Consider the following 57,671-nt stretch of genomic DNA (forward strand, 5'->3'; position numbering starts at 1 on the left):
CCAGCGGAGGGATTCGAACCCACGACCGGCTGATTACAAATCAGCTGCTCTGCCAACTGAGCTACGCTGGCGATTCGACCGCCCTGCCGCCAGGTTGTTCTTCCTAGCACTGCCTTTTTCCCCGCGCCGATGCCAAGCATCCATCGCTGGGAGACGGCAGAGTTTAGCAATCGATCGTTCTGGGGCAAGCCGGATTTGACCTCTCCGGTGCTCAAACACCCAGATCGACCTGATTCGCCGGACCGCGACAGGTTCCTCTGGATCCGGTCTCGCTGACATCTGGACAGTCCGCTGAAAACTTCGGTTCGCTGCGTGAAGCACTCTTTCGGCCATCTGATCGCCGATCATGAGGCAATTCGGCGGTTTCAGCGGCCGAATTCAACGACCTCGCGATCGGCGGCCAAACTGACGCAGGTTTGACGCCCCCGCAGCGCCTCGGTGACCTCGCGAAGCATCAATTCCGGCTCGGCGTCGATCGGATTGACGTGCGTCAGCATCAGATGCTTGGGCGCCGACGCCTGGGCGATTTTGGCCAGCCGGCTGCTCCAGGTGTGCCCGGTCTTGTTGGCCCACTCCGAGCTGGCGTCGGAAAAATAGCACTCGTGCATCAGCAGATCCGCCCCGGCGTTCCACTTGATCGCCTCCCCGCTGTCGTCCCCGGTCGTGTCGGTCAAATACAACAGCCGCGTCCCATCGAGCCAATCCAGTCGATACCCGACGGACATGCCCGGGTGCTGTTGAGGTCGCCAGCGGATCGTGCAGTCGCCGATCGTGAATTCGGGCAACGCGTCGATTTCCCGATATTCCGCCTGAATCGGTACCGGAAACAACAGATCTGAAAACAGGTGCTGCTCGATTGCCGCCAGCTTTTCTTTCTCGCCCCAGATTCGCAGCCGATCGACGGGCCGTTGATACAACACGTCCAGCAAAAACGTCAGCCCGGCGACATGATCTAGGTGGGCGTGGCTGAGCAGGATGTCCAGCGTCGGCGTCTCAATCAATTCGGCCAACCGAAACAGCCCCGTGCCGGCATCCAAGACAATTCCGCTCTCGGGCAAAAAGTAGCAGCTCGTGTGCCGATCCTCGTTGGGGTGATACCCGGCAGTTCCGAGGCAATGCAGTTGCATGATCGACTGTGCTGGCGGTTCGGGAGAGCGAAAAAAGCTGGCGTCGGCGTCAATTGTAGTGCAAGCGACGCCCGCGTTGCTATCTCTGCCCCCGTTTCCTCTCCGCCCGCGTCAGCTCGTACAGCAGGATCGCGGCGGCCACCGAGACGTTTAAACTGTCGACCAGCGGTCCGCACCCCGGGGCGGTGGGCATGGGAATCGTCACCCGTTCGCTCGCCGCACGCTGCACTTCCTCCGGCAACCCCTGGGCTTCATTGCCCATCACCAGGACCGTCGGCTGTGCGTCGATGGAAACCTCGCCGATCGCAATCGAATCGGCCGCCAACGTCGACGCCAGGCTGACCACCCCTTGGTCGGCCAGAGACCGTAAATCGCGGGCCGGATCGCTCATCACCAGCCAACGCATGCCCAGCACCGCTCCCATGCTGACCCGCATCGCCCGCCGAGAAAACGGGTCGACCGAGCGGTGATCGATCAAGATCTGTCGGATCCCCAATGCCGCCGCCGAACGCACCATGCTGCCCAGATTCTCCATGTCGGTCGTGTGGACGAGCGCCAGGGAGACCGGATCGGGGCGGAAATCATCGATCCCGCCGAGCGGTTTTCGCGACGCACTGGCCAGGAAGCCGCGGTGGAAATCGAACCCGGCCAGCTGACGCATCTGGTCGCGGGAAACGGCATAGACCGGTGTTCCAACAGCCACCTCACCCAACGCGCCCAAATCGCGGCCCTGTTCGACCACCACCGATCGCACGCCAAAATCGCTGGCGATCAATCGGCCCGTGATCAGTTGCCCCTCGACGACGAAGTGTGTCGCGTTCAACACGCGCCCGGTCGGCCGACGCTTCAAGTCGCGAAAGTCCGACAGGCGGGGATCGTCGGCCGAATCGATCGGGATCGGCTGGATCAGAGGGTGGCTTCGTGTCATACGACGAGTGCTTCGTCAACGATTGGATTGCGGTTGCCGCGGAAAAGGGGTCAGGTACCAAAAATGCGAAGCACCCGTTGGGCCATTTGGTTTTTGGTACCTGACCCCTTTTCCGCTTTCGTGTCCATCGGCTACGGCGTGAACACAAGCCGCTGCATCTTCGCCGGAATGCCTTCGCTGGTCACCCACACCCGCCCCTTGCCGTCGCCCGCGATCGCTTCGACTTGCTTCAGCTTTGGTAATTCGAAAATGTCGGGGATCTGCCGCAGACGAGTTTCCAGCGGAATGCGTTTGGAAGCGGGGAAGCGATAGGCTTGAAGGTAATTTGAGATCCAGAGGTCTCCCGTCAGCGGACAAAAATCCATGCCGGTCGCAAGCGGGATCGCGAGTGTCTGGATCGGCTTGGCTTCCAGTTCGATCACCGAGGGGCCCACTGCCGTCCGATCGCCTTGCGGACGCTCGGGCAACGGAATCTCGTACATCGTCGCGAGCAACGGCGACTTGCCCAGCATCAAAATCCGTCGCCGGCGGACATCGACCGCGACGGATTCACAGTTCCGTGGTCCGCCCGGGTAGCGAATCACCAGGTGCTGGAACGAATTGACGAATGTCCTTTTGCGAGGATCCGGCTCGTCGAACAAGTACAGCGAAACCGATTTGCGCTGGGCATCGTTGTCGCCCACGTCGGCAACGAGTAACCGAGCCCCGCCGTCGTCGAACGAAGCCATGTCTTCCCAGTCATGCGCCGCAACCCCACGCAGCACCAGCCGTCCACAATACTTGCCGCTGGTGGTGAACGCGTACAGCCTCGCTTTGTCGCCGGAATCGTTGTGCGACCAAACGCATTGTGGAGCGACGTGGGAAAACGCCAGGCCGCTGCTCTCGGTCAGTAACGGGGCGTCGAGTTCCAGAAACGCGTGCCCCGCCACAACGGCTTCGTTCTTCGGTTCCCAGGCGTGGATGTTCGCCGGCGTCAAACAAACAAACCCCGGTAGCCAGACTACCAGGAACGCGAAGGAACATGCGGTGGAAAATCGACGTAGCGTCGTGCGACGTTGCATGGATCAGCTTGTGGTTGTTTCCGTCTCCGATCCGACACGAGGCGATTGCCTCACCGGATGCCATTCATTTCCGGAAGCCATTAATTTACTGTGACTTGAGCTGCGACATCACCTGTTGCACGATTTTCTCGATCACTTGATTGGAAACCCGTGGCGTCGGCGCGTCGACAAATTCTTTCAACAAATCATCGATCTGCCGCTGGGCTTCGGCAATGGCTTCCTTTTGCCGCTCAGAAATCGGGACGCGTCCCGGACCGAGATCCCAACCGCGAGACCGGGCGCCGGCGCGGAACCCTTCGGGGAACTCGCTGATCGAGATCATGGCGTCGAACAGCGGCAGCAACTGGTATTGCAACTTCATCGCCTGGTCGATGTCGCCGGCAACCACGCTGCGGTGAATCGCACGAGTCAGTTCGGGGACGACACCACTGGTCGCGTTGGTCCCGCCATTGGCGCCCACCACCAGCATCGGCACCAAGGCCGCATCCCAGCCCGTCAGGAAACAAAAGTCTTCGCGGATCGGACGGATCTGCGAGATCATCCGCATCATGTTCGGCAAGTCACCCGAGCTGTCTTTGATGCCGACCACGCGAGGGCATTCCGATGCCAAACGCACCACGGTGTCGACGGAAATCGGCGACGCAAACAGGGGAATGTTGTACAGCGTCACGTCCACCGAGACGGCATCGGCGATCTCGCGGAAATACGCGTAAACGCCTTGATCGGAAAGCCGGTAGTAAAACGGGGCGACGATCGCGACCGCTCGCACGCCCATCGCACCATAGGCTTCACACGCCGCAATCGTCTCCTTGGCATTCGCCTCGGCGGCACCGGCCAAGACCGGCACGCGGCCGGCGGTCTGGTCCACCACCACCTCGACGATCCGCCGCCGCTCTTCGGCGGTGAACCGAATGAATTCGCCCGTGCTGCCGTTGGGGTACAGCCCATCGACGCCTTTTTCGATCAACCAGTCCACGTATCGACGCAACGTGTCTTCGTCGACACGACCGTCACGATCGACAGGCGTGATGTTGGGGGTCAAGATTCCGGTGATTGGGGTGGGCATCAATACGCAGCGAATTCGAGGATGAAAATGTCTTCCGAAAGAATAGTTCAGAGCTAGAGCGTGGGGTAAGCATCTTGCTTGCCATTACGGCGGAAAACCAGGCGACCGCAAGCTGGAAGCTTTGGCCGCTGGAAACACAGACTGATCGCTAGCTGGAAGCGTACGCCACGTTCGCAAGCTGGAAGCTTACGCCACGGGGTGGGTTAGGCGAGGAGTTCTCGGACGACTCGGGCGGGTTCGACGCCGGTCAGTCGCTGATCGAGCCCCTGGAATTTCACGCTCAATCGAGTGTGATCGAACCCCAGTTGATTCAGAATCGTGGCATGCAAGTCGCGGACATGCACGCGATCACGCGTCACGTTGAAGCCGAATTCATCGCTCTCGCCCAGCGTCGTGCCCGCCTTCATCCCGCCGCCGGCCATCCACATCGTGAACGCGTTGGGGTGGTGGTCGCGACCGTCGTTGCCACCGCCCTGAACCATCGGCGTGCGTCCAAATTCGCCGCCCCAAATCACCAACGTCTCCTCCAACATCCCGCGTCGCTTCAAATCTTGAATCAACGCCGCACAGGCCTGGTCGGTGTTCTTGCAATTGGTTTTCAATCCGCCGACCAGATTGCCGTGCTGATCCCATGCTTCATGAAACAGCTGAACAAATCGAACGCCACGCTCGACCAGTCGCCGCGCCAATAAACAGTTTTTGGCAAAGGACGGTTGATCGGGATCGGCACCGTACAGGTCCAGCGTCTGCTGCGATTCCGATTGGATGTCCATCAATTCCGGCGCGGACGATTGCATGCGGTACGCCATCTCGAAGGAATTGATGCGCGTCGCGATCTCGGGATCACCGGTCAATGCCAGACGCTGATGATTGAGTGCCGTGATCGCGTCCAACGCGTCTCGCTGCGCGCGTGCGTCGACCCCCGGCGGATTGGACAAATACAGCACCGGATCACCGACACTGCGGAGCTGCACGCCGGAATACATGGTCGGCAAAAAACCGCTGCCCCAGTTGCTGTTGCCACCGCTGGGCCCCTTGCTGCCGCTGCTGAACACGACGAATCCCGGCAGGTCCTTGGACTCACTGCCCAACCCGTAGAGCGTCCAGGCACCCAGGCTGGGCTTGCCAAACAATTGCGACCCGGTGTTCATCATGATCTGCGCGGGCGCGTGGTTAAATGCGTCGGTCGTCATCGATTTCACGATCGTCAATTCATCGGCGACCTTCGCCGTGTGCGGCAAGATCTCGCTGATCTCCGCACCACACTCTCCGTGGCGGGCGAATTTGAATTTCGGTCCCAGCAGTTTTGAATTCGGGTCGATGAATGCCGCCCGATAACCTTTCAGTAGTTCCGCCGGCGGCAACGTGCCGTCGAACTTGGCAAGCTGTGGCTTGTAGTCGAACAATTCCAGATGGCTGGGCGCCCCGGCCATGAACAGAAAAATCACGTTCTTGACTTTGCCGGGAAAGTGAGGCTGGCGCACGGCAAGCGGATCGGCCGTCGACGCGGCACCGGATTCTTCAGCCATCAGCTGTGCGGCCGCAATCGCACCCAACCCGACGCCACAATCTTTCAAGAACCAGCGCCGCGATCGATTCAGGTTATTCATCATCTATATCTATTCTCGTGTGATCGTTTCATCCAAGTTCAGCATCACGCGACAAACCAGCGACCAAGCCGCCAATTCCGTCGCATCCAAATCGTCCAGGGCCAGCAGCGGAGCGGAAGACAGGATGGATTCCGCGGAGAGTTCCTTCGAATCAATCCGTTCGCGTTGACGTGCCAGGTAATCAGACAACACGCGTTGTTCTGCGCCGCTCGGTGCACGTCCGACACACCGCTGGAAAGCGAACCGGATGCGTCGGCCGTCGTCGACCGATTCGTTTTCATCAGCACTATCTTCCGTAACATCACATTCACGCATCGTCTTGGCTGCCAGCGCGATCGAGCACTCCAGAAACATCGGTTCGTTCAGTGACGTGAGCGCTTGCATCGGCGTATTGGACGTGCTGCGACGGACACAGGACAGGTTGCCGGGGAGGGCGTCAAAGTTTTCCAGCATCGGATAGGGCACGCTGCGAAATCGAAACGTGTACAACGCCCGTCGGTAACGCTGGTGGTCTTGAGCGACATCCCAGACCTTGGGGCCGTAGCTGACCGGTGGGGTGAACAAGAACTCCGGCGCCGGCGGGTAAACGCTCGGTCCGCCCACGCTGCGGTTGAGCAATCCGCTGGCCGACAAGGTGATGTCACGCACCGTTTCGGCGGGCACCCGAAAGCGTGCTCCCCGCGCCAACAGTCGGTTGTAAGGATCGCGCCGGGCCAATTCAGGCGACAAGTTTGAGGATTGCCGATAGGTTGCCGAACTGACGATCAAACGGTGCAAGTGTTTTAGACTCCAGTGGTTCTCGATCAGTTCGGCCGCCAAGAAATCCATCAGCTCCGGATGCGACGGCGGCGCACTTTGTGTCCCCAGATCGTCACTGGTTTCCACCAAGCCGACTCCGAAATACGCTTGCCAAATTCGATTGACGATCGATCGGGCCGTGGTCGGGGATTCGTCCGAGGCCAACCACCGCGCAAACTGCAATCGCTTGGGCTCGGTGATGCTCGGTTCGGCGTTCGTTTTCAACGGATGCAAAAACGCCGGGACGTGCGGCTGGACTACTTCGACGGGGCTCAGGAAATCACCCCGCGCCAACAACGAGGTCGTCCGCGGCGGGTCGCGTCGGGCCAAGGTCAATTGCGTGGTGCCACGGGGATGCGATTTCCAAGCCTGCTCGATCGCGTCGTTGTGCGGTTGTGCGTCGGCCACGGTGGTCCGCCAATGAGAAAACACGGCCGCTTCCTCCGCCGGCGTCCATTGGTCCGGTGCCTGTTGAATCAATGTGGCGACGGCCTGGGGCAGCGGATCAAATTCCGGGATCGCGTCTGCGGTCAGCGAGACGCGAAAACGTCCGATGTTGAAAGTCTGGTTGTCGTCACTGTTCCATCCACCGTGTCGCTGGGCCAGATGGACGGTGACGATGGCGTGTTGCCCGTCGGGGATTTCGATCGGCTGGTCGAATTCAAACCACGCGGTTTGCGAGATGTTGCTCAGCGGCGTGTCGACTTCGTTGGTCCAGGCGGTCGTCTCGTCGCCGTCGATGGCAAAGTCGATGCCTCCGGTGATGCGTTTCTGGTCCTTCTTGTTGTCGTACCGCGGTTTCAACTCGGCGACCGCCGGCGAGCGATCGGCGACGGCGCGGCTGAATTTGATTCGCGTCGATTGCTCGGGGGCGCCCGACAATGCGACGTCGGCCGTCAATTCGCTCAGCGCCCACGTCCCGTCGACACTTCGTCCCGGTCCGACACGCGGAAGATTCGGGTGTGTCAGCAATTCCAATTGCAGTCCCGTCAGCCGCTTGCCATGAAAGGTGCCAGTGCCTTGCGGTTTGAAGTTTGTCGGCGCATAGCTTTGGCACAAATACGACCCATCGCCTTGGGGTTGGAACTTCGATCCGCTCAGCGCCGTGTCCAAGAACGACAATTCAGTCGCCGTCCAGTTCGGTTCGTCCCGTGACGCCACTTCTTTCGCCCAGCGGTGCATCTGCTCGCGCCAGTCGGGCATCGCTTGCTTGATCAAACGCTCCTGTTCTTCGATCTGCCGCAGCACTTGCTGGCGGCGTTCGAGTTCACTGTCGGTGTAAACCGGCACGATCGCGTCATGCGTGTTGTTGAGGAACGCGAACATTCCGTAGTACTCGTGCTGCTCGATCGGGTCATACTTGTGCGTGTGGCACTGTGCGCATTGAATCGTCAGCCCCAGGATGGATTTGCCGATCGCGTCCATTCGGTCAAACATCGCTTCCATCCTGAACTGCTCGGGATCGGCGCCGCCTTCCTCGTTGACCATCGAATTCCTGAGGAATCCGGTGGCGACGTGATCGGCTTGTGTGGCATCGGGCAGCAGGTCGCCGGCGATTTGGCGAATGATGAAATCGTCGTAGGGGCGATCGGCATTGAACGAATCGACGACCCAGTCACGGTAAAACCAGGCTTCGCGGGGTTTGTCTTTTTCGTACCCGTCGGAGTCGGCATAGCGGGCCGCGTCCAACCACAGACGCCCCCAGTGTTCGCCATAGTGATTCGACTGAAGCAACCGGCTGACCAGATTCTGGTACGCCGTCTCTCCGTTCTCTTGAAGACGTTTGTCCCATGTCGCGACAAAGTCCGGTTCCGGGGGCAGCCCGGTCAAGTCCAACGACAGTCGTCGGATGAGCGTGCGGTTGTCGGCGGCCGGCGAAGGCGACAACCCTTCGGATTCGAGCTTACGAGCGACAAACGCGTCGATCGGATTCTTTATCCAGGTCGCCCGTTCGACGGGGGGGATTTCCGGGCGAGCCGGTGGCACGAATGCCCAATGGGTTTCGAACGCAGCACCCTGGTCGATCCAGCGTTTCAAGACGTCGATCTGCGACGCGTCGAGTGTCTTGCCCGAATCCGGCGGAGGCATTTTCAACTCGGGGTCGGTTTCGACCAATCTGGCATACAGCTCGCTGGCCGAGGCGTCGCCCGGCTGGATCACCGCGACCGCGGAATCAGGATCGTCCAAACGCAAGTCTGCTTCACGCGATTCTTCATCCGGCCCGTGGCAGGCGAAACAGGCATCGGACAAGATCGGACGGACCTGGCTGGCGAAGTCGATGTCACGACTATCGGTCGCGTTTTCTTGAGCAACGGACAGGCCGCAGCAGCACATCCAGGCCAGCAAGGTGGCGAATCTTTGATTCATGGGCGATCGTTGCGAGGTGGGGAGTGGGAGGGAACGTCATTGTACCATCGACGTGTCGACAACGTCTGCAAGACCGCCCGTTCCGCCGTCCAGTGGCAAAGACGAAAATCTTCCTACCCCAACTTCGACATCCCGCACGGACGAGTGATCTCCCTCCAAGCCATCGCGTCGGATTGAGCAAACGGATGGACTGGTAGATAATCGCAGCTCACGCGAACGCCTCTCCTCGGACCCGCCCCATGCGAATCGTCCTGTGTTATCCCGTCGGCAAGAAACATATCGACCAGATTCAAGCCGCGGCGCCGGATTTTGAAGTGGTCAACGCCGGCCAAGAACGGATCGATGAGCTGCTGCCGACGGCGGACATCTTTATCGGTCACGCCAAAGTCCCGGTGAATTGGGATCGTGTGCTGCAGGCCGGCAAGCTGCGTTGGATTCAGTCTTCGGCGGCGGGGTTGGATCATTGTCTGGTCCCCGGCGTGATCGAATCCGACGAGATCGTCGTCAGCAGCGCGTCGGGTTTGTTTGCCCCCCAAGTCGCCGAGCAAACGTTTTCGCTGCTGTTTGGCGTGATCCGCCGCGCTCCGCTGTTTTTCCGCGCCGAAGCGAAACGCGAATTCGTGCGGTTGCCCACCGATGATCTGCGTGGCAAAACCGTCGGGATCGTCGGCCTGGGCGGAAACGGTCGCTTTCTCGCGCGCGTGCTGGCCCCCTGGGACGTTCGCATCATCGCCACCGATTTCTACCCCGTCGATTGTCCGGCAGAGGTTTCGGAGCTTTGGCCGGCCGACCAACTCGATCGGCTGCTCGGCGAAAGCGATGTTGTGATTCTGACGTTGCCGCTCAACGGGGACACCAAGGGTGTGTTCGATGCCGAACGTTTCGCGACGATGAAGCGTGGTTCGTACTTGATCAACGTCGCCCGCGGATCGGTGGTGCAAGAGCAAGCGTTGTGCGAGGCGTTGGCCAGCGGTCACTTGGCCGGCGCGGGATTGGACGTGACGGAAGTGGAACCGTTGCCGCCGGAGAGTTTGTTGTGGGACGACCCGAAAGTCATGATCTCGCCGCACGTGGGCGCGCAATCCGCTCGGCGTGTCGACGATTCGACTGCTCTGGCCGTGATCAACTTAAGACGCTATCAGTCGGGCTTGCCGGTCTACAATCGCGTCGACAAACGACTCGGGTTCCCCCATCCGTCATCAGTCTATCGCGGTCAGGCCGATTGAGTCCCCACGCGGAGATTTCGTCCCCTTTTTCCGCCCGATCCCACCGCGTGCACCTTCCACCGCGTGAATCATGAGCAGTAGCAATCGAACAGCGATCCCCTGTGAAGCGGCGGTCTATCGCAACGATCACCCCGTCGGCCCGATGAGGTTGCCGATGAAAGATCAGGCGGCGTTCATCAAAGAGTTCAATCGACTGTATCGCGATGCGGGAATCGTCATTGAGCCGATTGAGCATTCAGCTGCCAATTGTAATCCAGGTAAGCAATGCTGACGGCATTGCCCAACGCGGCGCGCTGGGCCGTGGAGTCGGGCAACCAACCGGCGATCCGCCGTAACACTTCCGACTGGCCGTCGCCAAAATCTTCGCCGAACCAATTCAAGATGGCCGACAGATAAAATCGTTTTCCCGAAACGTCGTGGCGAAAGTTTTGGCTGCGCGAGAAAAAGTCTTTCGCGTTGGTGGTCAACTGTTCGTCAACACGCTCGGGGACATAGGCTTCACTCAGTAGGCGAGGGCAACCGATCGACGCGCACACGATCGCAAAATGGATCCGTGGCTCGCCCATCTTACGCAACACCTGGTGTTCAATTTCGTCTAACGAAAACGGTTGATGGCCGACGTGCAATTTCAAGTCATGCCAGATGTGGTATCCCCAAAGCTTGGGCGTGTGATTGCGAATGCTGGTCGTCGGGTACTCACGCAAGATGCCCTTGATGGTCAATGCGTTGTAGGCGTTGATCCAAAACGCCAGCCGATGGGCATGCGTGGTTTTCTCGTCCGCGGCGATCGAAGCGGTGGATAGATGTTTCAGGTAATTGTCGAGCGACGTTTGGTCTGGTCCGCTGGCGTGCCATCGCTTGTAATCGACTCGCCCGTCTGAATCGACATACTTTGCCAGCAACTTGTTCCAGCTCGAATGATCGATGGTGTGCATCGGAACCAACTTGGCTTTGGCATCACCGACGTAGACCGGTGTTCCCGCGACGGCGTGCCGGGATGCCACGACGCTGAGCACCAGCGCGGCGGCAAGTGTCAATGCGGTCGGAACGTGACGATTCATGGGCAAAGATCTCTGGCAAGGGGGAAGCGTGATTGTAGCTGGTTGATCTCCGGGCCAGCTACAGTGGCCAATGCCCACCAACGATCACGTTCCGCCAGGAGCAGGCAATCACATCGAATTGGCGGACGAGCCGGGCCAACACCCATCTCCGGTTTCCAGTGGGATAGGCTGAAAGAGGCTTCGTTCATCGCGGCCGGCCGCTAACAACCAGCATCACCCCCTCCCCGACACAAATCCCCATGAACCAGCCCGAGACGCCAGACGACGCTTCCGAGAAACCGTCGGGATCGAAATGGAAGTTGATCGCGTTTGCGATCTTGGCTGTCGTGATCCTGTCGGTGGGCTTCCTGTATCGGGACGTGATTTCGCTAGCGACGCTCGCCCAACGCGAATCCCAGCTGCGAGCGTTTCAAGACCAGCATCCGGTCGCAGTTTATGCGATTGCGTTTGGCGTTTACGTTGCCGTCACGGGTTTGTCGCTGCCCGGGGCCGCGGCGCTGACCTTGGTCTATGGATGGTATTTCGGATTCGCCCGCGCGCTGGTGTTGGTCAGTTTCGCCTCCACCGCCGGGGCGACGACCGCGTTTTTGAGTAGCCGCTATTTGTTGCGTGATGCGGTCCAGTCGCGATACGGGGAGTCGATGAAAACATTTCAAAAACGACTCACCGAAGAAGGCGCCTTTTATCTGTTCACGCTGCGGTTGATTCCCGCGGTCCCGTTTTTCGTCATCAATCTGGTGATGGGGCTGACGCCGATCCGGGTGCGGACATTTTGGTGGGTCAGCCAGCTGGGGATGCTGGCCGGTACCGCGGTTTACGTTTACGCCGGATCTCGCGTTCCCAATTTAAGCGTGTTGGCCGAAGCAGGCGTCAGCGCCGTGATCGCCCCCTCCCAGTTGTTGCAACTGACGGTCGCGTTCGCCCTGCTGGGGATTTTCCCGCTCGCCGTCCGCAAGATCCTGGCCGCCTTCCGCGGCCCCAAAGTGGCGTAAGCTTCCAGCTTGCGAAAAGTGTGGAATTCGCAAGCTGGAAGCGTACGCCACGTCCGCGAACCCCGGTTTGTTTTTTTGCGTCGGTGTTTTAGCATGACCGACATGAAATTCACCAAAATGCACGGCGCCGGCAACGACTACGTCTACGTCGATTGTTTTTCCCAATCCGCCCCCGAAAACGCTCCCGAATTGGCTCGCCAGATCGCCCATCGACACTTCGGTGTCGGCGGCGACGGGTTGATCCTGATTCGCCCCAGCGATTCGGCCGACGCGCGGATGCAAATGTTCAATGCCGACGGCAGCGAAAGCGAAATGTGCGGCAACGGAATTCGCTGCGTCGCCAAATTCGTTTACGACCACGGCATCGCCAAGCGGGACGCTCTCAAAATTGAAACCGGTGCTGGTGTGCTGGATCTGGCGCTTTCGGTGGGCAGCGACGGGCTGGTCGATCAAGTCACGGTGGACATGGGCGTCCCCGAATTGGTCGGGCCCAAGGTCCCGACGACGATCCCCACCGCCCGCGACGACCAACGTGTCATTGCTGTCCCGGTCGAATTCGCCGGCCGCACGCTGGAAGTGACCTGTGTGTCGATGGGGAATCCCCACTGCGTGATTTTCGTCGAAGAAGCGAGCGACGAGTTGGTCCTGGGGTTGGGGCCGAAAATCGAATCCGACCCGCGTTTCCCCAACCGCATCAACGTCGAATTTGTCGAAGTCCTGTCGCCGACCGAAGTTCGTCAGCGGACCTGGGAACGCGGCTCGGGCGAAACCTGGGCCTGCGGAACCGGCGCCTCGGCGGTCTGTGTCGCCGGCGTGTTGGCCGGGCGAACGGAGCGAAAGATTTTGAATCATTTGCTCGGTGGTGATCTGACGCTTGAGTGGATCGAGCAATCCGATCACGTGATGATGACGGGACCGGCCACCGAAGTTTTTTCCGGTGAGTGGCCGACACGTTGAATGAATCATTCGGATCCGAATCGGACGCTCTGACACAAGCCGTTTCCGTCAGCGAGCTGAACCATCAGCTCAAGGCGGTCGTCGAAGGCACGTTCCCGATGATGTGGGTGGCAGGCGAAGTGACCGACGTGGCCAAGCCACGCAGCGGACACATCTATTTCACCCTCAAGGATGACGACTCGCAAATCCGTGCCGTGATGTGGCGCAACGTGGCATCGCGTTTGAAGTTCGATTTGGAAAACGGCCAGTCCATTCTGTGTTTCGGCGGGCTGGAAATCTACACCGTCCGTGGCACCTACCAGATCGTCGTCCGCAAAGCCCAGCCGCAAGGCGTCGGGACGCTTCAGTTGGCTTTCGAAAAATTGAAAGCACGTCTGAACGCCGAGGGTCTGTTTTCCTATGAACGCAAGAAGCCGTTGCCGAGTCATCCGCGTCGGATCGGCGTGATCACCAGCCCCAGCGGCGCGGCGGTTCACGACTTTCTGGTCGCCGCGGAAAACCGCATGATCGGTGCGGAGATTTTTGTGATCCCGGCCCAAGTTCAAGGCAGTGGCGCCGCCGAAACGATCGTCCGTGGTTTACAAGCCGCAGCGATGGTGCGTCCCAAACTGGATGTCGTCGTCGTCGCACGCGGCGGCGGCAGCTTGGAAGACCTTTGGTGTTTCAATGAAGAAGCGGTCGTGCGTGCGATCGCCCAATGCCCCGTCCCCACGGTGTCGGCAGTCGGCCACGAAGTCGACGTGACGTTGTCGGACTTGGCCGCCGACGTTCGCGCCCTGACTCCGACCGACGCGGCCACGAAAGTCTTCGCCGATCGGTCGGGGATTGTTCAACGCGTCAACGATTTATCTCGCCGACTTCATCGGGTGATGCACTACGAACTCGAGCGGCGACAGGTTGCACTGGACGCATTGGCCAACCATCCGGCGATGTCCAAGCCGATGGAAATGGTGCACCTGCGGTCGCGGTTGGTCGATGAACTCGATCAACGGGCCAAGCAAGCGATCGATCGCCGCCTGCAGCAATCCAAGTCCAACGTCGCAACCCTGGCAGCAAGTCTCGCGGCGCTGTCGCCACTGAACACGCTGGCCAGAGGTTACAGCGTGACCAGCGACTGCGACGGCAACGCGATCAGCGATGCTTCACGGCTCGAGATCGGTGAGCGTGTCACCACACGTTTGGCGAGCGGCTCGTTCGAATCCATCGTGGATAAGATCGATCCCGCCTGAAGTCATGTCACGCTCCTGTACAGAGAAGGGTCAAGCGAAGCGCGGGGCATAGGCACCAAGTTAAGCCGTCGGTTCGTCGTTGAACTGAAGTCACCCTCCCTCTGGGAGGGTCGCGGAGGAGTTTGCGCTCGGAGCGGGGAGGGTGTCTTGGCGTCGTTGTTAGCATCGGTGCGTGGCGGGGCCGCGGAAGCCCTCCCCTTATAGCATCTCCTCAGTGTTCGGCGTTGAGCGTCCTTGCCATCGCGCAGCCCTTTCCGCAGCGCAGCTTTGGCATGGCGGATTCTCAACGCCGCGCTGATTATTATTTGAAGCGGTAGCCAGCGGAGTGCTACGGATCCCCTCCCCAGCCGCATGACGGCTTAGCGAGACTTCCGAGCACACCGCTCGCTTCATCCCAAAACGGATCACTCAGATGTAGCTTAGCGGGCTCTCTATAAGGTTTCCGAAGTGGGTGAGGCTGGACTACCAATCACACAAGCCTTTCAACTCGGTGAGACTACAGCATGAACGACAATTCACCCACACTCAACCAATCCATCGCGCTTTTTGTTGGAATCGATTGGGCTGATCAGAAACATGACTGCCACATCATTGATTCTCAAGGCAGAGAATCGGCGATGGAACTGCCCCACACCCCCGAAGCGATCAACCAATGGATCGCCAAGATGACTGAGAAAGCCAAGGGCGGGAAAATCGCGATCATGCTCGAACAGTCCAAGGGCCCCCTGATCCATGCCTTGATGTTCCGTCAGAACATCGTTCTCTACCCGATTAACCCTAAACAACTCTCTCGCTATCGAGAAAGCTATCCGGGTGGCGATGGCAAAAGTGATCCTACCGACGCGATGTATCTGGCCAGGCTTCTTCGCGAACGAATCGAGACCCTTAAGGCATGGCTGCCTGATGATGAGCAGACGCGATTGCTGAACCGGCTTTGCGAGCAAAGACGCTTCATCGTAGGCAGCCAAACAAAACTGCGTCAGCAGCTTATCAGCGTACTTAAACAGTATTTTCCTGTAGTTTTGGAGCTGTTCGGCAAATCCCACCAGCTGGATTTGCTACTGGCTGTACTCAAGCGGTGGCCTGATCCCAGGCAACTCCGTCGTGCTGATCGTCGGTTGATTGTTCGGGTTCTGCGAGAACACGGAGTCCGAAATGAGGAGCGGCAAAAAGAAGCCCTCGATGCCATTCGTAGCTCGCCGTTGCTCTGCGATGACTCTGCCCTGATCACTCCCATGTCCATGACGGTTAAGCATTTGGCTCAGCAAATCGAAGGATCCATCAAAACGATTGAGCAGTTCGACCAACAGATTAGCGAGTCGTTCAAGGCTCACGGCGATGCCCACCTGTTCTCCTCGCTCCGAGGAGCCGGCCCAGCACTTGCGCCTCGACTTCTGTGTGCGTTCGGTTCGCAGCGTGATCGCTGGTCCGATGCCGATGAACTGGCTTCCTTTAGCGGAATCGCACCCATCACGCGTCAAAGCGGAAAGCAGCGTCATGTTCAACGGCGCTATGCCTGCCCGAAATACCTTCGCCAAACCTTTCATGAGTTTGCAGCCGCAGCCCGGACATGGTGTCCGTGGACCAAAGCTCGCTACCAAATGTTACGAGCCCAAGGAATGAAACACCACGCGGTGCTACGCAAGCTCGCACGTAGTTGGATCCGGATTCTCTACCGCGTCTGGCAGACCCGCATCCCGTTCGACTGTGGTCGATACATTGAAACTCTCAAACGCCGATTACCCGGTATCGTCCCCTACCTCGAAAATTCCTGAAATCCGAAAACAAGCCACTTGCTCAGAGCTCAGATGTCTCGCTGCGCTCGACCCTCCCGTACACGGGAGGGTTACTTCCTAATTGGATGCGTATGGGGACGAGCGAAGCGCGGGGAGGTCGAACGATTGACTAAGACCGCACCGACTTTCCACCGCATCGAATCCTGCCACAAACGCAAAATGTTGGTGCCGTCGCATCGACTCTGTTAGCATGGAACGGGTCCTCCCGCACGTTTCGTTGTCGAGCCATTGGATGGTTGTTCGACGTGGAGAGTTGCGATGCAAACAGAATCCACCACCGATGAATCCGATACCGAGCCTGTGGTCGGCGGGTCTCGATCATCGCTCCAGCGGCATCTTGATCGCCTGGATGTGTTGAAGGTCGGTTTGCGAAATTCCTTCGGGATCGATTTCCGAACCGCATCCCGACTGGTCCACAACGACGACGGTGAGGGGCGGTCGGAACGGTTTCATTATCTGCCCGAAGTGTTTCCGTTTCTCGATTCCAGGGTGCTGTCGCTGGGCAACACACGACGTCGAGCGTACGAGTCGATCAAAGAGCAGGCGGTCGAATCATTTTGGAAACTCTACTCGGATTTCCAACCGATGTTGCAAGCGGTCGCCGAATCGTCCGGCGTGGACACCGATCGGCTCGGGCCGGTGCTGGGGCGTTCGCTGCTGTTGTTTGACGCGTCGCGACGAACCAAGTTTGTGACCTACTTGGAAAAGTCACTGCGGGAATCGGTCAAAAATCTGCGTGGTGAAGTGTATGCCCGGCAACTCGGGCTGCCCTTGTCCGCCGGCCGCTTGGTGCCGCAGATGCAATGGGTGCTGCAGCGGGCGTCGATGCAGCGGGGGCGGCAATTGTCGGCCGAAGAATCGGATGCCGTCGTGATTGATTTTCTGACGCGTCATCGCGCGAAATTCAGTCGCGATTCGATGCGGCGGATCGCCGAGGTGATGCGCAGCGGTCGTCGCGAGGTGTCGCTGGACGTCTGCCATGATTGGCTGGAGCCCTCGGTCGGTCAGGGCGACGGCGTTTCCGGCCCTGGCAACGTTTCTGAAGCGGGCAACGTTTCTGAAGCGGGCAACGATGGTTGGGTTGAAGAGCAGGAGGAGCGCGAGTTCCAGTTGCGTCAGATTCATGCCGCGATCGAGCGAGCGGGGTTCGACGCCGAAGAGAGTTGTGTGGTGCTGCAGCGATTGGACTTGCCCCACGATCAGGCCCGCTACGAACGCGTCGCATCCGGCGTCACGTCCGCATCGCTGCGAAAACGGGCCACGCGATTGTTGGTCCGTCTGATGGCTGCCCGCTATGCACCCCAGGCTCCGCGATTCGGCGGATTGCTGCGTCGGACGTCGTCGCAGGCCGCGGCGGAGTTGCGGCAAACGCTGGCGGAGTTCGCAGCCGAGCGGGGCTGCCGGACGGCGGCGTTGGCGGCCGAGCTTCTCAATTGGATGTCGCTGAGCACCAGTGTTTATCGCCTCTCGATCACCCAGCGGGGACGCGTGGCGGAGTTTCTCTCGGGCGATACCGGCACCGCTCTCGCCTCGGAATCGTTTCAAAAACTCAAGGCGGCGTTGATCGAACAGGAGCGGCTCGGGTTTCCCTGTTGGAATGAAATCGCGTCGTCGCCGGAATGAAAAACACGCCCAAGGGCATCAGAATCGCTCTGACGGCGGGAGAACGCGGTGCAAAAGGCAAGCTTTCGATGGCCAAGCGTTACGAATCGACTAGAATTTAGGAGCGGGAACGCCACGACCATCGTTGGGTAACCCCTCTGCGGAGCCATTTCGGCGGGTATCGCCGCCGCTTTGAAAGCCTATCTATCCTCTTCTTCCACTGTTAATGATGAAACGAAACACCATTCTTTCAGTAATGGTCTTGTTCGCCTTTGCGCCGCAGATCGGCGCGCCGGTCGATTGCAACGCCGAGGAATTGATGTCGCCCCGGACCGCGGTTCGTTTGGGATTGGAAGAGGTGTGGCGGCGGCAAATGCGCATCCCTGCCGGAGCCGGATCCATCGTCGATCAGCAGATCATCGTCCACGAGGCCGACGCGCAAGAATTTGTCGAGGTGGTGACCAAGGCGACCGAGGGCCAAGAGTCGAAGGTGCTGTTTCGGATTCCCACCGATCAAATCGGCTCCGATGGACTGGCGATCGGCAAAGAGGAAGCCGAGCGGCTGGCCCGACGCGAAGTGACGATGATGGCGCGGCGATACCCGGATCTGTCGATCACGTCCAAAACGTTGCCCCGTATCAAGCTCTACACCGCGGCCAATAATGGGACGCTGGAATGCCGCAATGCCGAAACCGGGACTCCGATCTGGATGACACAGGTCGGCGACGGGCAGCTGAACTATGGACGCATGGGAATCGACGATCAATTTGTCACGATCACCAACGGCGGCAACCTGATCAAGATCGACGCGACCAACGGCGAACCGATCACCACGGTGCGAACGACCAGCATGCCGCTTTACGGCGCGATCCACGCCGGCGATTTTTCGTTGGTGCCGACCATCCGCAACGGTGTCGAGGGCTACCCGCTGCGGGACATCACCCGTGACCCGTTCATGGAAATCGTCTCCGGGTTGGCGCTCGAGCCGCCGACCAAATCGCCGACCTCCTCGAAAATCGCGTGGGCAACCGATCGCGGTTTCGTCTACGTGATGGAACTTTCCGGCGAACCTTCGGTCTTGTTCCGTTTGAACACCGATGGAATCGTCAGCGGACGAATCGCCTCGGCTGACGGCGATCGATTTTTCTTCGGCAGTGAATCGGGGCAAGTCTACGGCTTGCGCGCGACGCGAACCGGACGCGTGTTGTGGAGTCATCCTTACGGTGAACCGTTCTACAAGGCTCCGTTCCTGGTCAACGGCCTTGTGCTGTTGCCGTCCGCTTACGGAAACCTCTTCGCCATCGACGAAAAGACCGGCTTGGGCGTTTGGGATCAAGCGATCCCGAATGTCGACGAGATCATCGGCGGGTTCGACAATCTGCTGTTCGTCCGACTGCTCAGCCAAAGCTTTGCCGCCATTGATTTGGAAGCCGGAAAAATCGTCGACATCGACAACTCGCTCAAGCCGATCAAGTTGCTCGTCAATCGCAGCACCGATCGGTTGTACCTGGTCAATTCCGTCGGAACGGTCCAGTGTCTGCGAGCGATCGGCGCCGAAAGCCCGACGATCCGACGATCGACCGATAGCGGTGATCCGGAGGACGCCGCGGAGGAAGCCAATGCACCCGAAGCCGCGACGCCGGCCGTCCCGGCAACCGATCCGTTCGGTGCCGGCGGAGACCCCTTCGGAGCCGGCGCGGCGGACCCGTTCGGTGCCGGGGGTGCGGAAATGGCCGACCCCTTTGGTGCACCCGCCGAGGCCGGAAACGATCCCTTCGGCGGCGATCCCTTTGGGAATTGAGCATCGCTGTAATGCGTCCAGGTCGCACAATCCGACGACCTGGCAGGGGGATTCCCACTACGCATCGCAACAGCGGTGACCGACCGCCCGATGCGCTCATAGCGTTCAGAGTCCTGTTGTCGTGACGGTCGGGTCTGTTCGTCCCGCCAGCAGCGTCGACTCCTCTGCCCCCCGAGCTCCGTTCGCGGTGTCGCTATGTTTTCGCAACCATCGCCATCGACCGACCCCACACCGTCGCTCGCGTTTTGCGGTGATCCATCAGCGGTTCAAACCGGCCTCGACGCCAGCCCCGAAGTGCTTGCGTCGGAGGTTGATCAACTGGCCGATGCGTTGGCCGCCCGGTTCGAAGAGTTGACCCTGATCCATGGTCTCACTCAGCGTCTGGCCAACAGTTTGACGCTGACCGAGCAATCGCACCAAGTCGCGCGTTCGTTGCTGGATGAACTGGCGCCATGCATCGCCTCCTCGATCCTTGCGATTCATCTCTTTCCAGGAGCGGGCCAGGAGCAGACAACCTCGCAGCGGTCGGTGATGCTGCCGCTGAGACATTCCGATGAGATCTTCGAAATCGTCGGTCACTCGATTTCCGACAGCGAACTGGTCGCCATCGTGCAGGCCACCCGCGCCAAATCCAATGAGCGCACCGGTGATTCCGGTGGCGTCGCGCTGGTCAACGATTTGCAACTCGGCAACGGAATTCGGTTGCGCGCCGTCGTGGTTCCGATTCATCGCGGCAGCACTTCGTTGGGGCAGATGGTCGCGGTTCGAACCGTGGATCAGCCCGAATTCGGAACGATCGAAGCCGACATGATGTCGTCGACGTCCACCATGCTCGCCGTCCATCTGCTGAACCAACAACAGTATCAGCAGATGCAGGGCATGTTCGAAAGCATGATTCAATCCCTCGCTTCGGCGTTGGATGCCAAAGACGCCTACACCTGTGGCCACAGCAATCGCGTCGCCGATCTCTCGTTCCAGCTCGCCGCACGCCTCGGTTACGACGACCACGCTTTGGCAAACATCCGGATGGGCGGCATCCTTCACGACATCGGTAAGATCGGAGTCGACGATTCGGTCTTGCGCAAGCCCACGAAGCTGACGGACGAAGAGTTCGAACAGATCAAACGGCATCCCGTGTTGGGCTATGACATTCTGAAAGGGATCGAACAATTCCGTCCGATCTTGCCGGCGGTCCGACACCATCATGAGTCTTGGGACGGATCGGGCTATCCCGACGGACTCGCCGGAAACGACATTCCACGCGACGCCCAGATCGTTGCGGTCGCCGACGCCTTTGACGCGATGTCCAGCGATCGGCCCTACCGACCCGGTATGAAGCTCGAAAACGTCGTCAAGATCTTCCGCGAAGGGCGAGGCGTCCAATGGGCCGCCGACGTCGTCGACACGCTGCTCAGCCTGCCGAATCTAAAACAACACTCCTAGCGCCCTCGCTTCCCACTCGCGACCCCAAAGTGGCGTACGCTTCCAGCTTGCGACCTGCCCTGCCCCACCTGACGGTAAACCCTCTTCATTCCCAGAGTCCGTTTGCGTCAATTCTGCCGGTTCGAAGCAACTATCATCAACCCGACCCTGTCGTCTTTTCGACACCTGATTAGGATTGTGTGCCAAACAGGGATGACCAGAACCGCGAGCAAGGATGCTGCGATCACGGATGCGTCGAAAACCAAGATCTCTCGCTCGCTTCGGTCGACGTGAACCGATCACGGCACGTCCGTTGGCGATGTCGTCGGCGTTGTGCCTGATGGCGGTGTTCATCGGCCCGCTTGCGGCCCAGGAATCACCGTCTCGCAGCTTTCCGGAACCCGCCGCGTCGGCACAAGACGTCTCGCAGTTGGGCCGGGTCGATGCGCTGCAGGATTCGCTTCAGCAGCCGAAGGCCCTGGGACGAGGTTCCGACAACGCCGATACAAAGAAACGCGGCAATACGACGGATCTGGCGGCCGACGCGAGACTCGGCAAACTGTTCGGCGCGGTCAGTCAAGTGGACGATCTGCCGCCGTCGCGCGAGGTGTTGGCCAACTCGCCCGCTTCGGACGCCGTCTTGCGAGCCGAGGCATTGGGCCGTCGCACGTCCGACTTGGGTGACTTGTTGCGACGCTCTAAATCCGCGCACGGGATCTCCGTGCAGAACCGAACCCCGATCATCACCGACACCAGGGTTCGCGGTCAACGCGTCGGACAGGTGCTCGCGTCGGGGTCCTATTGGGCGCCCGCTCGGATGGACTTGGATACCATGATGAGCAAGATCGACTCGCGTCTGGTCCAAGACGTCGTCTTGATCAAAGGTCCCTACGCCAGTCGTTATGGGCCGGGGTTTCGTTTCGTCGACTTGGAGTTTCTTCAGTCGCCGCGTTTCGAACAGGGTTACGAGGGACACGGATCGACCAGTGCGACGTACAACACCAACGGCGAACAGCTTTATGGCCGCCAGTCCTACTGGGGCGGCAACGAAGACTACGGTTTTCATATCAGTTACGGCCATCGGACAGGCAACGACTACGAAACCGGCCAAGACGACTTCTTCATCCCCGCCAGCTACAAGTCTCGCGACCTGTTTGTGGCGTTCGGTTTCGATTTGTCCGATCACCAGAAAATCGAGCTGAACTTACTGCGACTCGATCAAACCGATGTCGAATTCCCCGGGCTGGTCACCGATTTGAACTTTCTGGTCACCGACGGCTACGAGGTCACGTACACCAACGACATGCCCCTGTTTGCCGATCGCTTCACCGCCGAGGTTTGGTACAACCGCACACGGTTCGAAGGCGACACCAGGCGTCCGGCAAAACATCGCCAGATCCCGTTGCTGCGACAGACATTTTATCCGTCGTCATTCGGGGCTGACGACGGACTCACCGTGACCGACGGCGATGCACTGTCGGGCGGGTACCGGCTGGAGTCCACGTGCTACACGAATTCCGGACAGATCTCTTGGGGAACGGACCTGATCTATTTGAACCAAGAACTCAACGAGTTTGACGTCTTCGATCCGGACACCAACGACAACAATTATCCGATCCCGCGCAGTGATTCGCTCGATATCGGGCTGTACCTGGAAAACATCTCGCAAGTCACCGACGACGTCCTGGTGACCGGCGGCGTCCGCGTCGATGGCGTATTCACCGATTCACGCGACACGGTCGTCGGCGTGGAGGATCCGCTCAGTGAACTCGAAGACACGACGCTCGATAAAGACTTCTTTCTCGGCTCGGCGTTCTTGACTGCCACACGGACGCTCGGAAACGGTTGGAGTGCCAATGCGGGAGTCGGGTTCGCCATGCGGCAGCCGACGTTGACAGAAATGTACTCCGAATACACGTACATCGGTTCGCTGCAACGCGGATTGACGTTCTTGGACGGTGACCCCGACTTGGACCCCGAACGGCTGTATCAATACGATTTAGGCATTCAGTACCAGCAAGACTCGGTTCAACTCGGGGCGCACGTCCATCACGCGTACATCGAAGACTACATCACCTACGACTTGCTCGACCCGGCCGGAACCACCGACGGGTTCCAGACCGGAGCCCGATTCGTCAACACCGATTTGGCGACGCTGTGGGGCATGGAGGCTTACGGTCAAACCGATCTGACCTCGATGTTTTCGGTCTTCGGGATCGTCACCTATCTGGAAGGCCGCGACCGCAGTCGGCTCGACCCCGCCCGGCTGTCGGCGTTCGATTCGCGCAGCGCCAACGATACCGTCGATGCCGAACCGTTGCCCGGGATCGCTCCGTTGGAGGGCCGTTTGGGATTGTTGATCCAAGACCCCTCACCCGAGCGACGCTGGGGCGTCGAACTGTTCGCCCGTGTGGTCGACAACCAAGATCGTGTTGCGGCGACGCTCGAAGAAGTCGCGACGCCGGGATTCACCGTCTACAACATCCGCACCTATCGACGTTTCGGGGCGTTGCTGGTCACCGGCGGGATCGAAAACGTGACCGACAAATTCTACCGCGAACACCTCGACTATCGGTCGGGTTTGGGCGTGTTCCGCCCCGGCATCGGATTCTACACCGGTGCGGAATTGACGTACTGAGCATAGCAGCGGTCAATGCAAACCGGCGGTCAATCGCTGTCTGATGATGCTTAGCTGCCGTCGCCAGACGGCGGTTTTAGCAAGCCGAGGGCGGCAGAATGATGGGGTGGCAGAATGATGGGGTGGCAGAATGATGGGGTTGCAGAATGATGGGGTGGCAGAATGATGGGGTGGCAGAATGATGGGGTTGCGATTTGCGCGGTCAGAACATCATTCTGCCCCGTATGATTCTGCCACCTCCAATCATTCTGTCATTTCTGCAACCTGTTGAAAGTCTCGGCGAACACCCGCCACGCGGCGATCAAAAATCATCGCCGCCCGCGTTACCGCTTCCCTCGTTGTCCGTTGACGTGCCGCTGTTGAGTCCGGTGTAGCCCTGGTCGGCGTTGTCGTTGGACTCGTTGTTAGAAAGCGTGCCAAAATTCTCGACCAGGTCGATGCCGTCGTCAAAGTTGCCTTCGGCGTAGTTGTCGTCAAACAAGCCGTTGTTCTGGTTGAAGTAGAAACCGTCCTCGGCATTGCCAATCGCCTGGTTGCCCGTCATCAGGTGATCGTTGCTGTAGAACTGGAAACCATCGTTCCAGTTGCTGATCGCTTCGTTGTCGCTGAACGTATCGAGGTTGTAGGAAAAATCGTATCCGTCGTCGTCGTTGCCGATCGCCTGATTCCGCGTAATCGTTCCCGCATTGTGTTTGAAATCAAAGCCATTGGATCCGTTCTGTTCGGACGTGTTGTCTTCGAAATCGCCGAAGTTGTTGCGGAACTCGAAACCATTGAACGAATTGGATGCGGCATAGTTTCCGCTGACTGTGCCCGCGGTATCGTTGAGCGTAAACCCGTTTCCAAAGTTGAAAACGGACAGGTTGTCTTGGATCGTATCGTAGTTGTCTTCGAACCAGAAACCGTCCAGGAAATTGTCGAAGGCAACGTTGTTGCTCACCACGCCATTGTTGGTTTCCACTTCGAACCCTGACGAAGCATTGTCGGTCGACTCGTTTTCGCTGATGTCGCCTTCGTTGTAGGACACTACGAACCCGGACATCGTGTTCTCGATCGCTTCGTTTTGGAAGATCAAACCATCGTTGTAGGCCAGCAGAAAGCCTTCTTCGCCGTTTTCCATGGCACGATTGGCCGTGACCGATCCGCTGTTGGACGCGATCACGAACCCGGCCGTTTGATTGTCTTGCGACGTGTTGCGATCAAGCGTTCCGCTGTTGTCGTCGATCCAGAAGCCGGCTTCGGCGTTGTCGAAGGCGCGGTTTTGCGTCAAGGAACTGTCTGCGTCAAGTGCCGCAAAACGGAACCCATGCTCGGCCGCGTCCGTGACTTCATTGCCAAACAGATGCACGTTGGCCAGATCGTCGTAATCCGTGCCGTTGTCGCTGGAAATGCCGTGCAGTCCGCCCTCGATGCTGAAATGGCCGACCCGGGCGTTGTCTGCCATGACGATCACCGACTGAGTGTCGTCGCTGCCGCGCAGATGGATCGGAGTTCCGAAGCGTGCCACGGCGCCCGTGTCGGCACCCTTGACCGTAAACCCGCCTCCCAGCAGGTTCTGTCCGTCTTGCACGACGATTGAGTTGCTCAGTTCCAGTTCACCGGCGGAACCATCCAGAATGACCGTGTCGGTCGTCGACGTCGCGACGGCATCGGGCACATCGTCGGTTTCGGCGTCCAGAACCGTGACCGAGCCGATGGCAAAGTCGTGCTCGGCGTGCAATGCCGCTTCTTGCCCGCCGGGCGTTGGTGTGGCTCGGGTGACCACGTCGATGTCCCGGACGATGACATCCGTCATCCGTCGTTGCATCACACACATGCGTCGAGATCGTCCGCGATCGGTTCCCAACGGCAAACGGACGGCGATCACCGCCGCGGATTGATCGCCGCGGACGTTGTCATGCTGGTATTGGGCGCCCAGCGTCAGGCGAGAATCCAGCCCCATCCAGGGTAAATCGTAGCAGCGCCATTCGGCACGCAGACGCGGTCCGGCGACCGTCTGCGCGTTGACCGAATCGGTTTCGAAATGGAAGACGCCGGCAAACCCTCGGATTTCGCTATCGAACCATTTGGGTTTTCGCCACAGCAATGCCCCGACTTCGCCGTCCAGCCCGTGATACGCCCGCTCTTCGTTGTTCTGAACCACCAGGTTGCCGTTGGAAATCACGGCCGTCGGCGCGACCGCTGTTTGGGAGCCGCCTTCGGGCAGGTAGCCATTGACCCGCAAGTCAAATCGCCGCGTCAACAGTTCCGCGCCGATCGTTCCCTGTTGAAACCAATTGCCATTGGCGGATTGTTTCAAGTCATAGAAGCCATAGGCGCCGACGATGCATTCACAATCCAACAGATGTCGAATCGCCAACCCCCAGTTTCCTTCGCCTCCACCCACGTCGGCAAACTGCCCCCGCACATCGGCGAACAGCAGGCTGGATTCATTCCAAAACAGCGGAATGAACATATCGGTGTGCAAGCGAACGTCTTCGTCACTCGGGCGAACCCCCGCCGCCACGTAAGGCCGGTAGACATCTTCGTCAGTGTCGAGGACGCGTCTCGGATCGGCGGCAGACGATGTCGCTGCGGCGCACGTGGTGATGACGAAGCAGCTGATCCACAACGTCAGTGTTCGAAGTCTGAGGCGTCCATCTTCCTTCACGGTACTTCCCTGGCTTACAATCGATCCGCGTTGATAACTTGATGCCGCCTGCTTGCCACACGTTGCCGAACGTGCTCACTTGGTCAATATCGGAATCCGACCCGGACGATTGAATCGGATCTGGCAGAGAACTCCGAATCCTTGACGGCGAGTTTGCCGGTAGTAGGACACTCGGCCTTGTGTCGCCGTCTGGCGACTGGTCCGGTTTCAATCTGCGTCCGATTCATTATTTCTCTTGAGCCGTTCGCCGAGATCTTCATGAGGGAGTTGCCTCAATACGCAAACGTGCTCCGGCACGTGTCTCTTGATCGATGGCACAACGTTCACCGCCCGTTTGAAAATTTTTTTTGACGCAAATTGATTTCGGCGGTGTCTTCTCTCTGACAGCCGACTCCTTTCCACTCGAACTTGCCCGCCAGACAGATCCATGCAACCAGAGGGGAATTCGACGCCGAGATTCGAATACTCAAATTTGGTACGCGATCTTGGCCCCGGTTTGACGTTGTTGGCCCGTCAGTGGTGCGACGTGCCAGAGGACGTCGTGCAAGATGCGTTTTTGAAACTGTTTCGTCAAACGCCGTTTCCCGAGAACCCGCGCGCCTGGATGTTCAAGGTCGTTCGGCGGGACGCGTTGAACGCAGCACGCTCCCAGTCGCGGCGCAAAAAACACGAGCAAATCAGTCGCGATGAACGCACCAACTGGTTTTGTGACAGCATCGATGAATCACTCGACGGCGAACTGGCAACACGTGCATTGATGAGTCAACCCGTTCCGATTCGGGAGATTCTGGTGTTGCGATTGTGGAATGAGCTTTCGTTTGACGAAATCGCCGAGCTGGCCGGGATTTCGCCGCGGACGGCCTCGCGTCGCTACCAATCAGGCCTTCAAGCCGTTCGCTCTCAACTCAACATCAAACTCGAAGAATTCACGAGGGGATAGTTCGAAATGACCATTCCAGACCCATCGCCGGACCCCATCGAGAACAAGATGGGCGACGGAGGACAAACAAGCGTGGAGAATTCCCTTCGGTCCTTGAAGCCCAAGGGAATCGACTCGGATCAATTGGTGTATCGGGCCGGTTTCCAGGACGGATTTCGGCACGGGCAAGCTACGCCTATCGATTCGTCCTCCGGTCACTGCGTCGAGGTTCAATCGCGATCGCGTCGTCTAAGTGGCGGTTCTGCCGTCGTCGGCGGCATGGTCGGCGCACTGGCGGCGAGCTTGGTCATGCTGATGTCCACGTACAACTCTCGCGACGACACAGGGGAGATCAGGATTGCCGATCCTTGGGTCGCACCTGACGGCGAGACCAGCATCCTACCCTCGGTGGATTCTCCATCCCCGGCTGAATCTCAAACCAAGCCGGCTGCGGTCAGGTCGTTGGTCGTGACTGATCCAGTCGACCAGACGCTGCCCTTGGGCGGCGTACTCGGTACCCGTTCACTGTATCGTTCGCCGGAAGATGACCCTCTGCGATCCGTTTCGGTAAACGGGGGAGAACGTTCTGCCGAGACACCACCGCCGGCGAACGTTTCTTTGCCGCTGCGCCGCGCTCTTCTTCGTGAAGTTGAGCGAAGTTCCTAGTCATCCGTCTCGCCCTGATGATTCGGGAAAGCCGTAGTGGACGACGCGAGGAGTCCCCGCAGTTCGCAGGTACGAGTCCTCAGAACCACTTTTTAAGAAGGACATCACAATGAAACTGAGATTCATACGCAGGTTACTCGCTTGCGTGATCGGTGTGACCGGTTTGGCGACGTCGGCCAAGTCATCGGCGCAGGAAGTCGATTCACAGACGCTTGCGGTTCGCCCCATGGCAGTCGCCGATCCGCCACTGACGTATTCCTTGTTGCCGCCACTGAGGGATCAGATTCCTGGCAATGCGGTGGTCTGGTATGGACAGGTCTACGCGGAGCAACAAGCGTTGCTGCAGAGGCATGATCTTTGGGACCAGATCGGTGAGTTGGTCAACTTGCCGTCCAATGATCTGGCCGAAAACCATTCAGAATTTAAATGGCTCGCCAGTCAACCTGTCCACAGCGGTGTGTTCGGGTCGCTTCAGAAAGCAGCCCGCTCACGGCATTGTGACTGGCAACTGCTCAACACCGACGAACCGTACTTTGAAATCCTGCTGCCGGAAGTTCAACGTGCACGTTCGTACGCGCGGCTGATTGTGTTGAGGGTGAAGTACCAAATCGCCGAAAAGCGTTTCGACGATGCCCTCGAATCACTGCAGCTGGGTTTTGCCTTGGCCAAGCATATCGCTCAAGGAGACACCTTGGTTTGCACGCTCGTCGCAATCGGGATCGAAGACATGATGGCAGACTGTCTGTTCGATTGGGTGCAGCAGCCTGACGCTCCGAATCTCGCCTGGGCGCTCGCGGAACTGCCCGACCCGCTGGTCGATCTACGCCCGGGGCTCGATGCCGAGTTGATCGGTCTCGAATCCACTTATCCGCTGTTTGCCCAAGCCAGACAAATCGAGCAGCGGCAACCCGATCGCGATGATCCATCCCGGGACGAATCTCAATCGACTCCCCAGCGCCGACAGAACTGGCGTTTCGTCGAGTGGTCCACGGATCAATGGACCGGCGCCCTTCGCGATTTCTGGGATCGATCCGATCTGTTCGGCGGCAATCGCAATCGCTCACGCCCCGCCTTGGGACTTCTGGTCATGGAGGCCTACCCCAGGGCAAAGGCAAGCCTCATCCGGGCGGGCTATCCGGCAGCCCAAGTCGAAGAGTTCTCGGTCGCTCAGGCGATTGCCGTGCAGAGCTACAACGCGCATCAACGAAAAATTCAGAATCTGGTGCGATGGGCTTACCAGCCGACGTCGGTCGCATTGGCGGGGCTGCAGCAAGAATCCGACGGGGACGCGCCGACGCCGCCGGCGCTACCCGTCGATGAAATGCTCGGCAGTTCCATTCAAACGGTTGTTCATCGGCAAGCCAACGTTCAACGGAAGATTGCAGCGTTGCGTATGATCGAAGCCCTCCGCGATCACGCCGCTACACACGGCGGCGAGCTGCCTGCCTCGATCGATGAAATCGAGGTTCTGCCGATTCCCAACGATCCCGCCACGGGAGAACCGTTTACGTATTCTCGCGATGGATCGACGATCCGAATCGCCACCCCTGATGATCCGACAACCAAATTGTCATTCCGTCCGATTGAAATCGAAATCCGCACACAAGGAGATAAATAATGCACACCACATCTTGTCGTTGCAGTCCGAAAGATCATGCGGCACGCCGAAGCGTCCGTTGGATGGGTGCGATTCTCGGTGCAGTCTGCTCATTGAACGCGATGGCAATTACAGCGAACGCGGTTGATCCATCCACAGTACTTTCCGTGGTGGATGAAAATACGATCGCGATCGTTCGCATCGACCCACAATCGTTTCATCAATTGCCAGACGCTGAATCGGCTTATCTGCGGTTGGCTGGGAACTCCTTGCCCGAACACACGCGGAAGGCGATTGATCCTGTATTGGAGATGAAGAACGTAGCCGAAGCGTATCTGCTATTCAGTGCCTCCGATACAAGTCACGTGCCGTTTACGCGCGATCCGATCGTTGTCCTGTCCGCAGACACGAATCAAACGGTCGCGGAGGAGGACGGTGGCGACGGCCTGGGGCAGACCCGAAAGGTCGGGGCAGCCATCGTCGCCGGTAATCTGGCAAGGTTGAACTTTGATCGATTAGGGAAGCCGTCCGACGCCCGGGAAGTTTTCCGCGCCGCCTTCTCGGCTCTCGATCCGGCGCCTCTGCAGTTTGCCGTTTATCTCAATGCTGATCGTCGACGGTCGATCAAGGAGTTCGGTCTGGCCGAACTGGAGCGTTTGTTTCCCATCGACACCCATCGGCTCGCCGAAGTCGATTGGATTTCCGGCTCTGCCTATCCGGCCGGAGCGGCGGGCATCGAATTCCTCTTTCACGTCGCCGACGGGGAAGACGCCAACGCGACAAAAACCGCGATTCGCAAGAGCATCGAAGACCGGCTTTCCGCGCCGCTCGAGATCCAAAGCAGCAGCGACGTCAACGACCGCACCCTACGCGTACAGTTGGGGGCCAGTGCGGGGAGTCGTCAATTGCAGACCTGGTCGGTGGAGGCGAAACGAAAAATTGCAAACTCACGACTGCGACGGATCGCGTTGGGACTTCATAATTATCACTCCGCTTACAGCCGACTCCCCTCAGCGGTGATTACCGGAAAAAGTGGTGAACCGCTACTCAGTTGGCGCGTTGCGTTGTTGCCGTTCTTGGGAAAAGCCGAGTACGCCCTGTACCAGAAGTTCCGTCTTGACGAGCCTTGGGATAGCGAACACAACCGTCCACTCGCCGATCAAATGCCGGATGTCTTTGCCGTCGATGCATCCGCCGCAAATGCAAACCGCGCAACCGTCGTGATTCCGGTCGGCGAGGGGCTGTTTTTTGACGGCGAGCAGCCGAATTTTGGCGACGTCATCGACGGAATTTCCAACACGATCATGGTGTTCGAAACGTCCGACAAGAACGCGGAAATCTGGAGCAAGCCCGCCAATCTCACGCCGTCACCGTCGAACCTGGATGAAGTGCTCGGAGGCCACTTTGGCGAGGAGGCGGTGGTGGTTCACGGCGATGGATCGATCCACTGGATCAAACCCAAAGCCTTGGGCAAATCACTCTGGGGGCGGTTCACCCGAAACGGCAAGGAACCGTACGAGTGATGCCTCGTGGGATGCCCGTGCATCAGGCACTAGATTCCGGACCGGTTGCTCGGTGATTTTCGAGCGACCGCGAAAGCGTGGTCGTGGCCTTGGACGATCACATGCGTTCGATCCTCGACCACTTGGTAGTTTTCTTCGGACGCGTCCGGCCATCGGACCGAGACGCTGATCGAGTCTCCGGGGCGGTGGTCGGGGCCTAAACCGAAGTGAATCCATCGTTCGTTCGCGCAATAAAACCCATCACCGGCGACGAGAGGGGCATACCGGGTGAGGTGATCGGTTCGAATGGTGACCGTCGCTCCGATCGCATCTCGGGCGCAATCAACACCGACCAGGCGAAACCTGACCCAGTGGTTTTCGACGGGCGTCCGGTTCATCAATAACGTGAAGGGTTCGGTTTGGTGTGTGATCGCCAAGTCTATGCGGCCGTCGCGATCGGCATCGAGTGTCCACATCGCTCGGCCGACATGCTCTTGCCCCACATAGCCGTCCGAATCATCAAACACGAACGCCTCAAAGTGAGACCCTGACGCGCGGTGGAGCACCTGCATCCGCTGCGCGTAGCTCGACGGCGGTTCCGCATCCTGATAGACATGCCCGTTGGCGATCGCCAGTTCCAGGTTCGCGTCGTTGTCAAAATCAACTGCTTGCGTGCCGAACCCCAGTTGCGAAAAACTCACGTCCATCAATCCCCGCAGGGCGGTTCGGTCGGCCCAGATTCCAGGCTCGGTTTGCTCATAGAACGTGTTGTGTTCCTGTTCAAAATTCGTCACGAACAGATCGGTGTCGCCGTCGGTGTCCAAATCGGCCGCCGCAATGCCCATACATGCCTGTGGGCGAAATCTGGCGTCGACGGCCAAGCCGCGAAGGGTGGCGGACTCTTTCGAGCTTCCCTGTGGATCGAACGTCCAGAAATGATTACTCGTCATGTCATTGGCGACAAAAACATCCACTCCGTCGACTGCGTCTAAATCGCCGACGACCAGACCCAGCCCGCGCCCAGGTTGCAACGGCGATGCCGCCCAGCGGTCCGTGGCGTCTTCCCATACTCCCCGCGGTCGCCCTCGGAAGAACACATCCCGATCGGCGGCAAATTTTGTCGGCAGGCAAGGGCTGACCGCACCGTCTTCCGTTCGGCAGGTGACGGTCGCCGCATCCATTCCGGCGCAATACTTGAGGCAGATGAAGTCCGAGATGCCGTCGCCGTCGAGATCGGCGATCGCCCCACTGGTCGACCAGGGGGATTCACGGTCAGACGAGAGCCAATCATCTCGGGGAGAAAACGTGCCGTCACCGTTGTTGATCAAAACTCGATCCGTCCCGTAGTTGAGGACGGCCAAGTCGGGGAACCCATCTTCGTTGACGTCACCGAACGTGACTCCTTGCGCGAATCCCCTGTCGCCGGCGAGCGTCGCGTGGGTCGCGTCAGCGAAGCGGCCAGCCAGATTGCGAAACATCGAATTATTGGGTGAGTCGAGTTTTCCGGGCGTGCCGCCGGCAGCCGCGACATACAGATCAGGCCATCCGTCGAGGTCAAAGTCGATCGCGCAGCCTCCCGATTCCATCTGCGCATACAAGGGAACCCCCTCGGAGTCGCGATCCGGTCGATCGGCGTTGCGTTCGATGGCCAAGCCCAACCGGTCGGTCTCGTCCCGCAGCACGGGTTTGACCGACCGTCGGATCAGTGATTCCGTCTTTTTCGATGTCGGGCCCGCGATCAGTTGGCTCTCCGGTGTCGGATAGTGCCTTAGATCCAATGTCGCCAGCAGCGGGTCTGGGGCGTGGCGCCAAGGAGTGTCCGCGGTGAGTTTGTCGACAATCGACTGCCGCATCGCGCGGACCGATGGTGCGTCGTCGTCGGGAATCGTCATGGCGTAGGCGGTCCAAGCTTCCGCTTCCCATAGGCGTCCGAGTTCGACAAGGGTCTTGGCCATCTGGACGATAATCGCGTTGGACCGATTCCCGAGTTTGTAGAGTCGTTCTTTCTCCTGGCTGAATCGACTCAGCAGTTGGGCGCGTTGATTGACCACCGTGATGATCGCTTCGTCAATCGATGCTCCGTCGCGTCGGAGTTGCTCCAGACATCGCGCCAGCTTTGCCAGGACTTCACCGACATCGGGATTTTTACGAACGGATTCTCGATAGGCTCGCGCGGCCTGTTCGAGGTTTCCCTTTTGTTTTGCCACATCGCCAAGCAGCGCCCAATACTGCCAACGGTCTTTCGTTTCGTCCGTGACACAAGCCAGCCACTGGTCGATCCGGCCGAGTTGATTCGAATACACGATGTACTGACCGAACAGGATCTGGGCCGGTATGTAGTCCGGGCTATACCGCAAGATTTCCAGTATCGTCTGTTCGACCTCGTTCCACTGTCCCGAGTCGACGTAGGAACGGACCTCGGCGATTTTTAGTCGAGGGTCGTCTGGGTTTCGCTTTTGCAGCTCCTGCATGGAATTGGTTTCCATGTTGCGTTGTTCGATCGTGGCAAGTGAAAACAATAGGACACGATCGAACTGGCGCTCGCGAACAAGGATTCTGCCGTGTGGCGTCGCGCGATGGTGGTCTTCGGCATTGACCAAAAAATCAAAGAGCAATCGTCGCGATTCGTGTCGTTCCGGATGCGCGGCGACGACTTGGTCCAACAGGTCGATCAGTTCGAACAACTGCCCCGTCCCCACAAACGCCAAGACGGCATTTTGGACCAACTGCTCATCGGCGAATCCGTCCGCGATGGCGGCTTCGGCGACCAGTTCCGCCGCGACGGTCGGCTGGCCATTGGCAAATGCGACGTCGGCCGCCAGACGCAGAATCACGACGTCGTGGGGGAACCGCAGCATTGCCTCGCGGGCCAGTTTCTCCGCCGTCGCGTACTGACGCCCGTCCATGGCTTGCCGAAGGCGATCGATCGCGGCGTCTCTGGAGTCGCCCGTCGCCGCCGCGACCGTCGACCTCGCGACGCCCTGTGACGCCGAATCGCCAGGCTTGCCGCATCCACCTGAGAGCAATAGCGCAACCAATAAAGTGGAGAGCCTGAAGGTCGTCTCGGTGATCGATCTCATTGCAGGCCCTCCTCACACTATGGTCTCGCGGTCTGCTCAGTAGTCCTTGATTCCTTCCTTGGCTGCCGCTTCCATGCCGGCCTTCATCTGGGCCTGCTCTTCCTGCAGCATTCGATTGTATTCGTCGACATCGGATTGCTGGGCGTTTTCGACGACGCTGGTGGGGCCTTCGCTCCCGCAGCCGACCAACAGGAAGCAAGACGCGGCGAGCAACAGCCCGTGAAATAATTTTGACATATTGAGTGATGTGAGTTTCGGATGAGAAAAGGAAACGACTGCCGCCCCCGACGCGGACGGCAGTCCAATGGCAACGCTGTTATTGATTCAGCTGTTCTTCAATCGTCTCGTACGCCGCGCGGCTTCCGAGTGCACCCCATAAACCGTACGGGCTCTTTGCGCCCGGGGTGCGATAGGCATTGATCCCGAGTGCGTTTTGGTCTCCCGACTCGACCGAATCGGTCATGAAGATGACTGCACCGTCGGCCATCAGGATATGCGCCCCGCCCTGGTGACGGCTCGAGGCGGTGTACCAACCCGAGTTGCCGGCGTTCTGTTCGGTGCAGATCGGATCGTTGGGAGGCGATGCGGTGAAGAAGCCGGAGGAATTCGGGATGTGCTCTGCCCAGCGAAATCCGCGGCCACTGGTGGCGCCGACGGTCGCCGTGGTCGGTGCCCAGAAACGTGGGCGATCGGGATCGACCAGGGCATCGCAATCGGTCGGCGGGAAGTTGCGGATGAACGACCAACCGCGGTTGGTCGCGATCGTGCGCGTGTCTTTGTCCCCCAGGTCGGTCGCGATTTCCCCGGCCGCAATCGTGTTGGATAGCCCGTCAAGGATGTCACGGAATTTCATCGATTTGTGCGTCACGAACACGCCACGGCCGGCCCCGTTGATCTCAATCGAAAGCGTCTGGTTCGGTCGACCCAGCGGTGCCGAGCCGTTCCCCCATGCCCCCTGGTGAGCCCGCTCGGCAGAATCGCCCAAGCATGCGGCGTAGTTCGTTCGCCCCAAGGCCGGAAGACCGACTCCAGGATCGCTCGGGCAGCGAAGCGTGGGGATTTCACTGGCCCAGGGCGTGTAGAGGATTTCATCCGGAGTCGGGCCCATCGGAGAGAAGCTGGCACCGTTGCGAAGCGCCTCGGCGCCGCCATTGCCGCTCGCGTTGGGAGGCGAATTGCCGAGTGAGTCACGATTGTTGGGATTCGAAATCTGATCCCAAATACCTTGTTGCTCCATAAACGGAGTCAACCCGACCAGATAGCTCAGACGGCCGTTATTGGAAATCTCCGAGGGACGCCAGATGTGCCGAGTGATGTTGTCGGTGGTCCCGCCGCCGTGCATCGGAAGGCTCTTGTACGCGGCGTGGTAATTGTGCATCGCAATTCCGATCTGCTTGAAATTGTTGCTGCAACTCATTCGTCGAGCCGCCTCCCGTGCCGCTTGGACGGCGGGCAGCAACAGCCCCACAAGAATCCCGATGATGGCAATCACCACCAACAGTTCGACGAGCGTGAATCCCTTGCGGGCATAGGTCCGAGGCATCATGAGAAGGCTCTCCAAATACGGAAATGAGGTGGCTGTGGACGCCGGAAAACACCGCTACAATTGACCTCTGGAAAAAGGGTGTGGCGAATGGAGCAGGGCATTGAGGCGCACAGATGTGATAAGAATGAGCTAATGTCGCCCCTTGGAGGATTTTTTACATAGCCAAGCTCAAACAGAGATAGCTATTCTTAAACTGGAAAACGACGCGGAAATTGATGGATTCGGTCGTCTTTTGTGAACAGTCGGAGGCCCCCGCATGGGACGCGATCCAGATTTCATCTCGCGACAAACCAGGGAATCCAAACGGTTTTACCTGGACTTGAATCCCCCGCCGGATCAACGGCTGTCGGTGGTTTGCGGCGGCGTGGAGCGGATGCTGCCCGACTACATCGTTGAACGATCGGGCTTTCCGTACTTCGGGATCGAATTGGTCACCGAAGGCCACGGCTGGTTGACCTTGCAAGGCAAGCGTTTTCGTCTTTCTCGCGGCATGGCGTTCGCCTACGGCCCGGGCATTCGGCATCGCATCGAGAATGCACCGCCTGGAGCGATGCGAAAATACTATCTGGATATCTCGGGCTGGGAGGCAAAGTCACTGGTTGCCGCGGCCGGCTTGCTGAGGGGCAAACCGGTGGTCACGGCGCGGGTCGGAGAATTGACGGAACTGTGGGACACGATCGATCGCGAAGCCGGTGAGAACACTCGCTTTTCACCCGAGATCTGCCAACTGGTCACCCGCACCCTGCTGATGAAGATTCGTCAGCGGCAGATCACAACCGGCGAAAAGTCGATTCCAAAATCCTTTCGAACTTACGAGCACGTTCGCGCATTCATCGAGAAGAACTTTTTGGATCTGACCACGATCGAGCAAGTCGCCCAAGCCTGTCAGGTCACGCCGATCTACATCTCACGTCTGTTCAAGAAACATGCATCGATCGGCGCCTATCAGTTTCTCATTCGATTGCGGATGCACCATGCGGCCGAACTGTTGCTGCACGAACAGATGAAAGTCCGGGATGTCGCGGAGGTGATGGGGTTCGCGGACCCGTTTCAATTTTCCAGAGCGTTCAAACGCGTCTATGGCGTCGCGCCGTCCAAACTGGTCAGTCGACACGAGAGTTCGTCATTGCCGGAAACAAATTAATCTGCGCGAACGGATGGGACCGAAGGGCATCAATTGACTGGGACATGTCAAACAGTTGCCGAAGACCTCGACGACCGCACGCGTTTGCGATGCCGCCGCTGCATCAGGCAGCAACCCGCTGCGATCAAAATCGGGGCAAACAGGGATGGCTCTGGCACCGCGGAAACGGCTACGCGGTAGGTCCCCAAGGTGTTGTCGGTAAAACGGAACGAGATGTAAAACTCACCCTCCTCGGCGGCCGATGCTCCAGCGAGAAACGAGATTTGACGACCGTCGATCACATCACCGACGCGGGCCAATTCGCCAAAGGTGGAACCCACTTTGTAGTACGTCACCAATTCCGGGTCGTTGTCCGTCACGGCACGGAACACGGCCGCGTCACCATTGACGGCCAACGAAAACGTATCGAAATTCAGAAACTCATCGTCTCCATAAGGCGTGTCGTTGTTGACCAGGGTGTCAAAATTGCCGGCTTCGTCGACGGAATAAAAGCCAATTCGATTGTTGGAGGGGTTGACCGTTGCGGCTGCGAAGTAAGCGACGTTGTTGTCGATCTCGGTATCGGCAAAACCCAGAAATTGCTCGCCGGTACCAGGCATGAAATCGTTGGTATCGAAAATCTTTTCCAGCGTTCCGGATCGGTCGGAATAGACGCCGGACAAGCCGGCGCCGTTGCTGCCATGGAACAGAATGGAACCATTCTTGCCGATGTCACCTCGCGAGGATTGAAAGCTGTCGATGTCGAAGTTTCCGGTGCCCGAGGGAACCGCCGTGTTGCGGTTGGCGATCGTTGTGTTGGTTCCGCCGGAATTCTTGTAGAAACCCGGGTTGTTGAAAACGGAGGAGGTCCCCGAGCCGTGCATCACGACGTCCCCGTTGGCCAGCACCCGAAGGTTTCGGAACGTTCGCGGCGATGTTCCCGTTTGCTCGATCAGTTGAGGTGTGCCGCCTGAACCGAGACGATAAAGGTAGTTATCCGTGCTCACCCGGCCGCTAAAGAACACGTCGTTTTCGAAAACGTCGACGGCATCAATGAAACTGAAGGTCGTCGTCCCGGAAAAGATCGGATGGGACACGATGGTGTTGTGATCGACCAATGTCGAAAAGCTTCCGTCGGAGCTGCGGCGGATGATCCCGAATTCATTTTGATTCGTTGTCGCATTGAAACCCGATGCGATAAAGACGTCTTCGTCTCCATCGGAACGCACAAAGCTTGCAGTGGTGTTGGGGCCAAATCCAGGGACCTGAGTGTCAGAATGGAGTACCTCTCTGAACTGGAGCGTCTGAGCGTTCGTCGGACAATTCCCGAGAACGAATACGGCGCCTAGAAGGAAAAGCAAGCTGGTCAATCGCATCGGTGTCCCGCCTCGTGTTGCACGTGCACTGTCTGGGTGCACTGTCTGGGTGCACTGTTGTTGTTTCGTTGTCGTCTCGAAGCTGTCAATCTAACGGGGCCAACATACAGCCCCCGCGACGCATCTGCAACAAATGAGCGGCGATCGCGGAATCGGCAGGCGGAGCAGCGACCCGGCGGCTCAAGCCTGGACACCAGCGCCCGTTGGTGTCGAGCCTTCAGGCGATCCCTTCTCGCTGCTCTGCAGCGACCCGGCGGCTCAAGCCTGCACACCAGCGCCGCCTAGCCTTCAGGCGATACTCAGATTCGCAAGCTGGAAGCTTACGCCACGCTCAGTCGGCCGCGGTGGCGTAGAGGACGCGGTCGGCGCCGGCGGCCCGGGCGGCGTCGTAGGCGGCGACCGTGCGTTCCATCGTGACTTCGCTCTCCGGGTCGATGATTACCGGTGGCTGCACGCCCAATGCGATCACTTCCGTCAACCGCGATTGCAACACCTCGATCGAGTCGATCCGCTGGCCGCCGAACTCGATCACAGGCAAGCCGTTCCGCACCAACAGCTTGACCACGATCTCGTCAAACGCTTCCACTGGAGGCGGTTGGTCGGTGTTGGCTTCGCTGCCGCCGGCGGGGGCTTCGGCCAAGGCGCTCGGTAAGTCGTACTCGGGGGTCTCGAAACTGCTGGTCCAGACGAAGAAGATCAGCAGCAAGAAAACGACGTCGATCATCGGCGTCATTTTGACTTCCAAGGCACCCGTTCGACCATGGCTGGGTAATCGCATCACGCTAGCCCTGTTGCTTGACGGCCAATTTGATGTCCAACAGGCCGAGTTCGGCCGATGCTTTCAAGATCGGCTCGATGCTTCCATAGGGGACGGCGCCATCGGTGCGGATTCGCAGCGACGCCGATTCGCCGTCACGTCGCACCACATCGTTCAGGATCGCATCGAGCGCTGCGTCGTCGAGGACTTTGCCGCCGACGAGTCGTTGACGGTCGCGGTTGACGGTGATGGTCACCGAGACCGGGTCGACGCTGAGCGGGTTGTGCGTCGACGCGACGGGCAGCTCGACGGGCAATCGCGACTCCTGTCGCGCCAGGTGGCTGGACACCAGGAAGAAGATGATCAGCAGAAACACGACATCGATCATCGGCGTCATGTTGGCACCGGTGAACGGTCGGTTCTGCTGATTGGGGATCTTCATCGGCTATCAGCCGCCGGCGGCTGCGACGACGGCGTCTTCGTTGATGCCGAAGTGCTCGTAGACTTCGGCATACGGTCCGCTGGCGCCGTAGCCGGACATGCCGACAAACTTGCCTTGCAACCCGATCCAGCGGTCCCACGACATTCTCAAGCCTGCTTCGACGGCCACGCGGTTGGTGACTTCGGGCGGCAACACTTGATCTTGGTAGGCTTGGCTCTGCTGGGCAAAGAGGTCCATGCAAGGCATGCTGACGACGCGGACTTTCTTGCCCGCCGCGGTCAGTTTTTCGGCGGCCGTGACGCACAGTCCCAGTTCGCTGCCGCTGCCCATCAAAATCACATCCGGGGTGCCTTCACAGTCCGAAAGCACATAACCGCCCTTGGCACATCCTGATGCGGCGGCGTACTTGGTCCGGCACAGCGTGGCCATGTTTTGACGCGACAGCACCATCGCGGCGGGATGATCGCTGATTTCCATCGCGGTTCGGTAACATTCGGCGACTTCGTTGGCGTCGCCGGGGCGGAACACGTTCAACCCCGGAATCGCTCGGCACGCCGACAGGTGTTCGACCGGTTGGTGGGTCGGGCCGTCTTCGCCGACGCCGATCGAATCGTGCGTCAGGATGTACAGGATCGGCTGGTGCATGATCGCCGACAGTCGCATCGCCCCACGCATGTAGTCGGTAAAGACGAAGAACGTCGCCGCGTAGCCTCGCAGGCCCGTCAGGCAGATGCCGTTGACGATGCCCGCCATGGCGTGTTCGCGAATGCCGAAGTGCAGATTGCGACCGGCGTATTGATTCGGCAAAAAGTCTCCGGCGCCCTCGAACGTCAGATCGCTCTTGTTGCTAGGCGCCAAGTCGGCCGAACCGCCGATCATGAAGGGAACGTTCTTGGCGATCGCGTTGAGCACTTTACCGCTGCTATTTCGCGTCGCGTCGCCTTTTTCGCTGGCTTCAAATTCCGGGAGGTCCTTGTCCCAGCCCTCGGGCAACTTGCGATCGAAGATCGCCTGCAGCTCGGCCGCTTTTTCAGGGTTGGCCGACTGGTACGCCGCCCAGGTTTCGTTCCATTTCTGATAATCGGCGGCGCCACGCTGTCCGAGGTTGTTGGCGAAGTGCTCGATGACGCCGTCGGGGATGTGAAATTTCTCTTCGGGCGGAAATCCGTAGGCTTTCTTGGCCAGTTCGACTTCGTCCCAGCCCAGCGGCGCCCCGTGTGCTCCGTGTGTGTTTTGCTTGTTCGGGGCACCCCATCCGATGATCGTCTTGCAGATGATGATGGTCGGCTTGTCGGTGCAGCTGCGGAAGCTTTCGATCGCCTTGGACAGGTTGGACAATTCGTTGACGTCAGAAACATGCACGACGTTCCAGCCGAGGCCTTCGAATCGTTTGCCGACGTCTTCAGAGAACGACAAACTGGTGTCGCCTTCGATCGTGATACTGTTGTCGTCGTACAGCCAACACAGGTTGTCCAGCTTCAGGTGGCCGGCGACCGAGGCGGCTTCGCAGGCGACGCCTTCCATCAGATCGCCGTCGCTGCAGAGGGCAAAGACGTTGTAATCGAACAGCTTGTGTTGGTCGGTGTTGTAGTTCTCGGCCAGCCACTTTTGGCTCATCGCCATGCCGACGCTGTTGCTGACGCCCGCACCGAGTGGTCCGGTCGTGGTTTCGATTCCCGCCGCTTCGGCGTATTCCGGGTGCCCGGCACAAACGCTTCCGATTTGACGAAAGTTCTTGATGTCGTCCAGCTTGATCGACAGTTCGTCCAACACGTTGCCGTCTTTGTCGGTCGCTTTGACGCCGGCCAGGTGCAGGGTGCTGTAGAGCAACATCGAGGCGTGACCACAGGACAGCACGAATCGGTCACGGTTGGGCCAATTCGGATGCGAGGGATCATATTGCATCGTGTGATTGAACAACTGATAGGCGATCGGTGCGAGCGCCATCGGTGTCCCCGGGTGACCGCTGTTGGCAGTCTGGACCGCATCCATGCTGAGGGAGCGAATGGTGTCGACCGCTAGGGTCTCAAGATCAGTCGATGCAACACTCATTTTGCGTGGTCTATTTCGTCGATAGAGGAAGAAAATTTCGTTTCGGCCAGCCGCAAAAGGTACCGCGTTTGTGGGGATTTCGAAAGGGTCGACGAACAACCGTCACGTCAACACCCCGCTTTTTGCGGGCCAAACGCGTGTTTTTTTTGAAATTCGGACGGAGTTTCCGATCCCCCGTTCGCCGGCGAGCAAACTCCCCAAGGCCGCGATCCCCGAACCTCCCCTCGCGATCGCCGCGGAAATGGTTCAAACCGCCGCGGTGACGTTTTCCGAGCAGGGTTCCGATTTCCGTGCGTCGGTCGATTTGATCACCCAGGTGGACGCTCAAGCCGAACCACTGTCCACCGCCATGGGCAACTGAGAGGCCTTTACCCCGTCGGTCAGGTCGGCATGGACGCCACGGTGCCTCGCGGAGCGTCGCAACAAGCCGCTCAGCCCCCATCGACTACGCGCGCCCCTCGGATTGTCGCTTTGTTCCGACAAACAAATAATAGGGTGCTCGGATCAACGGCAGATAGGGAACCTTTCCAACTCGTTCACTGAAACGCGTGACCTCAAACTTGCGGTGCAACATCGCGGTGTGATCGGGGCTGAGGTAGACGTTGTCGGCACCAAACCAATGGGTCCAGAAGGCGCGTCGTAGCCAGTGATGTTGGCGGTGAGCCTGCGCGGCGAATTTTCGTGAGACATAAAAATCCACCACTCCGATCACCCCACCCGGTTTCAAAATTCGATGCGCCCGTTCGATCGCTTCGAACCAGTCGGGAATCATGGTCAGGGAGTAGGAAAACGTCACAATGTCGGCGCTCTCGTCGGCTTGATCCCAGCGCGTCACATCGGCCAGTGAAACCTGGGCGTTGGTGATCCCGGCGTCATTCAACCGTCCGCGTGCAACGTCCAGCAAGGACGGCGAAAGATCGACCAGATGGATTTGCCGTAAGGCTGCGCAGCGATCGCTGGCTCGCAGGATGTTTTCTCCGGTTCCGCATCCCAGGTCGGCCCAAACGCCGGCGGCCGGGAAATCCAGGCCGTCGATCAATTCGTCACGTCCATGTAGCAGACGTGAACGAAACGAATCGTAGTCGGACGCCTGGCCGCTGTAGAAACTCTCCAACCGCTCGGCGTGCGTTTTTCCCCGCACCGGATGAGCCAGCAGGTGCCAGATCACGCGCAGGTCGCTGGCCCAGACCGATTTCTGGGCCACGGTCTGTCGGTTGCGGGTGGCCTTCGTGATGCCCGTGCTGCTCATGCTGCGACACCGTTTAAGTCGGCGATGTAGAAGCTGCCGTAGGTGTGGACACGATCAGTGACATGCAACTGAGCCGCCAATTCTTTTTGGTAGCGAAGCAGTTCTCCCAGTTGGACGTGGGTGCCGTTGGCGTGGACCGTCAAGGGATCGACGAAGTCAACATCCAGTGCCGCACTGCGCCATAGGATCCGCGTGTGTTGGGCCGATCGGTCGATGATGCTCTGCCATTCCGCGGCCAGCAAATCGGGGTGTCGTTCGTACAGCCAATCCATGTGGTCGAGCAAGACGAATCGCGAGACGGGGGCGTCATGGACGCGCAAAAACGATTCCACCGTGTTGTTGTAGGTCGTCACACGGTCCACCAATCCGCTGCGGAGTTGAGCGAACCCCTGAGGCGTCAGATACTCCGGGCAACAAGTCGGCGCGTAGCTGCCGGTCAGATAGACACGCCAAAAGTAGTTGTCCTTCAGCGGGATCTTCTTGAACACCGTCTCGATTCGATCTTGGATAAAACGCCCGATGCCGCCAGGATAGCCGTGGTCGATTTGCATCCGCTGGCTTCGCGGGACCCCCAACATCGCCAACGTCGTGTCGCGACGCAGCACCCACCGCATCGGTTTGGAGAACAACTGCTCCGAGACGCCGCGTGCGTCGTAGATCTCGGCTTGCTCCTGGACCGTTTCGGCCGAGAGGATTTCTTGAACGGATTCGCGCAGCCCCTGCGGCCGGTTGAGATAACCGTTGATCATCCAGGCAAAGAAGCCCGACGTTCCCCGAAAATAAAAACTTTTGCGTCGTGCCGACCCGTCAAAGAAGTCGAGTCGTCGATCCCAAATCGCACGATCGGAACCACGCAGCGCCGGACGCACACGATGGTGGAAGATCGATTGCCAGTTCGGGTGCAGGCCCTTACCGAAGATCTCAAAGAAGTCTTCGTACTCCAGCGTTCGGATGGCGGCCATTTTTAGTTCCAACAGCGCGTTTTGCAACGCGTTCATGTCGACCGCGTGCACCGCCCTGGGGGCCTGTAACGCGTAATCGAGCGCATTGCAGCCGGCCGATGTGATCACCAACACCGTGTCGTCGGGGCCGAGGTCGAGCGCGCGACGATCAAGCCGCGGGTCTTCCCAGCAGGTGTTGTAAACGAGATTTCGCTGATGCACTGCGTTGAAGCAACGTTTGCCTATCCATTCCGTGATCATTCCGGTGGTTTCCGTTGGGAAGGGTGTGTGTTGGGCGACAATTCAGTCGACAGAGGAAACGACACATTCGCGATCGGGGTTCGCTGCCGTGTCGTCAAAACGAGATTCGTTGGTGAGCGGCTCCGGTTGAAACACAGCTCGGGCGACCGGGGCCGACTGTCGTTGCCCGAGCTGCATCAGTTGCGAATCGCCGTAGCGGCTGACGAGTTCCAAATTGCCGTTGTGGCGTTCGACCAGGCCGGTGCAGTTTTCGACCCAGTCACCGGTGTTGCAGTAGAGCACCGAATCAGAACGTTTCATCACCGGCGTATGGATGTGTCCGCAGATCACGCCGTCGCAGTCTTGTTGATGAGCGTGGTGCATGATCTTGTTTTCGTAACGGCTGATGAATTTCACCCCGCGTTTGACGCGGCCCTTGATCACCGCGCACGCACCGTAGGGGTTCCGGTCGTGGTGCAGAAATCGATTCTTGACCCAGCGGTTGAAGCTGAGGCAGGCGTCGTAGAGCGTGGAACTTCCCTTGGAAATCCACTGCGCCCGGGTTTCGAAAAAATCAAACAGGTCGCCGTGCGTGACCAGAAAACGCCATCCGTGGAGCGTTTCCAAAATAAATTCGTCGGCGATGCGGACATCGGGAAATCCGGCCGGCATGACGCTGCGAAAGGACGCTTCACGCAGGAATGAATCGTGGTTGCCAGGCGTGTAGTGCAGCTGCGTCCCTTGCTGAACCAGATCCACCAAGTGGCCGATGATGGCGTCGCAGGGTTCGGTCCAGTGCCAACCCGAATTGATTTTCCAAGCGTCAAAGAAGTCGCCGACCAGGAATAATTTTTCCGGGCGATAACGCTGGAGAAACGCTAGGCATTCATCCGTGCGTGCGTGTTTGCATCCCAAGTGGACATCACTGACAAGTAATGTCCGTACTGAAAGCGGTGAGGTCCCACTCATGCCGATAACGCCTCTGCTCCTTGCGGAGTCGATGAACAACCGATTCCTCAGACAGGGGCGGAGCGTATCAGATGCGTGTTTCTATCGCGTTAATACAAAGCGCAGCTTTGGGTAAGAACTCATTTGTTTTCCATGAGGCGTTGTTGGGCGATGTCGATCAACGGCTTCAGGTCAGAGTTGTCGCCGTAGAGTTCGACCAGGCTGTACCAGATCTTGCGCGCTTCGACCACTTGGTTTTCACTGAGCAATACATCCGCCTCGTCCAGCCGCGCTTGGACGATCTTCGCCGCATCGCTTTCTTCGGCCGATTTCGTTTCCAAAATCGCGATTTGAAACCGGGCCGCATTGACGGCGGTTTCGTACTCCGGATCGTCGCCCAGTACCGTCACCATGCTGTGGTACATGTCGATCGCTTTGGCGAAATCGCCGTTGGCGGAATACTCTTGCGCCTGCTTGTGCAGCAGTTCGCCTTGATTCTTCATCGGCAGGTTGTTCTTGATCTTGACCGACAGCTGGTGCAGGAACTGTTTGACGTTGATCACGTCGATCTGCTGCTGAGCCCACTCGGCGTGGGGGCCGTCGGGAAAACGCACCAACAGTTCGCGCAGCGGTTCGTCTTCGGCTTCGGCCAACGCCTTCCGCGTGTCCATTGCGATCAGCCGTTCGGCACGCTCCCGCAGCGACTGTTCGCTGGCAGGCCAGGCGACGTAGGCCAACAGCATCAACAACAACACCAGACCGCCCAACAAGAACCAGGGCTGGTCATGCCAAACCGTGTTGTCGGGGACTTCGTCTTCTTCCTCGATGGCATTCAGATCGATGACGCCGCGTCCCAGCAACGTGCGGGCTTCGTCTTTGTCTTGTTGATTGGTGACTTGCAACGGGCTGAACCCGCTGCTGGTGTGTTCGGCAACACTGGTGCGCGAGAGAGATCGTTTGCGGACTTCGACCAACGCCATTTTGACGGCGGTCGCGCTGGGCGGGCGATTGGCCGGATCCTTTTCCAGCAATCGCATGATCAGCTTGTCGAACCAAACCGGGCATTGCAACACGATCGAGGCCGGCGTCGGCGGTTGCTCGTGTTGCACGTTCTCGCGGACCTCTTGCATCGTCTCGCCACTGATCGGCAAACGCCCCGTGATCGCCTGATACAGCAACACGCCCAGGGCATACAGGTCGGCGGACGGTTGTGGGGGGGGCACCGAGTTACCGACGGCGGCCGCAACTGATTCGGGTGGCTGTCGGGCCACTTGATCGACCGACGGTGGGCGGGCGGTGCGAAAGGGGGATCCGAACCGATCGGTACGAAGGTCCAGCAAGACCGGCGCGAAGCCGGCGACGATGATCTTGTCCGGACAGATTGCCCCGTGAACGACACCCTGGCCGTGCAGGTATTCCAATGCGTCGGCGATGCCCTGGGCAATCTCCAAGACGTTCTCCCACGACAATCGTCCCGTCCGTTCGATCTGGCTGGACAGTGTTTCACCGTCGATCAATTCATACGCCAGGTAGGCGTCGGTTTCCTCAAACCCGCCGCCATAACATTTCGCGATGCCGGGATGCGACAGCGTCTTTAAGTGCTCCCACTCGTCGGCCAATAATCGTCGCGCTTCCGGCGTGCCGCCAAAGGGCGCCGAAAAAATCTTGACGGCGATCGACTTTTTTAACTGGACATGGATCGCACGCCACACCGAGCTCGTCGACGGATGGTCGCCAAGTTTCGTTTCGATCGCGAGTGGGCCGAGGCGGCTTCGGGGCATCGTGCAATGGATCGTGCAATGGGTCGACAGCTGGGACGCAACGGACAGAATCCATAGCATAACCTCTGATGACACAAAATGGATGGTGCGACAGGGTGGCGTTGCGTGACGTAGGGTTCAGTTCCGGACAACCGACGATCGATGCGGTCGACGGCTTTGCCGAATATTCCAGTCCTGACGATCCGATCGCCACCCGACATTCCGCAACACACCATGACGATTCGCCATCGAGCCATCCTTTCGGTTTTCTTCTTTCTCGCTGTCATCACAACGACTTCGGCTGACGCGCAAACCAGTTGGGTCTCGGCCGAACACAGCGACGCGTTGTCCGCCGCCCATCATTTGGGGATCGCCAAGCCCGCCGACCCAAGTCGTGTCGTCGGACATGACGCTTGCGTGAAATGCCACGCGTCGGAAGTCAAGGTTTGGCAGACGACGCCGCACGCGATGACGTTTGACCAATTGCATCGCAAACCCGAAGCCAAGCAGATCGCGTCAAAGCTGGGCCTGCGTTCGATCAAACACTCCGGTCGCTGTGTCGCGTGTCACTACACCCAGCAAACTGACGCCGCCGGACAGCCCGGTTCCGACGCGGCGCATCACGTCATTGCCGGCGTCTCGTGTGAATCGTGTCATGGTGCCGCCAAAGACTGGCTCGACGTGCATCACCACTACGGCAGCGAAACCGTCACGCGTTTGACGGAGTCTGCCGAGCACCGCGCCGAACGGATCGCGCAAAGCGTTCGAGCAGGGATGCGTAATCCTGCAAACGTCTATCTGGTCGCGCAAAGCTGCCTGCGATGCCATACCACCGCGGACGAAGAATTGGTCAACGTCGGCGGTCATTCCGCCGGGTCACTGGACTTTGAATTCGTCTCGTGGAGCCAAGGGACGATCCGTCACAACTTTGTTGACAGTGACGGCAAGCACAACGCGACACGAACACCCGAGCAGTTGCGCGTGATGTTTGTTGCCGGCATGATCGCCGAACTCGAGGCATCGCTGCGGGCGACCGCTGTTGCGACCCAGAAAGCGACCTTCGCCATGACCGTCGCGCAACGCGCCAGCCGTGCGTCGAAGCGGCTGCAGAGCGTTACAGCCAAAGTCCAGGAACCGATCCTGGATCAAATCCTGAAGGTCGTTGCGGGCGTCAAGCTCAAGCTGAACAACGAAGCCGAGTTGACCGCCGCGGCCGATCAGATCGCAGCGCTCGGCTACCGGTTTGCCGCCGAGTGCGACGGCCAGGGACTCGCCAACCTCGACGCCTTCATCCCGACCGCACGAAAGTAAAAGTAAGCTTCCAGCTTGCGTGAGAGTGGCGTAAGCTTCCAGCTTGCGTCCCGGCAAGCTTTAGCTTGCCCCCCGTAACACACGCCAAGCTAAAGCTTGCGAAGCGGCAAGCTGGAAGCGTGCCCCACCTACCACACGCCAAGCTGAAGCTTGCGAGGCGGCAAGCTGGAAGCGTGCCCCACCCTAACACACGCCAAGCTGAAGCTTGCGAGGCGGCAAGCTGGAAGCGTGCCCCACCTAACACACGCCAAGCTAAAGCTTGCGAGGCGGCAAGCTGGAAGCGTGCCCCACCTAACACACGCCAAGCTAAAGCTTGCGAGGCGGCAAGCTGGAAGCGTGCCCCACCCTAACACACGCCAAGCTGAAGCTTGCGAGGCGGCAAGCTGGAAGCGTGCCCCACCGCAAGCCGCTACCTCGGCTGGCTGGGCAGGTTGGTGGCGATGATGCCGTCGTTGCCGTAGTTGTCGACTTCGTTGACCGCCAGATCTTCGCTGTAGTCCCCGGTCTTGACGATCACGATGTCGCCGGCTTCGTCTTCTTCGACCGCCGCGCCATGGTGCCGCGTCAGTTCCAGCGTCGCGAGGAACCAACCGATCAACGCCGACTTGTGGATGCCGCCTTCGACCAGATCCATCAACGGCACACGCGGCCGCGCCGCCAGTTGCGTGTGGATCTTTTGCATGTAAACGTGGATCGGGGTGTCGTCGTAGATGACTTCGGTCTGAGGCGGGCCGGCGGATTCGCGCATGATCCGTCCGAAGGCGCTGACCAAGTCCCAGATCTCCAAATCCGCGATCGGTTGATCGCCCGGGTCGATCCGACGTCGCGGCAGGTCATCACTCATCCGCTGGTAACGCTGTTGCCAACGTCCCGCCATCTCATCGAGCACCGCCGCCGCGTCCCGGATCTCCTTGTATTGCAGCAGTCGTTCGACCAACTCGGATTGCGGGTCTTCGATCTGCTCGTCTTCCTCGTCGGATTCAACCGTTTGGGGAAGCACCGCCTGGCTTTTTAATTCGACCAGAATGCTCGCCAATTCCAGAAAGTCGCCGATGTCGGCCAGATCCAATTCCTGAAGCAGTTCCAGGTAGTCGCTGTATTGATCGATCACCTTGGAAAGCGAGACCTCCATCAAGCTGACCTCCTGGCGTCGCGCCAGGTAGAGGAGCAAGTCGATGGGACCGTTGTAGATAGCGAGTTCGACGCGGAATGGCATGGACTCAGTTTAGCCTAAACCGCCAGTTGGACCAAATCTTTCGGCCCCGTGTGGCCGTCCGCCTGGATCGCCTTCTGTTCCAATTCTTCGTCGACGAGGTTGTAAAACACGTCTCGTTGACGCGGTTGGAATCCCAATTCTTCGATCGCCTGACGAATTTGGGTCAACGACATGAAGTGGACAGTTCCGGCTTCGGCGACGACGTTCTCTTCAATCATCAAGCTGCCCATGTCGTTGGCGCCGAACAGCATCGCCAGTTGACCCATCTTCAATCCCTGCGTCACCCAGCTGCTTTGGATGTTGGCAACGTTGTCCAGGAACAGGCGGGAAACGGCTTGGGTCTTCAGGTATTCAAACGATCCCGACGCCGGGATGTGGCTCATGTCGGTGTTGTCCGGCTGGAACGTCCAGCAGATGAAGGCCGTGAATCCACCGGTTTCATCCTGCAGGTCGCGGATCCGCTCGAGGTGCTCGATCCGCTCGGCCAAGGTTTCGACGTGGCCGAACATCATCGTCGCGGTGCTGATCCCGCCCAGCTTGTGCCAGACCCGCATCACGTTGAGCCAATTGTCCGAGTCGACTTTGCCCCGAGTCAGTTCGTTGCGGACGCGGTCGACCAGGATTTCAGCGCCTCCGCCGGGGATGCTTCCCAAGCCCGCCGCTTTCAGTCGCGACAGAACCTCTTCGATCGGCAGGTTGTTCACCTTGGTGAAGTGGTACAGCTCGGGCGGGCTGAACCCGTGGATATTCACCGACGGGAACGCCGACTTGATGTCCGAGAGTAACTCTTCGTACCAATCGAGTTTGAACTTGGGGTGCAAACCGCCTTGCATCAGAATTTGGTTGCCGCCGACCGCCACCGTCTCTTCGACTTTGCGGAGCAGTTCTTCCCGCGGCAGCACATAGCCTTCGTCGCTCTTGGGGCCGCGATAAAACGCGCAGAAGTGACAGACGGCGGTGCAGATGTTGGTGTAGTTGATATTCCGATCGACGTTGTAAGTTCGATACGGTTCGGGGTGCATCCGCCGCGAGACCTTGTCGGCAGCCGCGCCGATGGCCGCCAAGTCGTGGCTCTCCAACAGCGTTAAACCTTCCGATGCCGAAAGTCGCTCGCCGGCAACCGCTTTGTCCAGGATGTCCGTGATCATGATTCTTCAATCGATTCAGTGGTTTTCGTGTCGAGCAATCCGAGTTCTTCGCAACCGTCGCGGAAACGCCGCAGTCCATCGAGTTCGGATTCACCCAGTTGAAAGTGAAGGTTCTCGGCAAAATAGCGATACAGGTCTTCGTTCGTCAGCCCATGTGCCGCCGCATGGGTCCGGGCAATCGATTCCATCGCTTCCACACCGGCGTCGCGACAACGCTGCAAAATGTCGACCAGGTCATCGGTGTCGATCCCGGGTCTGGCCACCCACATGGCGAAAACGAAGGGGGTTTCGGTGTAGCGGCACCAGCGGTCCCCAAGGTCCCAAATCTCATTGTAGACCCCCCGCTCGGGATGCATCGCACGGTCTCCGATGATCAGTACGGCGTCGGCGTCGACCGATTCGGGTGACTGCTCCATCGACAGGACCGTCGTTTCGGGTTTCAGCCCGTGCATCTGCCACAACAACACGCGTACCATCGCCGCGCTGGTGCGACTGCCTTCGTCCAGCGCCAGCCGTTTGATCTGCTTGACGGGCACGCGGCTGACCAACCGCACGCTCCACACCGGCCCGCGGCAGGCGATCGCGGCGTCGGAGACGATTTGGTAACCGTCGCCGCGAAAGTACTCGACCGAGGGGATCAGCGCGACGTCTAATTCACCCGAACGCAGCTGGCTGGCCAATCGGCTGGGCAAGTTCAACGTCAACGAGTCACCGGGGCCCAGGGCTTCTTTGAGCCCGTGGATCAACGGCTTGGTGTTTAAGTACGAAACGGCGCCCAGGCGAGTCATGATTCCGTCCGGATTTCAGTGGTGACGACGCGCGATGGTAAGTGGACCGCACCCACGTCGCGAGCGCAACACCTTAGCCGATCCACCGCCGTTCGCCGAGGTCTGACACTCAGAACGGGCAAGGCGATTCGATTTCGATCAGACGACCGTTGGATGGGTCGTGGAACTGCAATCGGTGGGCGTGCAGCAGGATGCGGTCGGTGTGCTGTTCCGCCGCACCGTAGGTCGTATCCCCGACGATCGGGTGTCCGCGGGAGGCCGTTTGCAGTCGCAGCTGGTGCATCCGTCCGGTGATCGGGTTCAATTCCAACCGGCTCGTGTCCTCGGCGGAATCCACGGAGACCGTTTTGACGATCGTGCTGGCCAGCTTTGCACCGGCCGCGGTCTCGGCACAGACTTCCGCGCGGGGCAACGCGTCCATTTTGCGGATGAAATCGTCCCACTGTTGAGGGTCCGTTTCGCCCGCCTTGTATCGGCCTTCGACGACCGCCAAGTACTGTTTGTGCGTCTTGCGACTGGCGAATTGGGCCGACAACAGTCGGGCGGCTTTTTTCGTCAGTGCGACCAAGATCACGCCGCTGACGAACCGATCCAATCGGTGTGGAAAGGAGAGGTAGCCATCCGGGCGTGCGAGTTGACGATGCAGTCGGCTTTCCAGACTATCGATTCCAGCGGGAGCTTGGGTCGACAGCCCGGCCGGCTTGTTGACCGCCAGCATCAGATCGCTCTGCCAAAGCAATTGAATGTCCGAGTCAGCCATCAGTGATCCAATGCGTCATGGGAAAGAATCGATCAAGCAGGGTGATCGTGGGCTTGGATGGAATCAACTCGCAAGCCTCGCAGAGACTGCCAGGGTGTCGTTTTCGTATCGACCAGCTTGGCAGATTCTCTTCCATCTCAAAGCACCGCCGATACCACGCTGCGATCAGTCACGATGATCAGCCTACGTTTGCTTCAGGTTGCACGCCGTTCAACACGCGTCACCTTCTGCAGCAGTCACTTTCAGCGCATAAAAAAACGAGAGATCCCGGCCACGACAAAGAGAAGTTTCAATCGGAATCGCAACTTCGCTTCGTACACGAATCTCTCGCTCATTGAAGTTGTACGCGTTGTCGCACATCAGTCAAGAGCGACTGGTGTGATCGGATTAAAAAAAAAGCGGCGATTGGGAGCGGATTTCAACGACAATCTTGGACTTCCAACATCACTTCACGGTGTGCCGCGCGCGTCAACGGCGCGCAACCGGTTAACCTTTAGGACGGTGGTTCCGTTTGAACGTTACCGACTGCCCAATCACTTCCTGCTCTCAGCCAACGCGACATGCAACCGGCTATCGATCTCTCCGAAACATCGCACTTGCACTTCGTGACCGGAACGCTTGCCCAGCATGCGGTCCGCGAGATCGTCGACGCGCTCGCCGGGCGGCATGCGTTTGACTATTCGATCGGTGTCATGCCGATCACCGTCGCTGCGTTGATGACCCCAAAATGGCTCGCGCGCAAGCTGGATTTGCCCAAGCAAGCGACTCATTTGATCGTGCCGGGGTTCTGCGAATCGGGAATCCAAACGTTGCGTTCCCAAGTCGCGGCCGAAGTCGTTGTCGGACCGAATGATTGTCGCGACATGGCGGAACTGTTTGGCGAATCACGTTCCGAAATCGACCTCAGTCGCTATGACATCGAGATCATTGCGGAGATCAATCATGTGCCCCGGCTGTCCCGGGACGAATTTTTGACCACTGCATTGCAACTGATGCGTGACGGTGCGGATCGAATTGATGTCGGGTGTGATCCAACCGCACGCTTTGAATCGATTGCGGACTACATTGCCGCGCTGGTGTCGCAAGGCATTCCCGTTTCGGTCGATACGTTTGACCCTTGGGAAGCGGAAGCGGCTTGTCGTGCCGGTGCATCACTGGTGCTGAGTGTGAATTCTCAGAATCGCGAGCATGCCCAGCGCTGGGGCACGGAGGTTGTCGTGATTCCTGATTCACCATCCGATCTCAGCAGCCTGGATGAAACGATCGAGTATTTGTCGCAGCGGAACGTCCCGATGCGATTGGATCCGATTTTGGAGCCGATTGGTTCGGGATTGGCGGCCAGCATCGTGCGTTATTCGGAGGTGCGCAGACGCTATCCGGAATTGCCGATGATGATGGGAATCGGCAACGTGACGGAATTGACCGACGCCGATTCGGCCGGCATCAACGCGGTGCTATTGGGGATCTGTCAGGAGCTGGGAATTCAAAGTGTCCTGACCACCCAGGTGATCAACTGGGCGCGATCTTCGGTGCGTGAGTGTGACCATGCGCGACGCCTCGTGCATGCGGCGGTCCGAAATGGCATTCCTCCCAAGAATCTGTCCGACGAATTGGTGCTGCTGCGGGATCGAAGGTTGCGTTCGTTCCCGTTGGACACTCTGGAGGGGCTTTCCCAGGCCATCAAGGACAATAACTACCGTTTGTTCGCCCAGGATGATGCGATCCACTTGGTCTCGCGTCAGCTGTATCTTCGCGAGCAGGACCCGTTTTTGCTGTTCGAGAGGCTGCTGAACGAGCCGATTGCTGACAATGTGGACCGTGGGCACGCGTTTTATCTGGGCTACGAAATGGCCAAAGCGTCGATCGCGTTGACCTTAGGAAAGCAGTATGAGCAAGATCGCGCACTTGATTGGGGGTTCCTGACCCGCCGCGAGGATCTGCACCGCCTCGCTCGCAGCAGCCGCCATCGCAAGGAGCCATAATTGCATTCACCCGCAACTGCGGGATTTGGGACCAACTCTCGCCTTTTGAATTTGGGCGGGCCGTGTAGACTGTAGTGTCCAAATGTAGCTGGCCGGTCAAGACGGAGAGACCTGCATAACGCTGCATTTGATTCGCCCTCTCGCTATTCGTAAAACGACGGACCGTCGCGACGATGGAATCCACCACACGCTTCGAACCCAATCCAACGGTTACATTTCGGGGCACCGTTAACACCAGCGGTGACGCGAAACTCGTTCATTGGTATGACCACCTGATCGAACGACAGAAGGTCAGTTGGACGGGGCACCATCACATGCTTCGTCTGCTCGGCCGTGGCGGCCAGGGCGAGGTCTATCTGACGGAGTATCGCGGGACGGACGGGTTCACGGTCCCGGTCGCGATGAAAGTGTTCTCCCCCGAGCACTACCAAAGCGCCCGCGCCTACGACGAGGCGATGCGGCGGATCGCCACGATTGCATCCAAAGTCGCGTTGATTCAGCACGACAACCTGCTGGCGGTGCAAAACTTCTTCGAACGGCACCGGATCCGCATCATGATGATGGAATGGGTCGACGGCTATGACCTTCGCCAACTGCTCGCACCGAGTTGCTTGAAACTGTTGGGCCAGCATTTGGACAACCGTCGGTTCAAATACATCAACGATGTGATCATCACCAAGGGACCCGACCATTCGCGTTTCAAAGCCGGCATCGCCGTGGCCATCATGCGTGAGTGCTTGGCGGCACTGGCGGCGCTGCACCGCGAAGGCATCGTGCATGGCGACGTCAAACCCGCTAACATCATGCTCAAACGCAGCGGCCACACCAAACTGATCGATTTGGGATCGGCGATCGAATACAAGAATCCGCCCCGCGAACGCGAATGCACTCCGATGTACGCGGCTCCGGAAATCTTGGAAAACGAATTGGCGACCCCACGCAGTGACTTGGCAAGTGTCGGCTACGTGTTGATCGAACTGCTCAGCGGACGAAACATTTTTGCCGGCAAAGAAAGCCTGCGTGATCTGGTGGAAGCCAAACTCGCTTTGCCCTCGCGACTGGAAGAAGTGTTGCCGGCGGACATCAGTCGCAACGATTTGTTGATGAACTTTCTGGTCGGATTGATCTCGCCCGACCCGAATTTACGGTTCCCCAATGCCGAAGCCGCCGAGCATGTCGACACCGGTGCGGCGGCATTTCATCGACAATTGGTCATCGGTGACATGTCGACCGAATACAACAATGATATCCGGCTTTGGCTGGAAGAACTCCGACGACTCGAAATCGAATTGTGAATCAAGAACACTTGGACCTGGCGATCAAGGCCGCAAAGGCCGGCGCCGTGGAACTGCTCAGCCGATGGGAAAACCGAACCGTTTCCGAAAAGGCTCCCAAAGATCTCGTCACCGATGCGGATCTGGCATCACAGAAAGCGATTCGCAAGATTCTGATGGACGCCTTCGGCGGCTATGCGTTCGTGGGGGAAGAAGAGGGCGAAAATGACCCGCCCGCGGCGGTTCGAAGTGGTGACGCCGACGCGCCGCCGTGCTGGGTCGTCGATCCGCTCGATGGAACCGTCAACTACGTTCATCGGCTGCAATCCTTCGCCGTTTCGATCGGGCTGTACCACGCCGGCAAGATGCGTTTGGGCGTGATCCTCGATCCCGTCTCCAACGAACTCTTCTCCGCCGTCGACGGCGCCGGCGCACACCTCAATGGGCGGCCGATTCGGGCCAGCGATTGCGAAGACCTGTCGCAGGCGCTGGTCGCGTGCAGTTTTCCCGCCGGCGTCAAAGCGGATTCGCCGGAGGTCGCCCGGTTCGTCAAAGTCCTCGAACGCTGCCGATCACTTCGCCGACTCGGTTCTTGTGCACTCAACATGTGCTACGTCGCCGCCGGACGTCTGGACGGCTATTGGGCGACCAACGTCTGCCCCTGGGATTCCGCCGCCGGTACCGTGATCGCTCGCGAGGCCGGGGCGCAGCTGACCGCCTATGACGGATCCGAACTGGACGACTGGTTGCCAAAATTCTGTGTCACCGCGACCAAGCCGATGCACGAAACCATGGTCGGCCTGCTCGGCAGGGATTGATCGGGTTTGAATCCCGGGAGACCGAAATGGAATTTGACGTCGAAAAACTGACGCTGCAAGAAACCTACCTGCGTTTGGTTCAATTGATCACGCCCCGACCGATCGCTTGGGTTTCGACGCTGTCGGTCGACGGAGTGCCAAACCTGGCACCGTTTTCTTTCTTCAGCGGCGTCGGGGCGAACCCGCCGACGGTCTGCTTCGCCCCGGCCAACAACGCCCAGGGACTGCCCAAAGACACGCTGGAAAACGTGCGACGCACCGGTCAGTTTGTGGTCAACGTCGTGACCGAGTCGGTGGCGCAAGCGATGCACCGCAGCAGCGACGAAGTGGGTTCGGAAATCGACGAATTTCAACACGTCGGTGTCGAGCCGATCGAATCGGTCAAAGTCAAACCGCCCCGCGTCCGATCGGCCGTTGCCGCCATGGAGTGCACCCTGCATTCGGCGATCACACTGGGAACCGGCCCTGCCGGAGCGAATCTGGTGATCGGAAACGTCGTCTACTTCCACGTCGAAGACAATCTGGTCGACCAAAAGTCCCTGCACACGATCGCACGCGTCGGACGCCGCGAATACACGGAAGTCAAAGAGACCTTCCGGCTGGAATGAGGGCGGTTAGCGGTTAGTTAGTAGCGGTTGGGTGGGAGTGGGGACTCAACACGCTGCCTTCCCCGGGACGTTATAATTGCCCGGTCCGGCCGCTCTTCTGATCTCTCGTCGTTCCAGGTTTCCGTGCCATGCCCCAGGTCGATCGCCGCACCGTCGTCGTGCTTGCCTTGCTGGTTTGCCTTTGCCCTGTGATCGGACATGCCCAGTCGGACGCTCGGTTGTGGACCGACAAGACGGGTAAGTTCCAGGTCAGCGCCAAGCTGATTGAGCACAACGAAACACAAGTCAAGTTGCAGAAGAGCGATGGTCGAGTGATCACCGTTCCGCTGAATATTCTCAGCCCTGCCGACGCCAAATTCGTCCGAGAACTCGATGCCGAGCCGGTCAATCCATTTGCCGGTGGGGAGCCGATGACGCCTGCGACCCCTGATCGCAAACTGGCTCCGTCTCCATCCGGATCGTTCCCGCAGCGCAGCACCACCGAAGAGTTGCCGACCGATGGAACGGAAATCTACATCAACGTCGATGAGACGATGCCTGCGGTGCAGCCCGATCCGGGAGTGGGTGGATTTCAATTCGCCGAGTTCGCCCGCCCGATTGAGCAGCTCGATGCCTACGCCCGTGTTTCGCAACCGATCCTGGTCGATCCCACCGTACCCGTGTTTGCGGTGTCGACACATCGCAACGGCAATGCGGTCAGCCCGGCGCATTTTGGGCATGTCTTTCTGACCACGAAGAGCAGCAAGCAGCCGAAGTTGGCCTTTGAGTCCGACGAGACCTTTTTGTTGTTGGACCACAACATCGCTTACGATCGTTCGGTGGCCATGATCGGTGTCGATTCACCTTCGGATCGGGGCGGTGACTTGGCGGTCATGGACGGCCTGGCGACCGGTAGCCCCCGTGTGGTTGCGCGATGGCATTTGCCCGAATGGCAGAAACCGGGATTCAAACCGAAGGCGGAGTTCGCCACGATGTTGGATGGCACCCGAGCGCTCGTGCAAGTCAATTCGTCGATTTATTGTTGGTCGCTTGATGACGGAAAATGCCACTTTTTGATTCAACGGGTGCCGGCGACGGGCAAGGTCGCCGTCAGCGCCGGAGGACGTTTCCTTGCCATTTCGGTCAGCGGCGGAACCCAGATGATCGATGTCGCCAGCGCCGAGCTGATCGGCAAGATTCCCTTTCCCGGAACCCTGACGCCCGAAGTCCGTTTTTCGCCCGACGGCAGCCGACTGGC

General features: G+C 59.0%; 44 protein-coding genes and 1 tRNA gene (2 of these 45 cut by a window edge). 21 read left to right on the forward strand and 24 right to left on the reverse strand.

Annotated features, from left to right (window positions below):
• The 7 genes from TBK1r_RS27730 to TBK1r_RS27760 all read right to left on the reverse strand — a co-directional run.
• A tRNA-Thr gene (locus TBK1r_RS27730) sits at nt 1–71 on the reverse strand; it reaches 2 nt to the left of the window's first position.
• Nucleotides 72–365: 294 nt separating this feature from the next.
• Nucleotides 366–1,127, reverse strand: a complete 762-nt coding sequence (locus TBK1r_RS27735) for an MBL fold metallo-hydrolase (protein WP_145218179.1) — start codon at nt 1,125–1,127, stop codon at nt 366–368.
• 79 nt (nt 1,128–1,206) lie between these two features.
• Entirely contained in the window at nt 1,207–2,055 is an 849-nt protein-coding gene (locus TBK1r_RS27740; RefSeq protein ID WP_145218181.1) for a TrmH family RNA methyltransferase, read from the reverse strand.
• Nucleotides 2,056–2,186: 131 nt separating this feature from the next.
• A complete protein-coding gene (locus tag TBK1r_RS27745; protein WP_145218183.1) occupies nt 2,187–3,116 on the reverse strand; it encodes a hypothetical protein in 930 nt (309 codons plus the stop codon).
• An 85-nt stretch (nt 3,117–3,201) separates the two neighbouring features.
• Entirely contained in the window at nt 3,202–4,182 is a 981-nt protein-coding gene (locus TBK1r_RS27750) for a dihydrodipicolinate synthase family protein (RefSeq protein WP_145218185.1), read from the reverse strand.
• Between the two features lie 203 nt (nt 4,183–4,385).
• A complete protein-coding gene (locus TBK1r_RS27755) occupies nt 4,386–5,795 on the reverse strand; it encodes a DUF1501 domain-containing protein (protein WP_473772464.1) in 1,410 nt (469 codons plus the stop codon).
• A 6-nt stretch (nt 5,796–5,801) separates the two neighbouring features.
• A complete protein-coding gene (locus TBK1r_RS27760) occupies nt 5,802–8,957 on the reverse strand; it encodes a PSD1 and planctomycete cytochrome C domain-containing protein (RefSeq protein WP_419580467.1) in 3,156 nt (1,051 codons plus the stop codon).
• A 239-nt stretch (nt 8,958–9,196) separates the two neighbouring features.
• Between TBK1r_RS27760 and TBK1r_RS27765 the strand changes: the two genes are divergently transcribed.
• On the forward strand, nt 9,197–10,183 hold the full coding sequence (locus TBK1r_RS27765; RefSeq protein ID WP_145218187.1) for a D-2-hydroxyacid dehydrogenase: 987 nt from the start codon (nt 9,197–9,199) through the stop codon (nt 10,181–10,183).
• A 215-nt stretch (nt 10,184–10,398) separates the two neighbouring features.
• Here TBK1r_RS27765 and TBK1r_RS27770 read toward each other — a convergent pair whose 3' ends face one another.
• A complete protein-coding gene (locus tag TBK1r_RS27770; protein WP_145218189.1) occupies nt 10,399–11,244 on the reverse strand; it encodes a DUF547 domain-containing protein in 846 nt (281 codons plus the stop codon).
• 239 nt (nt 11,245–11,483) lie between these two features.
• On the opposite strand from TBK1r_RS27770, the gene TBK1r_RS27775 reads away from it, so the two are divergent.
• From TBK1r_RS27775 to TBK1r_RS27810, 8 genes are all read left to right on the forward strand, one after another.
• Nucleotides 11,484–12,236: a TVP38/TMEM64 family protein gene (locus TBK1r_RS27775; protein ID WP_145218191.1), complete on the forward strand. Its 753-nt coding sequence runs from the start codon at nt 11,484–11,486 to the stop codon at nt 12,234–12,236.
• A gap of 102 nt (nt 12,237–12,338) precedes the next feature.
• The gene (gene dapF / locus TBK1r_RS27780) at nt 12,339–13,193 is read left to right on the forward strand and encodes a diaminopimelate epimerase (RefSeq protein WP_145218193.1); all 855 of its coding nucleotides are present in this window, start codon (nt 12,339–12,341) and stop codon (nt 13,191–13,193) included.
• Nucleotides 13,190–14,422, forward strand: a complete 1,233-nt coding sequence (xseA, locus tag TBK1r_RS27785) for an exodeoxyribonuclease VII large subunit (protein ID WP_145218195.1) — start codon at nt 13,190–13,192, stop codon at nt 14,420–14,422. The genes dapF and xseA overlap by 4 nt, the downstream gene beginning before the upstream one ends.
• 503 nt (nt 14,423–14,925) lie before the next feature.
• On the forward strand, nt 14,926–16,197 hold the full coding sequence (locus TBK1r_RS27790; protein WP_145206998.1) for an IS110 family RNA-guided transposase: 1,272 nt from the start codon (nt 14,926–14,928) through the stop codon (nt 16,195–16,197).
• A 279-nt stretch (nt 16,198–16,476) separates the two neighbouring features.
• Nucleotides 16,477–17,841, forward strand: a complete 1,365-nt coding sequence (locus tag TBK1r_RS27795; protein ID WP_145218197.1) for a hypothetical protein — start codon at nt 16,477–16,479, stop codon at nt 17,839–17,841.
• Nucleotides 17,842–18,046: 205 nt separating this feature from the next.
• A complete protein-coding gene (locus TBK1r_RS27800; RefSeq protein ID WP_145218199.1) occupies nt 18,047–19,621 on the forward strand; it encodes an outer membrane protein assembly factor BamB family protein in 1,575 nt (524 codons plus the stop codon).
• Nucleotides 19,622–19,816: 195 nt separating this feature from the next.
• Complete coding sequence (locus tag TBK1r_RS27805) at nt 19,817–21,064, forward strand: HD-GYP domain-containing protein (RefSeq protein WP_145218201.1); 1,248 nt, start codon at nt 19,817–19,819, stop codon at nt 21,062–21,064.
• A gap of 229 nt (nt 21,065–21,293) precedes the next feature.
• A complete protein-coding gene (locus tag TBK1r_RS27810) occupies nt 21,294–23,681 on the forward strand; it encodes a TonB-dependent receptor (protein ID WP_145218203.1) in 2,388 nt (795 codons plus the stop codon).
• A 301-nt stretch (nt 23,682–23,982) separates the two neighbouring features.
• Here the strand turns inward: TBK1r_RS27810 and TBK1r_RS27815 are convergent, their stop codons facing one another.
• Nucleotides 23,983–26,331: a right-handed parallel beta-helix repeat-containing protein gene (locus tag TBK1r_RS27815; RefSeq protein ID WP_145218205.1), complete on the reverse strand. Its 2,349-nt coding sequence runs from the start codon at nt 26,329–26,331 to the stop codon at nt 23,983–23,985.
• A gap of 472 nt (nt 26,332–26,803) precedes the next feature.
• Here TBK1r_RS27815 and TBK1r_RS27820 point away from each other — a divergent pair, with 472 nt between their 5' ends.
• From TBK1r_RS27820 to TBK1r_RS27835, 4 genes are all read left to right on the forward strand, one after another.
• Nucleotides 26,804–27,271, forward strand: a complete 468-nt coding sequence (locus TBK1r_RS27820; RefSeq protein ID WP_419580468.1) for an RNA polymerase sigma factor — start codon at nt 26,804–26,806, stop codon at nt 27,269–27,271.
• A gap of 6 nt (nt 27,272–27,277) precedes the next feature.
• Nucleotides 27,278–27,916 (forward strand): hypothetical protein, encoded by a 639-nt coding sequence (locus TBK1r_RS27825; RefSeq protein ID WP_145218209.1) that lies wholly within the window; start codon nt 27,278–27,280, stop codon nt 27,914–27,916.
• A 109-nt stretch (nt 27,917–28,025) separates the two neighbouring features.
• Complete coding sequence (locus TBK1r_RS27830) at nt 28,026–29,534, forward strand: hypothetical protein (RefSeq protein ID WP_145218211.1); 1,509 nt, start codon at nt 28,026–28,028, stop codon at nt 29,532–29,534.
• A gap of 101 nt (nt 29,535–29,635) precedes the next feature.
• On the forward strand, nt 29,636–31,036 hold the full coding sequence (locus TBK1r_RS27835; RefSeq protein ID WP_419580469.1) for a DUF1559 family PulG-like putative transporter: 1,401 nt from the start codon (nt 29,636–29,638) through the stop codon (nt 31,034–31,036).
• A 29-nt stretch (nt 31,037–31,065) separates the two neighbouring features.
• On the opposite strand, the gene TBK1r_RS27840 is transcribed toward TBK1r_RS27835, so the two are convergent.
• From TBK1r_RS27840 to TBK1r_RS27850, 3 genes are all read right to left on the reverse strand, one after another.
• Nucleotides 31,066–34,095 carry a CRTAC1 family protein gene (locus TBK1r_RS27840; protein ID WP_145218216.1) on the reverse strand — a complete coding sequence of 1,010 codons (3,030 nt, stop codon included), beginning with the start codon at nt 34,093–34,095 and terminating at the stop codon, nt 31,066–31,068.
• Nucleotides 34,096–34,131: 36 nt separating this feature from the next.
• Nucleotides 34,132–34,332 carry a hypothetical protein gene (locus TBK1r_RS27845; protein ID WP_145218218.1) on the reverse strand — a complete coding sequence of 67 codons (201 nt, stop codon included), beginning with the start codon at nt 34,330–34,332 and terminating at the stop codon, nt 34,132–34,134.
• A gap of 79 nt (nt 34,333–34,411) precedes the next feature.
• A complete protein-coding gene (locus TBK1r_RS27850; protein WP_145223121.1) occupies nt 34,412–35,638 on the reverse strand; it encodes a DUF1559 family PulG-like putative transporter in 1,227 nt (408 codons plus the stop codon).
• A 259-nt stretch (nt 35,639–35,897) separates the two neighbouring features.
• On the opposite strand from TBK1r_RS27850, the gene TBK1r_RS27855 reads away from it, so the two are divergent.
• A complete protein-coding gene (locus tag TBK1r_RS27855; protein WP_145218220.1) occupies nt 35,898–36,785 on the forward strand; it encodes an AraC family transcriptional regulator in 888 nt (295 codons plus the stop codon).
• A 47-nt stretch (nt 36,786–36,832) separates the two neighbouring features.
• Here TBK1r_RS27855 and TBK1r_RS27860 read toward each other — a convergent pair whose 3' ends face one another.
• The 4 genes from TBK1r_RS27860 to tkt all read right to left on the reverse strand — a co-directional run bounded on the left by TBK1r_RS27860 (nt 36,833) and on the right by tkt (nt 41,391).
• Nucleotides 36,833–37,993: a DUF7453 family protein gene (locus TBK1r_RS27860; protein WP_145218222.1), complete on the reverse strand. Its 1,161-nt coding sequence runs from the start codon at nt 37,991–37,993 to the stop codon at nt 36,833–36,835.
• Between the two features lie 478 nt (nt 37,994–38,471).
• On the reverse strand, nt 38,472–38,918 hold the full coding sequence (locus TBK1r_RS27865; RefSeq protein ID WP_145218224.1) for an ExbD/TolR family protein: 447 nt from the start codon (nt 38,916–38,918) through the stop codon (nt 38,472–38,474).
• A gap of 4 nt (nt 38,919–38,922) precedes the next feature.
• Nucleotides 38,923–39,339, reverse strand: a complete 417-nt coding sequence (locus TBK1r_RS27870; RefSeq protein WP_145218226.1) for an ExbD/TolR family protein — start codon at nt 39,337–39,339, stop codon at nt 38,923–38,925.
• Nucleotides 39,340–39,345: 6 nt separating this feature from the next.
• Complete coding sequence (gene tkt, locus TBK1r_RS27875; RefSeq protein ID WP_145218228.1) at nt 39,346–41,391, reverse strand: transketolase; 2,046 nt, start codon at nt 41,389–41,391, stop codon at nt 39,346–39,348.
• Nucleotides 41,392–41,461: 70 nt separating this feature from the next.
• On the opposite strand from tkt, the gene TBK1r_RS27880 reads away from it, so the two are divergent.
• A complete protein-coding gene (locus tag TBK1r_RS27880; protein WP_145218230.1) occupies nt 41,462–41,752 on the forward strand; it encodes a hypothetical protein in 291 nt (96 codons plus the stop codon).
• A gap of 84 nt (nt 41,753–41,836) precedes the next feature.
• Here TBK1r_RS27880 and TBK1r_RS27885 read toward each other — a convergent pair whose 3' ends face one another.
• The 4 genes from TBK1r_RS27885 to TBK1r_RS27900 form a co-directional block, all read right to left on the reverse strand.
• Entirely contained in the window at nt 41,837–42,640 is an 804-nt protein-coding gene (locus TBK1r_RS27885) for a class I SAM-dependent methyltransferase (RefSeq protein ID WP_145218231.1), read from the reverse strand.
• Nucleotides 42,637–43,842, reverse strand: a complete 1,206-nt coding sequence (locus TBK1r_RS27890) for a BtaA family protein (protein ID WP_145218233.1) — start codon at nt 43,840–43,842, stop codon at nt 42,637–42,639. The genes TBK1r_RS27885 and TBK1r_RS27890 overlap by 4 nt, the downstream gene beginning before the upstream one ends.
• Nucleotides 43,843–43,884: 42 nt before the next feature.
• Nucleotides 43,885–44,790, reverse strand: a complete 906-nt coding sequence (locus TBK1r_RS27895) for a UDP-2,3-diacylglucosamine diphosphatase (RefSeq protein ID WP_145218235.1) — start codon at nt 44,788–44,790, stop codon at nt 43,885–43,887.
• A gap of 119 nt (nt 44,791–44,909) precedes the next feature.
• Nucleotides 44,910–46,550, reverse strand: a complete 1,641-nt coding sequence (locus tag TBK1r_RS27900; protein WP_145218238.1) for a serine/threonine protein kinase — start codon at nt 46,548–46,550, stop codon at nt 44,910–44,912.
• Nucleotides 46,551–46,763: 213 nt separating this feature from the next.
• Between TBK1r_RS27900 and TBK1r_RS27905 the strand changes: the two genes are divergently transcribed.
• Entirely contained in the window at nt 46,764–47,840 is a 1,077-nt protein-coding gene (locus tag TBK1r_RS27905; protein WP_145218240.1) for a cytochrome c family protein, read from the forward strand.
• Between the two features lie 409 nt (nt 47,841–48,249).
• Here TBK1r_RS27905 and TBK1r_RS27910 read toward each other — a convergent pair whose 3' ends face one another.
• The 4 genes from TBK1r_RS27910 to TBK1r_RS27925 form a co-directional block, all read right to left on the reverse strand.
• Nucleotides 48,250–49,056, reverse strand: a complete 807-nt coding sequence (locus tag TBK1r_RS27910) for a segregation and condensation protein A (RefSeq protein ID WP_145218242.1) — start codon at nt 49,054–49,056, stop codon at nt 48,250–48,252.
• A gap of 14 nt (nt 49,057–49,070) precedes the next feature.
• Entirely contained in the window at nt 49,071–50,204 is a 1,134-nt protein-coding gene (gene mqnC / locus TBK1r_RS27915; protein WP_145218244.1) for a cyclic dehypoxanthinyl futalosine synthase, read from the reverse strand.
• Nucleotides 50,201–50,992, reverse strand: a complete 792-nt coding sequence (locus TBK1r_RS27920) for a menaquinone biosynthetic enzyme MqnA/MqnD family protein (RefSeq protein ID WP_145218246.1) — start codon at nt 50,990–50,992, stop codon at nt 50,201–50,203. Before TBK1r_RS27920 ends, mqnC begins: the two co-directional genes overlap by 4 nt.
• Before the next feature lie 109 nt (nt 50,993–51,101).
• Nucleotides 51,102–51,752 (reverse strand): RluA family pseudouridine synthase, encoded by a 651-nt coding sequence (locus TBK1r_RS27925; RefSeq protein WP_145218248.1) that lies wholly within the window; start codon nt 51,750–51,752, stop codon nt 51,102–51,104.
• Between the two features lie 560 nt (nt 51,753–52,312).
• Here TBK1r_RS27925 and TBK1r_RS27930 point away from each other — a divergent pair.
• The 5 genes from TBK1r_RS27930 to TBK1r_RS27950 all read left to right on the forward strand — a co-directional run.
• Nucleotides 52,313–53,734, forward strand: coding sequence for a DUF6513 domain-containing protein (locus TBK1r_RS27930; protein WP_145218250.1), 1,422 nt, complete (start codon nt 52,313–52,315; stop codon nt 53,732–53,734).
• 173 nt (nt 53,735–53,907) lie between these two features.
• Nucleotides 53,908–55,029, forward strand: coding sequence for a serine/threonine protein kinase (locus tag TBK1r_RS27935; RefSeq protein ID WP_145218252.1), 1,122 nt, complete (start codon nt 53,908–53,910; stop codon nt 55,027–55,029).
• Nucleotides 55,026–55,826 carry an inositol monophosphatase family protein gene (locus TBK1r_RS27940; protein ID WP_145218254.1) on the forward strand — a complete coding sequence of 267 codons (801 nt, stop codon included), beginning with the start codon at nt 55,026–55,028 and terminating at the stop codon, nt 55,824–55,826. Before TBK1r_RS27935 ends, TBK1r_RS27940 begins: the two co-directional genes overlap by 4 nt.
• 26 nt (nt 55,827–55,852) lie before the next feature.
• A complete protein-coding gene (locus TBK1r_RS27945) occupies nt 55,853–56,434 on the forward strand; it encodes a flavin reductase family protein (protein ID WP_145218256.1) in 582 nt (193 codons plus the stop codon).
• 128 nt (nt 56,435–56,562) lie between these two features.
• On the forward strand, nt 56,563–57,671 hold the 5' portion of the coding sequence (locus TBK1r_RS27950; protein WP_145218258.1) for an SHD1 domain-containing protein. The gene runs 808 nt beyond the window's last position; the window shows 1,109 of its 1,917 coding nt (coding positions 1–1,109); it begins with the start codon at nt 56,563–56,565; the stop codon falls past the right edge of the window.

The organism is Stieleria magnilauensis, from assembly GCA_007753675.1.
Classification (GTDB): Bacteria; Planctomycetota; Planctomycetia; order Pirellulales; family Pirellulaceae; genus Stieleria; species Stieleria magnilauensis.

Coding starts and splice junctions, on each gene's coding strand:
- TBK1r_RS27805 (WP_145218201.1), top strand. CDS start 19,817: ATGTTTTCGCAACCATCGCCATCGACCGACCCCACACCGTCGCTCGCG.
- TBK1r_RS27825 (WP_145218209.1), top strand. CDS start 27,278: ATGACCATTCCAGACCCATCGCCGGACCCCATCGAGAACAAGATGGGC.
- TBK1r_RS27900 (WP_145218238.1), bottom strand. CDS start 46,550: ATGCCCCGAAGCCGCCTCGGCCCACTCGCGATCGAAACGAAACTTGGC.
- dapF (WP_145218193.1), top strand. CDS start 12,339: ATGAAATTCACCAAAATGCACGGCGCCGGCAACGACTACGTCTACGTC.
- TBK1r_RS27870 (WP_145218226.1), bottom strand. CDS start 39,339: ATGAAGATCCCCAATCAGCAGAACCGACCGTTCACCGGTGCCAACATG.
- TBK1r_RS27775 (WP_145218191.1), top strand. CDS start 11,484: ATGAACCAGCCCGAGACGCCAGACGACGCTTCCGAGAAACCGTCGGGA.
- TBK1r_RS27855 (WP_145218220.1), top strand. CDS start 35,898: ATGGGACGCGATCCAGATTTCATCTCGCGACAAACCAGGGAATCCAAA.
- TBK1r_RS27845 (WP_145218218.1), bottom strand. CDS start 34,332: ATGTCAAAATTATTTCACGGGCTGTTGCTCGCCGCGTCTTGCTTCCTG.
- TBK1r_RS27910 (WP_145218242.1), bottom strand. CDS start 49,056: ATGCCATTCCGCGTCGAACTCGCTATCTACAACGGTCCCATCGACTTG.
- TBK1r_RS27830 (WP_145218211.1), top strand. CDS start 28,026: ATGAAACTGAGATTCATACGCAGGTTACTCGCTTGCGTGATCGGTGTG.
- TBK1r_RS27850 (WP_145223121.1), bottom strand. CDS start 35,638: ATGCCTCGGACCTATGCCCGCAAGGGATTCACGCTCGTCGAACTGTTG.
- TBK1r_RS27745 (WP_145218183.1), bottom strand. CDS start 3,116: ATGCAACGTCGCACGACGCTACGTCGATTTTCCACCGCATGTTCCTTC.
- mqnC (WP_145218244.1), bottom strand. CDS start 50,204: ATGATCACGGACATCCTGGACAAAGCGGTTGCCGGCGAGCGACTTTCG.
- TBK1r_RS27770 (WP_145218189.1), bottom strand. CDS start 11,244: ATGAATCGTCACGTTCCGACCGCATTGACACTTGCCGCCGCGCTGGTG.
- TBK1r_RS27935 (WP_145218252.1), top strand. CDS start 53,908: ATGGAATCCACCACACGCTTCGAACCCAATCCAACGGTTACATTTCGG.
- TBK1r_RS27895 (WP_145218235.1), bottom strand. CDS start 44,790: ATGAGTGGGACCTCACCGCTTTCAGTACGGACATTACTTGTCAGTGAT.
- TBK1r_RS27755 (WP_473772464.1), bottom strand. CDS start 5,795: ATGATGAATAACCTGAATCGATCGCGGCGCTGGTTCTTGAAAGATTGT.
- TBK1r_RS27760 (WP_419580467.1), bottom strand. CDS start 8,957: ATGAATCAAAGATTCGCCACCTTGCTGGCCTGGATGTGCTGCTGCGGC.
- TBK1r_RS27865 (WP_145218224.1), bottom strand. CDS start 38,918: ATGCGATTACCCAGCCATGGTCGAACGGGTGCCTTGGAAGTCAAAATG.
- TBK1r_RS27920 (WP_145218246.1), bottom strand. CDS start 50,992: ATGACTCGCCTGGGCGCCGTTTCGTACTTAAACACCAAGCCGTTGATC.
- TBK1r_RS27750 (WP_145218185.1), bottom strand. CDS start 4,182: ATGCCCACCCCAATCACCGGAATCTTGACCCCCAACATCACGCCTGTC.
- TBK1r_RS27835 (WP_419580469.1), top strand. CDS start 29,636: ATGGCAATTACAGCGAACGCGGTTGATCCATCCACAGTACTTTCCGTG.
- TBK1r_RS27930 (WP_145218250.1), top strand. CDS start 52,313: ATGCAACCGGCTATCGATCTCTCCGAAACATCGCACTTGCACTTCGTG.
- tkt (WP_145218228.1), bottom strand. CDS start 41,391: ATGAGTGTTGCATCGACTGATCTTGAGACCCTAGCGGTCGACACCATT.
- TBK1r_RS27840 (WP_145218216.1), bottom strand. CDS start 34,095: ATGAGATCGATCACCGAGACGACCTTCAGGCTCTCCACTTTATTGGTT.
- TBK1r_RS27735 (WP_145218179.1), bottom strand. CDS start 1,127: ATGCAACTGCATTGCCTCGGAACTGCCGGGTATCACCCCAACGAGGAT.
- TBK1r_RS27890 (WP_145218233.1), bottom strand. CDS start 43,842: ATGATCACGGAATGGATAGGCAAACGTTGCTTCAACGCAGTGCATCAG.
- TBK1r_RS27790 (WP_145206998.1), top strand. CDS start 14,926: ATGAACGACAATTCACCCACACTCAACCAATCCATCGCGCTTTTTGTT.
- TBK1r_RS27810 (WP_145218203.1), top strand. CDS start 21,294: ATGCGTCGAAAACCAAGATCTCTCGCTCGCTTCGGTCGACGTGAACCG.
- TBK1r_RS27885 (WP_145218231.1), bottom strand. CDS start 42,640: ATGAGCAGCACGGGCATCACGAAGGCCACCCGCAACCGACAGACCGTG.
- TBK1r_RS27800 (WP_145218199.1), top strand. CDS start 18,047: ATGATGAAACGAAACACCATTCTTTCAGTAATGGTCTTGTTCGCCTTT.
- TBK1r_RS27740 (WP_145218181.1), bottom strand. CDS start 2,055: ATGACACGAAGCCACCCTCTGATCCAGCCGATCCCGATCGATTCGGCC.
- TBK1r_RS27795 (WP_145218197.1), top strand. CDS start 16,477: ATGCAAACAGAATCCACCACCGATGAATCCGATACCGAGCCTGTGGTC.
- TBK1r_RS27905 (WP_145218240.1), top strand. CDS start 46,764: ATGACGATTCGCCATCGAGCCATCCTTTCGGTTTTCTTCTTTCTCGCT.
- TBK1r_RS27945 (WP_145218256.1), top strand. CDS start 55,853: ATGGAATTTGACGTCGAAAAACTGACGCTGCAAGAAACCTACCTGCGT.
- TBK1r_RS27765 (WP_145218187.1), top strand. CDS start 9,197: ATGCGAATCGTCCTGTGTTATCCCGTCGGCAAGAAACATATCGACCAG.
- TBK1r_RS27925 (WP_145218248.1), bottom strand. CDS start 51,752: ATGGCTGACTCGGACATTCAATTGCTTTGGCAGAGCGATCTGATGCTG.